Source organism: Citrobacter sp. Cpo040, assembly GCF_030332915.1.
Lineage (GTDB): Bacteria > Pseudomonadota > Gammaproteobacteria > Enterobacterales > Enterobacteriaceae > Citrobacter > Citrobacter portucalensis.
Window position 1 is genome coordinate 1 of the sequence record NZ_JAOWGX010000004.1, and the last position, 48,824, is coordinate 48,824.

Below are 48,824 nucleotides of genomic sequence, written 5' to 3' on the forward strand. Positions count from 1 at the left end.
TGGAGGCGCATTATAGGGAGTTTCCTGCGGCCCGCAACCCTTAAATGACAGAAAAATGACTGACTGCTGCATTCCACAGCAAAACCCCGCCTTATACCCATTTACACACAGAGTTATCCACAATCGTAAGGAAATTATCTGTAAGCGTCCCTAAAAAGGGAGAGAATCGGTATGAAAACCTCTATTATGAAAACCTCTATATAGAAAGAAATTCACTCTACGCTATATAAAGAAGAAGGACTGACAACTTAAGCGCCATAATCCCTACCACCTTTGAATTACGCACCCCATCAGGCAATAATACCCGCACAAACCGTGATTTCAGGACCGTGATGAGATACTCCCTGCAACGTACTGCTATACGTAAACGCCCGATGAAGCTTGGCACCACCGTGATCCTCATGGTTAGTGCAGTACTCTTCTCCGTGCTGCTTGTCGTTCATCTGATTTATTTCTCGCAGATCAGCAACATGACGCGCGATGCATTAGCGAGTAAAGCGCTTGCGGTCGCGCGAACGCTAGCCAACTCTCCGGAGATCCGCCAGGGACTAATGAAAAAGCCCGAGGAAAGCGGCATTCAGGCGATTGCCCAGGCGGTGAATAAGAGCAACGACTTTTTGTTCATCGTCGTCACTGATATGCAAAGCATCCGTTACTCCCATCCCGAAGCGCAGCGAATCGGTCAGCCATTTAAAGGTGATGACATATTGCTGGCCCTGCAGGGTAAAGAGAATGTCGCCATTAATCGCGGATTCCTGGCTAAAGCTCTACGTGTATTTACTCCTATCTATGACGAACATCACCGGCAGATTGGCGTCGTGTCGATCGGCCTTGAGCTAAGCCGGGTGACTGAGCAGATCAATAACAGCCGCGGCAGCATCATCTGGTCAATCTTATTTGGCGTACTGGTTGGACTGCTCGGTACATGGGTATTTGTCAAAGTCCTCAAGCGCATTCTGTTTGGCCTGGAGCCTTATGAAATCTCCAATCTGTTCGAACAACGCCAGGCGATGCTGCACTCTATAAAGGAAGGTGTTATTGCCGTTGACGAATGCGGTGAAGTGACCCTGATTAACCAGGCTGCGCAGGAGCTGCTGGATTATCACAAATCACAAGATGATGCCCAGCTCTCCACACTCAGCCATGCGTGGTCACAGGTGGTCGATTTTTCACAGGTACTACATGACGGAACGCCGCGCCGCGATGAAGAGATCATGGTGAAGGATCGGCTACTCTTAATTAACACGGTCCCGGTACTCAGCAACGGTAAAATCATCGGTGCCATTTCAACCTTCAGAGATAAGACTGAAGTCCGAAAACTAATGCAACGTCTGGATGGTATGGTCAACTATGCCGACGCACTTCGTGAACGATCCCACGAATTCATGAATAAATTGCACGTGATTCTGGGATTATTGCATCTGAAAAGTTATAAGCAGCTTGAAAATTACATCCTGAAGACCGCAAACAATTATCAGGAAGAAATTGGCTCACTGTTAGGAAAAATAAAATCACCGGTGATCGCAGGATTTTTACTCAGTAAGATTAATCGCACATCTGATTTAGGCCATAGTCTGGTCATTAGCAATGAAAGCCAGTTACCGGAAAATAGCAACGAAGATCAGGTGGCGGTGCTGATTACCGTTCTGGGGAATCTGATTGAAAACGCCCTGGAAGCGCTAGGTCAAGAACCTGGTGGTGAGATCAGCGTATCCTTGCATTATCGACACGGCTGGTTGCATTGCGAAGTGAATGACGATGGTCCGGGGATTGCCCCCGAAAACATTGAGCACATCTTTGAGAAGGGCGTTTCGTCAAAAGGAACCGAACGGGGCGTTGGTTTAGCGCTTGTTAAACAACAGGTTGAAAACGTTGGCGGTAATATTTCCGTCGAGTCTGAACCTGGGATCTTCACCCAATTTTTTGTACAGTTACCGTGGAATGGTGAGAGGGCCAGCAGATGATCAATGTCTTAATTGTCGATGACGATGCAATGGTAGCGGAATTAAACCGCCGTTATGTCGCGCAACTCTCCGGTTTTCACTGCTGCGGCACAGCCTCCACGCTGGAGAAAGCAAAAGAGATAATCTTTCATAGCGGTCATCATATCGATCTGATTTTGCTAGATATTTATATGCAAAAAGAAAACGGTCTGGACCTGCTACCGGTTCTGCACAGCGAAGGTTGCAAGTGTGATGTCATCGTCATCTCTTCCGCCGCTGATGCCACCACCATCAAAGATTCACTTCACTACGGTGTTGTTGACTACCTGATCAAACCTTTCCAGGCTTCCCGGTTTGAAGAGGCGCTCACCGGCTGGCTGCACAAGAAAAATGAGATGGACAAGCATCAGTATTATGAACAGTCTGAGCTTGACCAGCTGATTCACGGCAGCTCTTCCAATGAACAGGAAGCACGGCGCTTACCTAAAGGGTTAACGCCACAAACGTTACGCACGCTGTGTCAGTGGATTGATGAGCACCAGGATCAGGAGTTCTCCACGGATGAGCTGGCCAACGAGGTCAATATCTCGCGCGTCTCTTGCCGTAAATACCTTATCTGGCTCGTCAATTGTCACATCTTATTTACCAGCATCCATTATGGCGTGACCGGCAGACCTGTTTATCGTTATCGCGTGCAGGCTGAACACTACTCATTGCTTAAACAATATTGCCAATAAATACACTTGGGATTATTTGTTATTTGAAAGTAACAATTATTAAAATAATGAAAAATCCCAATTTCACCAGCTGGCACTGTAAAATTATAAATTTGCGTTAGATCAAATATATTTGTATCCGGCATGTTAAATGTATTATTTTAATATTGACAAACATCACACTGTTTTTAATTTCAAAATCGCTAACAAAAGTTAATTAAGTATTATCTAACTCGCAGAGTGTGTATTTTTACCCATAAAGGATTAGTCTGAAATTAACCAGACATACAAAATTTAGACTGGTAGCAATGGAGACCATGCTACGTACCATGGACACCGTACATTTTTGTGAGCAAATAAAAGTATCCCCACGCCAACTTCATCACATCATGAAATGGCGTGACCGTGATCACATAAATAACCCACTCACTCATTCTGCCGGTGGTTCATGTAATAGCGGAAAACGCAAAACAGATAAATTACAGCGTCAACCGCGGCTCTCCATGTTCAGCTCTGCTTCCCATCGCCTGAGGATTCTCACCTCTGATCAAAGCCACAGAAAAAAACTAAATATCGCCATAACTTTAAAAAAACATTCTAGCAAGACATTTGAACATTAATCGCAAATACGGACATATCGAATACTGACCATTTTTTGATGCTTATTCTGGCAAAAAAGAATGTGGCACAGATCCATTTTTCAAAAAATTGACTGGGTTTTTCGCGAGGGTAAATAAAATGTTATTTAGTATACAACTTCTCATAATATTAATATGTTTGTTTTATGGTGCCAGAAAGGGCGGTATCGCGCTGGGTTTATTAGGCGGTATCGGCCTGGTCATTCTGGTTTTCGTTTTCCATCTCCAGCCGGGTAAACCACCTGTAGATGTCATGCTGGTTATTATTGCCGTGGTGGCCGCATCGGCAACCTTGCAAGCCTCCGGCGGCCTTGACGTTATGCTGCAAATCGCTGAAAAGCTGCTGCGCCGTAACCCAAAATACGTTTCCATCGTCGCACCTTTCGTTACCTGCACCCTGACGATTCTCTGCGGTACAGGGCACGTGGTATACACCATCCTGCCAATCATTTATGACGTTGCCATTAAGAACAATATTCGCCCGGAACGTCCGATGGCGGCGAGTTCTATCGGCGCGCAGATGGGGATTATCGCCAGCCCGGTTTCTGTAGCCGTGGTGTCACTGGTGGCAATGCTGGGTAACGTAACGTTTGAAGGCAAGCATCTCGAATTCCTCGACCTGCTCAGCATCACCATCCCGTCTACCCTGTTGGGTATCCTGGCGATCGGTATCTTCAGCTGGTTCCGTGGTAAGGATCTGGATAAAGATGAAGAGTTCCAGAAGTTCATTTCCGTACCTGAAAACCACAACTATGTGTATGGCGATACCGCCACGCTGTTAGACAAAAAGCTGCCGAAAAGCAACTGGCTGGCCATGTGGATCTTCCTGGCTGCAATCGCCGTTGTTGCCGTGCTTGGCGCGTTCTCTGAGCTGCGTCCTACCTTTAGCGGCAAACCGCTGTCAATGGTGCTGGTTATCCAGATGTTCATGCTGCTGACCGGTGCGCTGATTATTATCTTGACGAAGACCAATCCCGCTTCAATATCTAAAAACGAAGTCTTCCGTTCCGGTATGATCGCGATTGTGGCGGTGTACGGTATTGCCTGGATGGCCGAAACAATGTTCGGCGCGCACATGACAGAAATCGAAGGTGTGCTGGGCAATATGGTGAAAGAGTATCCGTGGGCCTATGCAATTGTTCTGCTGCTGGTATCCAAATTTGTAAACTCCCAGGCAGCGGCGCTGGCAGCGATTGTTCCGGTCGCGCTGGCAATCGGGGTTGATCCCGCGTACATCGTGGCTTCTGCTCCGGCATGTTACGGTTACTACATTCTGCCGACCTACCCGAGCGATCTGGCTGCTATCCAGTTTGACCGTTCCGGCACCACCCACATCGGCCGCTTCGTTATCAACCACAGCTTCATTCTGCCTGGCTTGATCGGCGTAAGCGTATCCTGTGTCTTTGGTTGGATCTTCGCCGCAATGTACGGTTTCCTGTAATCACAGTTCGCGTGCCGTCCACGTTGGTACGGCACGCCACCATGAAGACACAGAGAATTTTAAAATTCCTGAGAAAAATGAAAAGGCTGGAAGCAAATGTCAAAAGTTGAATTCACTTACCAGGCGGCTTTCCCACTGGGGGAAGACAAAACTGAGTACTACCTGCTGACATCCGATCACGTCAGCGTCGGCGAGTTTGAAGGCGAAACAATCCTGAAAGTAGCCCCTGAAGCACTTACACTACTGGCCCAGCAAGCCTTCCACGATGCCTCCTTCATGCTCCGCCCAGAACACCAACAGCAAGTCGCCTCAATTCTCCATGATCCCGAAGCCAGCGAAAACGATAAGTACGTGGCGCTGCAGTTCCTGAGAAACTCCGAAATCGCCGCCAAAGGCGTGTTGCCAACCTGCCAGGACACCGGTACGGCAATCATCATGGGTAAAAAAGGTCAGCGTGTTTGGACCGGCGGCGGCGATGAAGCGGCACTCTCCAAAGGCGTATTTAATACCTATATCGAAGATAACCTGCGCTACTCACAAAACGCGGCGCTGGATATGTACAAAGAAGTGAATACCGGCACCAACCTGCCCGCACAGATCGATCTGTACAGCGTGGACGGCGACGAATACAAATTCCTGTGCGTGGCCAAAGGCGGCGGCTCAGCCAACAAAACCTATCTGTATCAGGAAACCAAAGCGCTGCTGACTCCCGGCAAACTGAAAAACTTCCTGGTTGAGAAAATGCGCACGCTGGGTACCGCAGCTTGCCCTCCGTATCACATCGCATTCGTTATTGGCGGTACGTCAGCGGAAAGCACCCTCAAAACGGTGAAGCTGGCCAGCACACACTACTATGACGCGCTGCCGACTGAAGGCAATGCTCACGGCCAGGCATTCCGCGATCTGCAACTGGAACAAGAACTGCTGGAAGAAGCGCAGAAACTCGGCCTTGGTGCTCAGTTCGGTGGGAAATACTTCGCACATGATATCCGCGTGATCCGCCTGCCTCGCCACGGCGCGTCCTGCCCGGTTGGTATGGGCGTTTCTTGCTCCGCAGACCGTAACATCAAGGCCAAGATCAACCGCGAAGGGATCTGGATTGAAAAACTGGAACATAACCCAGGTCAGTACATTCCGGAATCTCTGCGCCAGGCGGGCGAAGGCGAAGTGGTTAAAGTTGACCTTAACCGCCCAATGAAAGAGATCCTCGCCCAGCTCTCTCAGTACCCGGTTTCTACTCGTCTGTCACTGAGCGGTACTATCATTGTTGGTCGTGACATTGCCCACGCGAAGTTAAAAGAACGTATTGAGTCCGGCGAAGGTCTGCCGCAGTACGTGAAAGATCATCCGATCTACTACGCGGGTCCGGCCAAAACGCCTGCAGGCTACCCGTCCGGTTCTTTAGGTCCAACCACCGCGGGTCGTATGGACTCCTACGTTGACCTGTTGCAGTCTCACGGCGGCAGCATGATCATGCTGGCAAAAGGTAACCGTAGCCAGCAGGTGACTGACGCCTGCCACAAACACGGCGGCTTCTACTTGGGCAGCATCGGTGGACCAGCAGCGGTACTGGCGCAGCAGAGCATTAAGCATCTGGAATGCGTGGAATACCCGGAGCTGGGTATGGAAGCTATCTGGAAAATCGAAGTAGAAGATTTCCCGGCTTTCATTCTGGTCGATGACAAAGGCAACGATTTCTTCCAGCAAATCGTCAGCAAACAATGCGCTAACTGCGCGAAGTAACCCATTCGGCCCGGCACTGGACTGGCACTAAATTTTTGGCGTCAGTCCAGCGATCCCCCCGGGCCAACTTTATCCCCCCATTTACTGGTATTGAATTTTTGCCGTTCACAGGGAATAGTGACCTTTTCCATTACGTGTGAATTCGCAATGCTCCGCACTCTGAACCCCACAATCTTGCGCACCGGCGCATTGATCCTGGCGCTGATTCTTATCTACACCGGTATCTCTGCCTCGGAGAAAATCACCTGGCTGATGGAAGTCACGCCAGTCATTATTGTCGTCCCGCTGTTGCTGGCAACCATGAAGCAGTACCCATTGACGCCGCTGCTTTATACGTTGATTTTCTTGCACGCCATCATTCTGATGGTAGGCGGGATGTATACCTACGCCAAAGTCCCCGTCGGTTTTCAGGTTCAGGAATGGCTGGATCTCAGTCGAAACCCCTATGACAAGCTGGGCCACTTCTTCCAGGGGCTGGTACCAGCCCTGACGGCAAGAGAGATTTTAGTGCGCGGCAATATTGTCCGTGGTCGTAAGATGCTGGCATTTTTGGTCTGCTGCGTAGCACTGGCGATTAGCGCAATGTATGAACTGATCGAATGGTGGGCGGCGCTGGCAATGGGACAAGGTGCGGATGACTTCCTTGGCACGCAAGGTGACCCGTGGGATACCCAGTCGGACATGTTCTGCGCCCTGCTCGGTGCGTTAACAACGGTCCTCGCGTTAGCGGGCTGGCACAATCGGCAGTTGAAAACGGCCGGAGAGCGCTAACGCTTCTCCGGCAATCTACATTACCTACTGCGATACTTGATAACCAGAATCGGCAAGGCGAACAACAGTGTCAGAAAGTTCGCCATGCTGACGGCAGTATCTTCAATCAATAATCCGTAAATCAGCCACAAAACCAGCCCGCACACAAACATCACATACATCAAACCGGAGATGCCTTGCGTGTTGCGGGTGGTAATAACCTTAATGGCTTGCGGTAAGAAAGAGAGCGTCGTCAGGCTGGCCGCCAAATATCCAATCAACGAATGCCATTCCATCGCTACGCCTTCACATCGCCTGGAGCCACTACCGCAATAGCCGGGATATCCGGTTGCTCATGGTGCTGCGGCACCTTGCGATACTTATCCAGTAAATGGATCTGGATCCTGCGCAGGGTGTCGCCATTCAGTCGATAAAAGCGGAAATACAGGACTAAGGTCACCACAAAAAAGAGTGCGGGTAGCGCTATCATAATAAACTGCATGCCAACGATGGTTTCGGCAGACTGCGCGACATTTGGCGCGTAATTAATCACTCCGAGTATCAACGCGATAAAGAAAGCGGCAAATGCTGACCCACCTTTTACCACCATTGTCTGCACCGAATAAGCGATACTTTCACAACGAACATTAAGTTTGTATTCGCCGTAATCAACGGTATCCGCCACCATAATGACCTGCAACACCCAGAAAAGCGCAGAACCAATATTCAGTAAAACACCCGCTATAACAATCAGTAAGATATTATGGAAATCTGCCAGCGCCATCACCAGTAGTACGCTACAGCTAAGCACCGGCAACACCGATGCCCCAGCCCACAAGATCCGTCGTGACAACGCGTTTACCAGCCGAGGAAAGAAAATCAGCGTCAACAGGTTTGCCGCACCTGCGTAAGACATGTAGTACGGGAAGAGACTTGCATCGCCAATCACGTAGGTAAAATAGTAAATGGCAAAGCCAGCAATGATATTAGATGCAATATTGTAAGCCAGTGCCATACCTAACAGGCAGGATAGCTGGTCATTTTTATAGATGAGCCCAACGATCGCTTTCAACCCAAGACGACTGCTGTCTGCCGTGGCCTCACTGTCTGACGAATAAACCTCATGCACATTCCGTAGCGTCACAACGGTGGAAACGATAAAGAACGCGATGAGAATTAGTGTAAACATCTGAAAACCAAAACCACGATCTGCTCCGCCAACATAGCTCACAAAAGGCAGCGTCACGCCTGCGGTAACAAACCCAGAAAGGCTGGCGAAGAAACGGGGGTACGGCACCAGTTGTTCACGCTCGCGTTTATCCAGCGTAATGGTTGGCACCAGTGACCAGAATGGAATATCCATAATGGTGTAGGTCATTCCCCATAATATATACGTCACGCAAACAAATACGACCTGCGCAGTACCCTCAAAAAGATGTGCGCTAAAAAGCAAAAACAGCACCAATGAGTTCGCCAGCGTACCGAGCAAGATCCAGGGTTTAAATTTCCCCCAGCGCGATCGGGTGGCGTTCACAATCCAGCCCATGATGGGATCGTTTACCGCATCCCAGATCCTTGCCGCCAGGAACAACGTTCCGACCAGCCCCACCGATAATCCCACTACGTCGGTGTAGTAATACATCAGGTACATGTACACAATACCGATGGCGAAATCCTTACCAAACGCTCCAAATCCATAACTGAGTTTTGTTGTCAGAGATATGCTCATAGGGTATCGGGTCGCTGTTACCAGCGCCCGCCTTCTGTAAGAGGAAACGTCAGAGGTTAAACGCCGGATACAATGCCCGGCGTGATTGTGTATTAACGGTGCAGCCAGGCCGGCAGCCAGTCGCCGTGAGACGCGATCAGGTCGTCCACCAGCGCATAAATCTCTTCAATCCCCAGTACCGCGGCGGTATGCGGATCCATCATCGCCGCGTGATAAACGCGATCGCGATTCTCCGTCAGGATGGCTTCCGTTAGCAGGGTCTGAACATTGATATTGGTTTGCATCATGGCCGCCAAATGTGACGGGAGAGTCCCGACTTTCGTTGGCTGAATACCATTCGCATCAACCAGACAAGCGACCTCAACGCAGCAGCCTTGCGGCAAGTTATCGATCAGATTGTCATTGCGAACGTTGCCATACACGACGCTCGGTTCACCGGTCCAGATAGCGTTCATGATAGTGCTGGCATATTCGCGCGACGGTTTAATGTCGATCCGCTCAGCCGTTTTGTACTCTTCCAGCTCTTTTTTCCAGTTCGCCAACTGTTCCACACAACGTTTCGGATATTCATCCAATGGCACCTTATAGCGCTCAATCAAATCTTCACGCCCCGGTTTGATAAACCACGGCGTATATTCGGCGAAGTGCTCCGACGATTCGGTGACGAAATACCCCAATTTTTTGAACATTTCATAACGCACAATGTTCTGGCAACGGGTATTTCCGTGAATATTTGGTTTCGGCGCCTGACCGGATTCATAGGCCGCCAGCAGCTCCGGGTAGAGATTCACATAGGCACCGTCCGCCGTTTTGCGCTCCAGCTCCAGATAAAACGCCATATGGTTGATCCCGGCACTGCGATAGCGCAAAGAAGCAGGGTCGATGTTCAGATCGCGGGCCAACTCCTCCGCCGTCCCCTGCACCGAATGACACAACCCAACCTGCTTAATATGCGGATAGCGCGCATACATTGCCCAGGTGTTCATTGCCATCGGGTTAACGTAGTTAAGCATTGTGGCCTGCGGACAGACTTCGGTCATATCCTCACAAATCTGCCATAAATGCGGGATGGTGCGCAGCGCGCGCATAATGCCGCCCGGCCCCAGCGTGTCGGCAATCGTCTGCTCCAGACCATGGCGTTTACACACCGTAAAATCGGTGACGGTACAAGGTTCATAGCCGCCAATCTGGAAAGCGACCACCACAAAATCAGCATCCTGTAATGCTGCTTTTTGATCGGTATAGCAGGTGATTCGTCCAGACGCGCCCGCAGAATCCATCAACTTGCGCACAACAACGTGTGACTCTTCCAGACGCGTAGGATCGAGATCCATCAAGGCGATATGCGCAGATTTAAGCGCACCGCGGTGAAAGACGTCCCCAAGAATATTTTTGACGAAAATCGTGGAACCGGCGCCGATAAAGGTAATTTTGGGTGCAGACATCATGACTCTCCAGAACATTAGTGAACACAGTCATGGTGGCACAGCGCATAGATGAAAACCTCCGACTTCCCTGCTGAGCATTCCCATAAACTCAGATCATCACTCTGCGCCCTATTGGATCTGAGTTTATGGGACAAAATTACCCAAAAAGCAGAGTATGCGGCCGCAAAATGTCGCTATGCTCAATGGTAACGGTCCAATTTGTGTCCTGATTCTCAGCCTTAATACGTGTTAAATGACATGATTCTGATAATTCAGGAAATGGAGCAACCATGAGTATATTACCGACATCGCCTCTCCCTCCCGATCCGCACATGTGCAGTAGCGATGAAGAACAAACCCGCAGCCCGCTATCGCTGTACTCAGAATATCAACGGATGGATATCGAGTTGCGCTCACCGCATGCTATGCCTGCCAGCCACTGGCATGGGCAGGTGGAGATCAATGTTCCGTTTGATGGTGACGTCGAGTACCTTATCAACAACGAAGTCGTGCAGATAAAACAGGGACACATCACGCTATTCTGGGCCTGTACACCGCATCAGCTCACGCGTCCGGGCAGCTGCCAAAGTATGGCTATCTTCAATTTACCGATGCACCTTTTCCTCTCCTGGCCGCTGGATCGCGAGCTGATCAACCATGTTACCCATGGAATGGTCATCAAATCGCTGGCGTCGCAGCAGTTGAGCACCTTTGAGGTTCAGCGCTGGCAACAGGAACTGAGCAACCCGAACGAACAAATTCGCCAGCTCGCCATTGATGAAATTGGTCTGATGCTCAAACGGTTTAGCCTTTCCGGTTGGCAGCCTATCCTGGTCAATAAAACCTCGCGGACCCACAAAAACAGCGTGTCGCGGCACGCCCAGTTTTACGTCAGCCAAATGCTGAGCTTTATTGCCGACAACTACGATCAGGCGCTCACCATCAACGACGTCGCGGAACACGTGAAGCTCAACGCCAACTACGCGATGGGGATTTTCCAACGCGTAATGCAACTCACCCTGAAGCAGTACATCACGGCAATGCGGATTAATCACGTCCGCGCATTGCTTAGCGATACCGATAAAACCATTCTCGACGTTGCGTTGACCGCCGGATTCCGATCCAGCAGCCGTTTTTATGACACCTTCAGCAAGTTTGTCGGCATGTCGCCGCAGCAGTACCGCAAACTAAGCCAGCAGCATCGGCAAACAATCGCTGGTTGATATCATTCGGCAATATCAGTATCAGCCAAAAAAATATTCCCCCTGTCGATAAACGGCGGTGAAAAACCGCCAACAAGCAAACATAACCTACTGTTTAAAAACAAATTAAACACAAATCAGACTATTTTTTACCCGCTTTACAGCCCATTTTGACAGGATAATACTTGCCTGCGTCACATTCATACGGTGTGTCTGCAATTCATAGATTGCAACCTTTCCACAACCGGGTAAAAGATGATGAAAGTATTAATTGTTGAAAGTGAGTTTCTGCATCAGGACACCTGGGTCGGTAGCGCTGTCGAACGTCTGGCTGACGCATTAAGCCGCCAAAATGTTACCGTCATTAAGTCCACCTCATTCGACGATGGTTACGCAATCCTCGCCGCCAATGAAGCCATTGATTGCCTGATGTTCAGCTATCAAATGGAACAACAAGACGAGCACCTGAACGTCAGGCAATTGATCGGCAAGCTCCACGAGCGCCAGCAAAACGTTCCCGTTTTCCTGCTGGGCGATCGCGAAAAAGCCACCGCATCGCTGGATCGCGACCTGCTGGAGCTTGTCGATGAATTCGCCTGGATTCTGGAAGATACCGCAGACTTTATCGCCGGTCGCGCCGTTGCGGCGATGACCCGCTACCGCCAACAACTTCTGCCACCGCTGTTCAGCGCGCTGATGAAGTACGGCGACATCCATGAATACTCCTGGGCAGCTCCGGGTCACCAGGGCGGCGTCGGATTCACCAAAACGCCGGCCGGTCGTTTCTACCATGATTACTATGGTGAAAACTTATTCCGTAGCGACATGGGTATTGAACGCGCATCGCTCGGCTCGCTGCTGGATCATACCGGCGCGTTTGGCGAGAGCGAAAAATATGCCGCCCGCGTGTTTGGCGCTGACCGCTCCTGGTCCGTGGTGGTCGGGACTTCCGGCTCTAACCGCACCATCATGCAGGCTTGTATGACCGACAACGACGTCGTGGTGCTGGATCGTAACTGCCATAAATCCATCGAGCAGGGGCTTATCCTCACCGGGGCAAAACCGGTGTACATGGTGCCAAGCCGCAACCGGTACGGCATTATCGGGCCTATCTACCCGCAGGAAATGCAGCCTGAAACATTGCAGAAAAAGATCAGCGAAAGCCCGCTGACCAAAGGTAAAGCCGGGCAAAAACCGTCTTACAGCGTTGTGACCAACTGTACCTACGACGGTGTTTGCTACAACGCCAAAGAGGCCCAGGACCTGCTCGCGCAAACCAGCGATCGCATCCACTTCGATGAGGCCTGGTATGGCTATGCTCGCTTCAACCCAATTTACGCCGATCACTACGCCATGCGTGGCGCGCCGGGCGATCATAACGGTCCTACCGTTTTTGCCACCCACTCGACCCACAAACTGCTGAATGCGCTTTCTCAGGCATCTTACATTCACGTTCGTGAAGGTCGTGGGGCCGTGAACTTCTCCCGCTTTAACCAGGCGTACATGATGCACGCCACTACCTCTCCGCTGTATGCCATCTGCGCCTCAAACGACGTGGCGGTTTCCATGATGGACGGTAACAGCGGCCTGTCGCTCACCCAGGAAGTGATCGACGAAGCGGTCGATTTTCGCCAGGCCATGGCGCGTTTGTACAAAGAATTCACCGCCGAAGGCGACTGGTTCTTCAAACCGTGGAACAAAGAGATTGTGACCGATCCGCAGACCGGCAAAACCTATGACTTTGCCGATGCGCCAACCCAACTCCTGACCACCGACCAGAACTGCTGGGTAATGCGCCCGGGTGAATCCTGGCACGGATTTAAAGACCTGCCGGATAACTGGAGCATGCTGGACCCGATCAAAGTCAGCATTCTGGCTCCGGGGATGGGCGACGATGGTGAACTGGAAGAGAACGGCGTACCGGCTGCACTGGTCACCGCCTGGCTTGGCCGTCACGGCATCGTGCCGACACGCACCACCGATTTCCAGATTATGTTCCTGTTCTCCATGGGGATTACCCGCGGGAAATGGGGCACACTGATCAACACGTTGTGCTCTTTCAAACACCATTACGATGCCAATACCCCGCTGGCACAGGTGATGCCAGAACTGGTTGAGGAACATCCAGACACTTACGCCAACATGGGCATTCACGATCTGGGCGACACCATGTTCGCCTGGCTGAAAGAGAACAACCCAGGCGCACGTCTTAACGCGGCCTACTCCGGCCTGCCTGTTGCTGAAATCACCCCGCGTGAAGCCTATAACGCGATAGTCAGCGATAACGTTGAGATGGTGGCCATTGAAAATCTGCCGGGTCGTATAGCCGCGAATTCCGTTATTCCTTACCCACCAGGAATTCCGATGCTGCTGTCCGGGGAAAACTTTGGCGACGCCAATAGCCCGCAGATTAGTTATCTACGTTCGTTGCAGTCCTGGGACCACCACTTCCCTGGATTTGAACATGAAACCGAAGGAACGGAAATTATTGACGGTGTGTACCACGTTATGTGCGTGAAAGCATAATGTCGTTTTATAGATAGTCCGATGTTTAAGGTAGACATGTCATGCTTGAGTAATTCCTGAGTATTGCTGCAAAACAATAACATTGTCATACCTTTTTGCGCGGGACCACCCCGCGCTTTTTTTATACGCAAATAGCGCCTTTCCACTTGCGTACAAAAATGTGTACATAAGAAAAATCCCGCCAAACATTGTAATTAATTTCAGACACGTTATTTTATTGCAGTCCTGGTTTCATCATACAATTTCAATTTAGCCGATTTGGCTCATCTGATGTTGAGCTACGGTGTTTTATGTTCATATTCCTGGAGTTGGGTATGAGGCTTTGCAGCAAAGAAGCTTGTGTTGTTGTATTAACGGAGAAGGATGTTTGGTTAAGGATTAACGGTAAAGAAGCCATCAGTTTAAAAGCTAATCATATGGCACTGGTGGCATGCGATAATAATATTATCGATTTCTCATCACTTAATAACGCATTGGTCGTACATATCAGCCGCGATATCATTAAAGATTATCTGCGCTTTTTAAATAAAGACCTTTCACAGATCCCACTCTGGCAACGCAGTGCCAGCCCAGTGATGACCGCCGCGTGTCTGACGCCGGATGTCTTCAGGGTGGCTGCCCAACACAGCGTAATGGACACAGTGAACGAAGCTGAAAGAGAGCGTACGCGTTCGCTACTGTTCACGGTGTTATCACGCTTTCTCGACAGCAAAAAGTTTATTTCTTTGCTCATGTATATGCTACGCAACTGTATCAGCGATAGCGTTTATCACATTATTGAGAGCGATATACATAAAGACTGGAATTTAAGCATGGTTGCCAGTTGCTTATGTCTGAGTCCCAGTTTGTTAAAGAAAAAGCTCAAAAGTGAAAATACAAGTTACAGCCAAATAATTACCACATGTCGCATGCGATATGCTGTCAATCAATTACTGATGGACGGCAAAAACATTTCTCAGGTCTCTCAACTGTGTGGATATAACAGTACCTCATACTTTATCTCCGTATTCAAAGAGTTCTATGGGATGACGCCTCTGCATTATGTTAGCCAACATAGGGAGCCATCCGCCGCCTGATTTTTAATCAGTTAGCGATAAGCCATAATAATATCAGCATTAGCGATACCCCAGCTCCGTCATCATTAAACAGACTTTTGACGAGGTATGATAAGGCGTCATTTATCCTTATCAGGAGTTAAAAAATATGTCGACGGATGCTGATGCTCACAAAGTGGGCTTAATCCCCGTCACCCTTATGGTGTCGGGGAATATTATGGGTTCCGGTGTATTCCTGCTACCCGCAAACCTTGCGTCAACTGGCGGGATTGCAATCTACGGATGGTTGGTCACGATTATCGGTGCTCTGGCACTGTCGATGGTGTACGCCAAAATGTCGTCCTTAGACTCCAGTCCCGGTGGTTCTTATGCTTACGCCCGCCGCTGCTTCGGTCCTTTTTTGGGCTACCAGACCAACGTGCTGTACTGGCTGGCCTGCTGGATTGGTAACATCGCCATGGTGGTCATTGGCGTCGGTTACCTGAGCTACTTCTTCCCCATCTTAAAAGATCCGCTGGTCCTGACGCTGACCTGCGTCGTAGTGCTGTGGATCTTCGTATTACTGAACATTGTCGGACCGAAAATGATCACCCGCGTACAGGCCGTCGCAACGGTACTGGCACTGGTGCCAATTGTCGGGATTGCCGTCTTCGGCTGGTTCTGGTTCCGCGGTGAAACCTATATGGCGGCCTGGAACGTCAGCGGGATGAACACCTTCGGCGCGATTCAAAGCACTCTGAATGTTACCTTATGGTCATTTATCGGGGTAGAAAGCGCCTCCGTCGCGGCCGGTGTGGTTAAAAACCCCAAACGCAACGTGCCTATCGCCACCATGGGCGGCGTGCTGATTGCCGCTGTTTGCTACGTGCTCTCCACCACCGCAATCATGGGTATGATCCCTAACGCGGCGCTGCGTGTATCAGCCTCTCCGTTCGGTGATGCCGCACGTATGGCGCTGGGTGACACCGCTGGGGCGATAGTTTCCTTCTGTGCTGCTGCCGGGTGTCTTGGTTCTCTGGGCGGCTGGACGCTGCTTGCCGGGCAAACCGCCAAAGCCGCAGCCGATGACGGCCTGTTCCCACCGATTTTTGCCCGCGTGAACAAAGCCGGTACGCCAGTGGCCGGGTTAATTATCGTCGGCATCCTGATGACCATCTTCCAGTTCAGCAGCATGTCGCCAAACGCAGCGAAAGAGTTTGGTCTGGTCTCTTCGGTTTCCGTTATCTTCACCCTGGTGCCGTATCTGTACACCTGCGCCGCGCTGCTGCTGCTCGGCCATGGCCACTTTGGTAAAGCACGCCCGATGTACTTACTGGTGACCTTTATCGCCTTTGTCTACTGCATCTGGGCGGTTGTCGGTTCCGGTGCCAAAGAAGTGATGTGGTCGTTCGTCACGCTGATGATCATCACCGCGCTGTACGCATTGAACTACAACCGGATCCATAAAAACCCGTATCCACTGGATGCCCCGGTAAACAATAACTAACGCCAACAATCGTCGTGGCCCGATGGCGTAAGTTCATCGGGTCAACGTTCTCCTACCGCTCTTCGAAAAATCAACATTAAGAACTTAAGGTTGGCTTAATTTTACTTTGAGAGGATTTGCGCCACATAGTCGATGGAACCCCCTTAATGTTAAAGCTCTTGTTTAAAAGGCCCACTCTCGGGCTAATCAGCTGGCTTCTGCTGATCTCATTTTATCTTGCGACCTTCCTGAACATTGCGTTCTATAAACAAGTGCTGCAAGTCCTGCCTCTGGACTCTGTGCGTAACGTGCTGGTGTTTTTATCAATGCCGGTCGTCGCGTTCAGCGTCATGAACATCGTGCTGACGCTGGCCTCATTCCTGTGGCTTAATCGCCTGGTGGCGTGCATTTTCATTCTGGTTGGTGCATCGGCCCAATATTTCATCATGACCTACGGCATCATCATCGACCGCTCGATGATCGCCAATATGATGGACACTACGCCCGCCGAAACCTTTGCTTTGCTGACGCCGCAAATGCTCATCACACTCGGGGTGAGCGGCATTCTGGCCGCGCTCATTGCCTGCTGGGTAAAAATTAAACCGATCACGCCAGTTATGCGCAGCGTACTGTTTCGTGGCGCGAACATTCTGATCTCCGCCCTGCTGATCGTGCTGGTCGCTGCGTTCTTCTATAAAGATTACGCCTCACTGTTTCGCAACAACAAAGAACTGGTGAAATCCCTCAGTCCATCCAACAGCATTGTGGCGACGTCATCCTGGTATTCACACCAGCGACTGGCCCACCTGCCGCTGGTGCGCATTGGCGAGGATGCACATCGCAATCCGTTGATGGTGAAAGAAAAGCGTAAGAACCTGACGATTGTGGTTCTCGGCGAGACCTCGCGCGGCGATAACTTCTCGCTGTCAGGCTACTCGCGCCAGACCAACCCGCTGCTGGAAAAAGATGATGTGGTCTATTTCCCCCGCACCACATCCTGCGGAACGGCAACGGCAGTATCAGTACCCTGCATGTTCTCGGATATGCCACGCGCGCACTACGACGAAGAACTGGCACAGCATCAGGAAGGCGTACTCGACATCATTCAGCGGGCGGGAATTAACGTTCTGTGGAACGATAACGACGGCGGCTGCAAAGGGGCTTGCGACCGGGTTCCACACCAGAATATGACTAAGTTGAACCTGCCAGGGCAGTGTATTGACGGCGAATGCTACGATGAAGTCCTGTTCCACGGGCTGGAAGAGTACATTAATAATCTGCAAGGCGACGGCGTGATTGTGCTGCATACCATCGGCAGCCACGGTCCGACCTATTACAACCGCTATCCTGCGCAGTTTAAGAAATTTACGCCAACCTGCGATACCAACGAAATCCAGACCTGTTCGCAGCAACAGTTGGTCAATACTTACGACAACACCATTCTTTACGTTGACTATATTGTTGATAAAGCGATCAATATACTGAAAGAACATCAGGATAATTTCACCACCAGCCTGGTGTATCTTTCCGATCACGGCGAATCCTTAGGGGAAAATGGCGTCTATTTGCACGGCCTGCCGTATTCGATTGCACCAGATACGCAAAAACATGTGCCGATGCTGCTGTGGCTCTCCGAGGATTATCAGCAACGCTATCAGGTCTCTCAGACATGTTTGCAAAAACGGGCAAGCTCAGAAGACTTCTCGCAGGATAATCTCTTCTCAACTCTGCTGGGATTAACGGGCGTGCAAACACAGAAATATCAGGCGGCAGATGATATTCTGCAACCCTGCCGGGGAGGCTAAACGAATGAAAATCCTGATTGTTGAAGACGATACGTTGTTATTACAGGGACTGATACTCGCTGCGCAAACAGAAGGCTACGCCTGTGATGGCGTGTCAACCGCCCGTGCAGCCGAGCAGTGTCTGGAGACCGGACATTACAGTCTGGTTGTTCTGGACCTGGGCTTGCCGGATGAAGACGGCTTGCACTTCCTGACCCGCATCAGACAGAAGAAATACTCTCTCCCCGTGCTGATCCTCACCGCCCGTGACACGCTCAAAGACCGGGTCAGCGGGCTGGACGTGGGTGCCGATGACTATCTGATCAAACCGTTCGCACTGGAAGAACTGCACGCCCGCATCCGGGCACTTCTGCGTCGCCACAACAATCAGGGTGAAAGTGAATTAATTGTCAGCAATCTGACGCTGAATATCGGTCGTCGCCAGGTGTGGATGGACGGACAAGAGGTTATCTTAACGCCGAAAGAATACGCGCTCCTGTCGCGTCTGATGCTCAAGGCAGGCAGTCCTGTTCACCGGGAAATTCTGTATAACGACATCTACAGTTGGGATAACGAACCGTCGACCAATACGCTGGAAGTCCACATCCATAATCTGCGCGATAAAGTGGGGAAATCACGTATCCGCACGGTCAGGGGATTTGGCTATATGCTGGTCGCCACTGAGGAAAGCTAAGTGAAGCTGCTGCAATATCTAAAACGACCTCTCCCTCTTCGCCAACGGTTAATACTGACGATCGGTCTAATTCTGCTGGTCTTTCAGCTCATTAGCACCTTCTGGTTGTGGCACGAAAGTACCGAGCAAATACAGTTATTCGAACAGGCGCTGCGCGATAACCGTAACAACGATCGCCACATCATGCATGAGATCCGCGAGGCTATCGCCAGCCTGATCGTCCCCGGCATCTTTATGGTCAGCCTGACGCTGCTAATTTGCTACCAGGCGGTGCGACGTATTACCCGTCCCCTTGCCGATCTGCAAAAAGAGTTAGAGGCACGAGCAGCCGATAACCTGGCCCCGATTGAAATTCACAGCTCAACCGTTGAGATCCAGGCCGTTGTCTCAGCGCTCAATGACCTGGTAACGCGGCTGACCAGCACTATTGAAAACGAACGTTTATTTACCGCCGATGTCGCCCACGAACTGCGCACACCGCTATCAGGCGTTCGCCTGCATCTGGAATTATTATCCAAAACCCATAATGTCGACGTTACGCCGTTGATTGCCCGCCTTGATCAAATGATGGACAGCGTATCGCAGCTGCTGCAACTCGCCCGCGTCGGACAGTCGTTTTCGGCCGGGAGCTACCAGCATGTCAAACTGCTGGAGGACGTTATTCTGCCCTCTTACGATGAACTCAACACCATGCTGGACCAACGTAAACAGACGCTGCTCCTGCCACAAAGCGCGGCGGACGTTGTCGTGCGTGGCGATGCTACGCTGTTGCGGATGCTGCTACGAAATCTGGTGGAAAACGCGCATCGTTACAGCCCGGAAGGCACCCATATTACGATTAGCCTGAACACCGAGCATGATGCCGTCCTGGCCGTCGAGGATGAAGGGCCGGGCATTGATGAAAGTAAATGCGGGGAGTTAAGTAAAGCATTCGTCCGTATGGACAGCCGTTTTGGTGGGATTGGGCTGGGGCTGAGCATTGTCAGTCGCATCACCCAGTTACATCACGGGCATTTCTATCTGCAAAATCGCCAGGGAGCCAGCGGCACTCGCGCATGGGTGGAATTGGCGAAAAATCAGTAAGAGCTCACCCACACATACAAAAAGCTGCTGACGATCAGCACACTGCACACGGTGGTCAAACTTTCATAAATACGGGTTTTCATGACACTCTCCTCCGAAACTATGGAGGAGAGTTTGCCTGACACAGATTAAGCCAACCTTAAGTTGATATCATAAGACACCTTATCCGGCCTACGAAAGTACAACACTGCCCGTAGGCCTGATAAACGTAGTCTCATCAGGCAATAACACGAATGCCCAGGCCATGCGCCGGATGGCGGCTAGCGCCTTATCCGGCCTACGAAAGTACAACGCTGCCCGTAGGCCTGATAAACGTAGTGCCAAGGCATTAACACGAATGCCCTGGCCATGCGCCGGATGGCGGCTAGAGCCTTATCCGGCCTACTGAGTACAATGCTGCCGGTAGGCCTGATAAACGTAGTGCCATCAGGCAATAACACGAATGCCCGGGCCATGCGCCGGATGGCGGCTAGCGCCTTATCCGGCCTACGAAAGTACAACGCTGCCCGCAGGCCTGATAAACGTAGTGCCAAGGCAATAACACGAATGCCCAGGCCATGCGCCGGATGGCGGCTAGCGCCTTATCCGGCCTACTGAGTACAACGCTGCCCGTAGGCCTGATAAACGTAGTGCCATCAGGCAATAACACCGTTACTCTTCAATACGCGGATGCTGCTGCACCAGACGCGTGCGCTTAACCTGTAGCTCAGCAATTTCCTGATCGATATCTTCGATTTTCTGTTCAATGTTATCGTAGTGTTCGCCGAGGATCTCTTTCGCCTCCTGAATATCCGAAGCAGCAGGTGTCGCGCCTTTCAGCGGCTGATTAGCCGTCTCTTTCATGGTCACGCCGGTAATCAAACCTACTACCGCAATCACCATCAGATAATAAGCGGGCATCATCAGATTCTGCGAGCTTTCCACCAGCCATGCGGCCAATGTCGGAGTCAGACCGGCGATTAATACCGAGATATTAAACGCGGCGGCCAGCGCACTGTAGCGAATATGCGTCGGGAACATCGCCGGTAACGTTGACGCCATCACCCCGGTAAAGCAGTTGAGGATCACCGCCAACATCAGCAACCCGGCGAAAATCAGGCCAATAACGTTACTGTTAATCAGAATAAATGCCGGAATCGCCAGCACAAACAGCGCAATACTGCCCATGATCACAAACGGACGACGCCCAAAACGGTCGCTGAGCAAACCCATAATCGGCTGCACAAACAGCATACCAATCATGATGGCGATAATAATCAACACGCCGTGGTCTTCAGAGTAATGCAGGTTATGCGACAGATAGCTCGGCATATAGGTGAGCAGCATGTAGTAGGTGACGTTGGTGGCAATCACCAGACCAACACATGCCAACAGGCTGCGCCAGTGCTTAGTCGCAATCTCTTTAAACGAGACCTTAGGACCTTCCTGCAGACCCTGACGATCGCCCTGCTCCAGTTTATCCACGTGCTGCTGGAACGCCGGCGTCTCTTCCAGCGCATGGCGCAGGTACAGACCAATCAGCCCTAACGGTAGCGCCAGGAAGAACGGAATACGCCAGCCCCACTCAAGGAAGTTATCCTCGCCGACGATAGTTGAGATCAGGACCACCACGCCCGCGCCCAGCACAAACCCGGCAATCGAGCCGAAGTCCAGCCAACTGCCCATAAATCCGCGCTTACGGTCTGGCGAGTACTCTGCGACAAAAATTGATGCCCCGGTATACTCTCCGCCGACCGAGAACCCCTGCGCCATCTTACACAGCAACAGCAGAATCGGTGCCCAGATACCAATTGAGGCATAAGAGGGAATAAGACCGATACAGAATGTACTGATCGACATGATCACGATGGTGATAGCGAGTATCTTCTGACGACCGTATTTATCGCCGAGCATACCGAAGAACAATCCGCCAAGCGGTCGAATCAGAAAGGGAACAGAGAAGGTGGCGAGTGCAGCAACCATCTGCACGCTGGGGTCAGCCCCCGGGAAGAACACTTTACCTAATGCGTAAGCAACAAATCCATAAACACCAAAATCGAACCACTCCATCGCATTACCTAACGACGCTGCGGTAATGGCTTTTCGCAATTTACCGTCATCAATGATGGTAACGTCGCGCAGCGTTATCGGTTTTATTTTTTTCCTTTTTAGCATACTCGTCCTCATAGACTTAGCCCTGTCACGCTCCAGTTCGAGTCCCCTAACGCCCATGCGTCAGGGTCATCACCGAGCGGGGAATGCACAGGCGCATTCCCTGTAACAAGCGTAGCAGGTTTACTTACACTGACGAGAAACGCACAGTACAACCGAACCTGTTGACGCCTGATTGGGCGGTTAATGACCTCTTTACCCTAACAGCGTTTAAATTTGTGATCAACTTCACATATAGTTTTTCATTTCGTCAACATGCGTAAATTAGGTCATTCTTAGTCAGCTTTTTTACATGTAATGCTTGCGATTTACTGACAATTAAATACAAGAATAAATCGCTTTATTGCACCAACAATCACAGCGGTCACTATTATTCTGCTAGCAAAAAAACCACCTAATCCCTTCACAAAAAGATCACAGCTTTTTTAATAATCAGAGCGGCCGGGAACTTTTGCTCGGAATATGTGATGAAGATAACTAAAACATCGTTTTATTTTGATTGAATCAATGTTCCCATGAATGCAAACTAATTCCAGACGCAATATCCCTGGGAGCAGCAACACGCTCAACGTATGCCGCGTTAGATTTTATAAAACAAAGAGATAGCGATTTTCTTTGTTAAGAAATACCAGTAACCATTTGAATTTATTAATTTTTACCCTCTTGCGCGAGTTTTAGCAGCGACAAGACATGAGGACGTTTATGAAAATTAAAGCCACGATTGAACGCATCCCCGGCGGAATGATGTTGATTCCTCTGTTATTAGGCGCAGTGTTAAATACGTTAGCTCCGGATACCGGTGCGTATTTCGGTTCGTTTACCAAAGGAATGATCAGCGGAACGGTACCGATTCTGGCAGTGTGGTTTTTTTGTATCGGCGCATCTATCGATTTGCGGGCAACCGGTACGGTATTACGCAAGTCCGGTACGCTGGTAATAACCAAAATAGCCGTGGCGTGGGTAGTGGCAATGATTGCTGCTTCATTTATTCCTGATACCGGTATTCAAACCGGGTTCTTTGCAGGCCTCTCAGTTTTGGCAATTGTCTCCGCAATGGACATGACCAACGGTGGTTTGTACGCCAGCCTGATGAACCAGTACGGCACCAAAGAAGAGTCCGGCGCATTTGTGTTGATGTCTCTGGAATCCGGTCCGTTAATGACCATGGTGATCCTCGGCTCTGCGGGTCTGGCCTCCTTCGAGCCACACCATTTCATCGGCGCGGTATTACCGTTCCTGATTGGCTTTACGTTGGGCAACCTGGATCACGACCTGCGTTCTTTCTTCAGCAAAGCCACACCGGTGTTGATCCCGTTCTTCGGCTTCGCGTTGGGTAACACTATTAACCTGAGCGTGATCGTTGATACCGGTCTGCTGGGTATCATGCTGGGTGTCGCGGTTATCGTCATCACCGGTATCCCGCTGATTATTGCTGACCGTGTTATTGGTGGCGGGAACGGTACGGCAGGCGTCGCAGCCTCTTCAGCAGCAGGCGCTGCGGTAGCAAACCCGGTGATTATCGCCCAGATTAACCCAGCGTTCGAACCGGTTGCCGCATCCGCTACGGCGCTGGTTGCCGCCAGCGTAATTGTCACCGCCATTCTGGTGCCGATTATCACCGCGCTGTACGCCAAACGTTTTAATAAAAACCTGGTCGCCAACGAAGCGGTGGCCACCCCGGCAGACTCTCTGCACCACTAAACCTGCCTTTATCCTACTCACCAGCCCTGCTCAATTGACGAGCAGGGTCGGTGCAAAAATCTCCTCAACCATCGCATCGACCAGCCGCTTTGCCGAACACAATCGCGGCATCCCCAAGGCCACGTTTTGCCACCGCTGCGTCACCGACCAGCTTACCGGATGACGTTGCGCATCGCACCAGCTCCCCAGCCAGCTCAGCATATCGTTATACTCGCCCGATCCGCCGACAGCTGGCGTGCTGAGCCAATGATGATAGTAATGACGCGTAGCGGGCGCTGCATTCACGCTGTCCGCCAATGCCTGAGCCGCCATGGTTCGCAGGTTATCTTTTAGCATTAACACCACATCGGCATTCGCTAACCGGCAGGCATCACCAAAAGCCCCCCAACGTAGCTCCTCCAGCGCGACAAAACAGCGTCCTGGTAACGACCAGCCGTCATACGCGCCAGCCCGCCAGCGGGTAAAAATTTGTTCGCTATGCTCGCCCGCCTGAACCGTGAGGCCGCGCTGGGTCAGCGCCTTCTCTTTATACGCCGCGCGTTGGGTAAACCAGTCAGTCAGTGAATTTATTTGCTGTAAAAGACCGGGGGTTGAAAGCCCACGCGGGTGTTCTGTTTGTTGCAAAAACATCAGCCCTTCGGCGATCCGTACCAGCGCCAGATGACCCGGGTCAATCATGCCTGCCAGCTTCTCCACCAGCTTAAGGCGCATCACCAGATGCTCGCTGGACACTCCCGCCATCACCCACGCCCGCAGTTGCGTTTGGGATAACACTTCCTGCGTCAGACGCGCACGCAGCCGCTTCTGCTGTTGCAGAAAACCGCCGGAACGTTTGGTTTCATCTCCCTGAACCAGATCGACCATAAACTTCGGGTAGACACACTCCAGCGTCCTCCCGGGGCCTTCCAGTAAAACGTTAGTCATGTGTGCTCGGTTGCAAAAAGGGTATTGATATCGTCACGCAGCAATCGGGAATCTTCATAAAGCCATGTCGCAATCGTAATGCGCTGCTGCAATTGCTCATTCATTGCATTCACCGCCGATTCATTTTGTTGGCGTAGCGTCAGGCTCTCACTCAGACTCGCCTGCAATTGCGCCAGGCACAGAGAGAAATCAGCAAAAAATGTGGCCATGCCAGCCGTAACGGAGATATCGACCTGAGCAGCTAAAGCTTTACGAATTTGTTGGCAAAACTGGGAGACGTACTGCACAAGGTTTTTATGCAATGCGCCCATATCAATGAGATAACGCGTTTTTGTTTCGACGTAATCATTCCATCCCCAGTTGGGTTGATTTAGCCAACGAGAGAAAGTGTCACGCACCACACCGCCAGTAGACGGCGCATTTTCTGCCGGAATATCCTGCTCAATGGCCTCGTTAAACAATTGGCGGGTATTGAAATTAAACATCGCCGTATGGAACGCTGGAAAACGGATCCGCGCACGAAAACCGGCGTGGTTTAGCTCCTCTTTCACCCTTTGCTCAATTGGCCGCATCGCGTCATTTAGCGCCCGGGAGAGCGTCGACTCAAGCTGTTCAAAACGCAGGGCTAAGTCCCGGCTGATGCTTTCCTGCGCCGCCAGCAATACCCCCTCACAGGATGAGCGAATTTTATCTAACACAATTTTCGCCTGCCCTTCATCATGCAGCACCAACATCTCTCCGGCCATTTCTGCCGTATTCACAGCATTCCCCAGACCGTGTTGTGACATCATCAGGACGTTATCTTTGACAAAGAACGTATTGATACCGCAAAGAATCTCAGTCTGTTGCTCACTGAGATAGGCAGCGGCAGCCTCCAGCGCCAGTTCTACTTCATGGCTGACTTCATCGCTCACCCGCCCCTGGCTCACTTCTAACTGCTGCATATCCTCTTCAATATGCGTGATGTTCAGCCGCAGTTTGTCATAGGCGACCGTTAACCCGTGGGCGCGAAATTCCAGATATTCGTGCACGCTTTGTGCATAGTTCAATAACTTATGTGACGCAGAGCGAAGCGCATACAACGAAGCATTAGCATAAGCGGCGTGGATCACTTTCTGGATCGGCTGTTCAAACAGCGAGTCTTCCCACAACAGGTCGGCGGCATGGCGGATGTGTTCCGTATCGTCAAGATCGGTGGTGCGCCAGCGTCTGCCAAGCGCCGCTTCGGCAAAATCCTGCACCCAACGTTGCTCCTGATGATCCGGCAGTCGCCCGCGCGTCGTCAGCTCATGACGCGCCCTGTTCGCCAGATAGCCCCACATTGAGGAGACCGGATAAATTCTTTCAGGGGCGATTCCGCCTTGCATCAATGTGCCGGAAATCAACGCCCGCACCTGGTCTTCATCGTCACTGTTGCGGTCTTTCTGATCGAACTTGTTCACCAGCGCATACAGAGGAACTGACTTGCCGACCGCCATAATCGCCTGACGCACTTCCTCATCGGAAATCGATTTCAGTTGGGTGTAATCCAACACCGCCAGCACCGCAGAGGCCCGCACCAGCTGTTCATTGAGCATTTTTTGTAAGTGCGGTTGTCCCGCCTCGTTCGGCCCCGGCGTATCCAGCAGCGTTAATTGCCCTGGGTAGCTTGCCTGTCCAGCCAAATGGACAAATTCAACCTCAATAACCGGAATATGCTCAATCGCAGCATAGGCAGCAAAAGGAAAATCAACGTCCAATGCTTTTGACAGGCGCACCAGGTCGTTCAGGCTTTTAAGACAATGGAAAATAGGCTGTGCGCCAAGATAATACCGTTCAAATGCCACACCATTTTCAATATGTTGCAGCAGGACATTCATATCCTTGTCAATTTCCAGGGTCTGCGTAAGACGCAGGCGATCGCACTCGCGCACGCGTTGCTGCAAAACCTTCATTAAGGCATCGATCGGCGCGACATGTGAAAAATGCAGCACCGGCTCTTTCTGCCCCGGCGTATGGCGTATTAGCGTTGGTAACGCCGTCATGGGGCGATTACGATTAGGTAACACCTCTGTCCCCACAATCGCGTTAATCGTCGTCGATTTTCCCGCTTTCATGGTGCCAACAATCGCCAGCACCATTTCCAGACGCGTAATCTTGCGCAGCTCATTATTGAGCGTTGCTTGCTGGACATCCATGCCACGCGCGCTGAAATGCAGGGGCTGAACAACCTGACTGCTATGCTCTCCTTGTTTTAGCGCGACATCATCCAACGAGGTCACGGGCAATTTTTGCAATTGCCTGAGATGTTCAAGCGAGAGCATCAGCAAGCGTTCCGCTTCCTGACTTAATTCATAAATTGTCTGTGTGTGCATGGAAAATTTTTCCTTAACGCAAATGGCATTACTTTTATTTAGCCCAATCGTTTTATTTATAGATTTTTTGGCTTTTATAATTACGTATAGAAATAATTAAAATCAAAACAACCAATTGATATTATTAAAATAAATTTGGTGTATAACCGCTGGCCTGATGCCTCTCACTTATGAAAATAAGTAAGAAAGATAGACAGCGTAGTTCAGTTTTAAAAAATGCCAGCGGAATCCCCCTACTAAATTTAAGGGGTTCAATGATATTCAATCACAATGACTTAGGTATTTCTAAGCAATGTTACCTATGAATATCAGATATTTCGCCTCACCTTATCTTAAATATCTAAGCGTAGCAATTTCCCTTAAAAAATATTCCGCCATACTTTCATTGAGGTGAAAGCAGAGGGTCTTTACAGCAGATCATTTTGCGTAATCGCGCAGTAGTCCCGACAAATGCAGGGATTTTATGTATAATTGCGGCCTTTTTCGGCAATCTGCCATTTTTTGGGCGCATTTGCCCCTGCTGACTTTTGAGGAAATCCACATGTCATTACCACACTGCCCGCAATGCAACTCCGAATACACTTACGAAGATAACGGCATGTTCATCTGCCCGGAATGCGCTCACGAATGGAACGATGCTGAACCGGCGCAGGACAGCGACGAACTGATCGTTAAAGATGCCAACGGCAACCTGCTGGCTGACGGCGACAGCGTTACCGTCGTGAAAGACCTGAAGGTAAAAGGTAGCTCTTCCATGCTGAAGATTGGTACCAAAGTGAAAAACATTCGTCTGGTTGAAGGTGACCACAACATCGATTGCAAAATCGATGGCTTTGGCCCAATGAAGCTGAAATCTGAGTTTGTGAAAAAGAACTGATGCAAATTGCCTGATAGCGCGACGCTAATCAGGTCAACACCAGCTCATCTGCCAGGCGGGAAGCTCATACTTCCCGCCTGGTTTATTTTTGCAGACGCTAACTACACTTAATTGGCTTCTTTTACCTGAGGTAAAGATTATGCCGTTAAGTCCCTATATCTCCTTTGCAGGCAACTGCGCTGACGCTATCGCCTACTATCAAAAAACGTTAGGCGCTGAGCTACTCTACAAAATCAACTTCGGTGAAATGCCCAAATCGGCGCAGGAAAGCGAAGATGGTTGCCCTTCAGGCATGAAATTCCCCGACACCGCCATCGCCCACGCCAACCTGCGCGTTGCGGGCAGTGACATCATGATGAGCGATAGCGCCCCGGACGGAAATGCTCACTACTCTGGCTTCACGCTGGTGCTCGACACGCAAAACGTCGATGAAGGCAAACGCTGGTTTGATAACCTGGCAGCAAACGGAAAAATCGAAATGGACTGGCAGGAAACCTTCTGGGCCCACGGTTTCGGTAAAGTGAGCGACCAGTATGGCGTGCCGTGGATGATCAACGTCGTCAAACAACAGCAACCCCCTACAGAGTAATCCAACGGGAGGCCAGCCCTCCCGTACTGTCATCAAATAGCGCTCAACTCTTCATCGTCGAGTAACCATCCCTTAACGAAAACGTCACATTAATCCGCCACGATGGGGCCACTTTTTTAGGGAGGCCGCATCATGCAAACGATTATTCGCGTCGAGAAACTCTCCAAGTCCTTCAATCAACATCAGGCGCTCAATGCGGTTGATCTGAACATCTGTTCCGGTGAGATGGTGGCTCTGCTTGGGCCGTCTGGCTCCGGCAAATCCACCCTTTTACGTCATTTAAGCGGTTTGATCACCGGTGATAAATCCCCCGGTAGCCGCGTCGAGCTGCTGGGCCGCACCGTTCAACATGAAGGCCGCCTGGCGCGCGATATCCGCAAAAGCCGCGCCCACACCGGCTACATCTTCCAGCAGTTCAATCTGGTGAACCGCCTGACGGTGCTGGAGAACGTCCTGATTGGTGCGCTCGGCAGCACGCCGTTCTGGCGTACCTGTTTTAGCTGGTTTAGCCAGGAACAAAAACAGCGCGCGCTCCAGGCGCTGACCCGCGTGGGCATGGCGCACTTTGCATACCAGCGCGTTTCCACGCTTTCGGGCGGTCAGCAGCAGCGTGTCGCAATCGCCCGCGCGCTGATGCAGCAGGCCAAAGTGATCCTCGCCGATGAGCCGATTGCTTCGCTGGACCCGGAATCCGCACGGATCGTGATGGACACCCTACGCGACATAAACCAGACCGACGGCATCACCGTGGTCGTCACGCTGCATCAGGTGGATTACGCCCTGCGCTACTGCGAACGCATCGTCGCGCTGCGCCAGGGCAACGTCTTCTTTGATGGCAGCAGCCAGCATTTTGATAACGATCGTTTTGACCATCTCTACCGCAGCATGAACCGCGTCGAACAGAACGCGCAGGCTGCCTGACATCCCCACAATGAGGAATGGAAATGAGCTATAAGACCGTTGCCGCGCTGGCTTTCACCAGCATGTTTAGTCTCAGCACACTGCTCACCCCGGCCCATGCCGAAGAGCAGGAAAAAGCGCTGAACTTTGGCATTATTTCGACCGAATCACAGCAAAACCTGAAACCGCAGTGGGAACCGTTCCTGAAGGACATGGAAAAATCACTGGGCGTGAAAGTGAACGCCTTCTTCGCCCCGGACTACGCCGGGATCATCCAGGGAATGCGCTTTAACAAAGTTGATATCGCCTGGTACGGCAACCTCTCGGCAATGGAAGCGGTGGATCGCGCTAATGGGCAAGTGTTTGCCCAGACCGTCGCCGCCGACGGATCCCCAGGTTACTGGAGCGTGTTGATCGTTAACAAAGACAGTCCGATCAATAACCTGAACGATCTGATCGCCAAACGTAAGGATCTGACCTTCGGCAACGGCGATCCCAACTCAACGTCAGGCTTCCTCGTCCCCGGTTACTACGTCTTCGCCAAAAACAACATCTCCGCCAGCGACTTCAAACGCACCGTTAACGCCGGACACGAAACCAACGCGCTGGCCGTCGCCAACAAGCAGGTCGATGTCGCCACCAACAACACCGAAAACCTCGACAAGCTGAAAACTTCCGCGCCGGAAAAACTGAAAGAACTGAAGGTGATCTGGAAGTCGCCGCTGATCCCGGGCGATCCGATCGTCTGGCGTAAAAACCTCTCCGAAACCACCAAGGACAAGGTGTACGACTTCTTTATGAATTACGGCAAAACGCCGGAACAGAAAACCGTACTGGAACGCCTGGGATGGGCACCGTTCCGCGCCTCCAGCGATCTGCAACTGGTGCCGATTCGCCAGCTGGCACTGTTTAAAGAGATGCAGGGTGTGAAGGACAACAAAGGGCTGAACGAGGAAGAGAAAACCAGCAAAACCTCGGCATTGAAAGCGCAGCTCGATGACCTTGACCGTCTGACCGCCGCACTGGGCGCTATGACCAGCGTCACCAAAGCGGTGCAGTAAACCTGGTGACCAAATTGTAGGCCTGATAAGCGCAGCGCCATCAGGCAATGCAAGGGATTCCATGCCGGATGGCGGTGCCAGCACCTTATCCGGCCTACAACAGACCCGAAACATCGACACCCAGGAGCTAAACATGCAAACCATCACCGTCGCCCCGCCCAAACGTAGCTGGTTCTCGCTGCTGAGCTGGGCCATTCTTCTCGCCGTGCTGGTGGTCTCGTGGAAAGGTGCCGAAATGGCCCCGCTCACGCTGATCCAGGATTCCGGCAATATGGCGACCTTCGCCGCCGACTTCTTCCCGCCGGACTTCAGCCAGTGGCAGGACTATCTCGGTGAAATGGCCGTCACCCTGCAAATTGCCGTCTGGGGGACTGCCCTTGCCGTTGTGCTATCAATTCCCTTCGGCCTGATGTGCGCCGATAACCTCGTGCCGTGGTGGATTTACCAGCCGATGCGTCGCCTGATGGACGCCTGCCGCGCCATCAATGAAATGGTCTTCGCCATGCTGTTTGTGGTCGCCGTCGGGTTAGGCCCATTCGCCGGGGTGATGGCGCTGTTTATCCACACTACCGGGGTGCTCTCCAAGCTGCTTTCCGAAGCGGTAGAAGCTATTGAGCCAGGTCCGGTAGAAGGCATTCGCGCCACCGGTGCCAACAAAATTGAAGAGATTCTGTACGGCGTTCTGCCACAGGTCATGCCGCTGCTTATTTCCTACTCGCTGTATCGCTTTGAATCCAACGTTCGCTCGGCCACGGTGGTCGGCATGGTGGGTGCAGGCGGTATTGGCGTGACCTTATGGGAGGCAATTCGCGGCTTTCAGTTCCAGCAAACCTGCGCCCTGATGGTGTTAATCATCGTCACCGTCAGCCTGCTGGATTTTCTTTCCCAGCGTTTGCGTAAGCACTTTATCTGATTAGCGAGGCATTGATTGCTATGCACTTGTCTACACATCCGACCAGTTATCCAACGCGTTATCAGGAAATTGCCGCGAGACTTGAGCAGGAGCTACGTCAACATTATCGCTGCGGTGACTATCTGCCCGCCGAGCAGCAGCTTGCCGCGCGCTACGAGGTAAACCGCCACACCCTGCGCCGCGCCATTGACCAGTTGGTTGAGCGCGGTTGGGTGCAACGTCGCCAGGGCGTCGGCGTGCTGGTGCTGATGCGCCCGTTCGATTACCCGCTGAATGCCCAGGCGCGCTTTAGTCAGAACCTGCTGGACCAGGGCAGCCACCCCACCAGCGAAAAACTGCTGGCGGTGCTGCGTCCGGCCTCCAGCCACATTGCCGATGCGCTCAGCATAAACGAGGGCGATAACGTGATTCACCTGCGCACCCTGCGCCGGGTTAACGGCATCGCACTGTGCCAGATCGACCACTATTTTTCCGACCTCTCGCTGTGGCCGCTGCTGCAAGGCTTCAACAGCGGTTCACTGCATGACTACCTGCGCGAACAGTCCGGTCTGACGCTGCTACGCACGCAAACGCGCATCAGCGCCCGCCGCGCGCAGGCCAAAGAGAGCAAGGTACTGGAAATCCCCAATATGGCGCCGCTGCTGTGCGTGCGCACCCTGAACCACCGTGAAGGCGAAGAACACGCGGCGGAATACTCCGTCAGCCTGACCCGCGCCGACATGATCGAATTCACTATGGAGCACTGAATGCATTTCGATACCGCCACCCGCCAGCGCTGGATGCGCGCGCTGGCTTACAGCAATGCCGATGCCCTGAACGCCCGCATCACCGCGCTCAAACTAACGCCGGACTATGAACTTATCCGCGCTCCGGAAAGCGGACTGATGCAGATCCAGGCCCGTATGGGCGGTACCGGCAACCGCTTCTTTGCTGGCGACACCACGCTTACCCGCGCAGTGGTACGCCTGAAGAGCGGCACGCTGGGTTACAGCTACCTGCTGGGACGCAATAAACACCATGCCGAGCAGTGCGCGGTGATTGACGCACTGCTGCAGGAACAAACGCATTTCCAGAACCTAATGGAAACCTTAATTGCCCCGCTGGAAGCGGAACGCGATGCGCTGATTAACGCACGCCGTGCCGAAGTCAACGCCAGCCGGGTCGACTTCTTCACGCTGGTACGCGGAGATAACGCATGACACGATCTACAGCACTTCTGACCGCTTTTAATTTACCCGTTCAGGATGCTCAGCAGAGCTTTCGTCGCCTGCTGAAAGCCATGAGCGAACCGGGCGTGATCGTCGCCCTGCATCAACTGAAACACGGCTGGCAGCCGCTGGGTCTGGCGACCACCAGCGTGCTGCTGACCCTGGTCGATGGCGACACGCCGGTCTGGCTGGCGCCGTCGATGGATAACGATATTGCCCGCCAGAACCTGCGTTTTCATACCAACGCGCCGCTGGTGGATCAGCCGCAGCTGGCGGCCTTTGCCGTCGCCGACGAGCGCATCAGCAGCGAACAGCTTAACGCCCTCTCCGCCGGTTCAGCCGTTGCGCCAGAGACCAGCGCCACGCTGATTGTGCAGGTCTCTGGCTTAAGCGGCGGACGCATGCTACGTCTGACCGGCGCGGGCATCGCCGAAGAGCGCATGATCGCGCCCCAACTGCCGGAATACCTGATTCACGAACTCACCGAACGCCCGCATCCGTTCCCACTGGGGGTCGATCTGATCCTCACCTGTGGCGAACGCCTGCTGGCTATTCCGCGAACCACTCATGTGGAGGTGTGCTGATGTACGTCGCCGTCAAAGGGGGCGAAAAGGCGATAGCCAACGCCCACGCCCTACAGGAAAACCGACGCCGGGGCGATGAAACCATAGCTGAACTGAGCGTGGCGCAAATCGAACAGCAGATGAGCCTGGCCGTTGACCGGGTGATGACCGAAGGCGGCATTGCCGACCGCGAACTGGCGGCACTGGCGCTGAAGCAGGCCAGCGGCGATAACGTCGAAGCCATCTTCTTGCTCCGCGCCTACCGCACTACGCTGGCAAAAGTGGCGGTCAGTGAACCGGTTAACAGCGCAGAAATGCGCCTTGAGCGCCGAATCTCGGCGGTCTACAAAGATATTCCCGGCGGGCAACTGTTGGGTCCAACCTATGACTACACCCATCGCTTGCTGGATTTTACCCTGCTGGCCAATGGCGAAACGCCGCCTCTGCGCAGCGCAGACGGCGCGCAGGATGCCTCCCCGCACGTTTTTTCCCTGCTGGCCAACCAGGGGCTGGCAAAGCGTGAAGAGGATGATGGCGCGACACCCGACGACATCACCCGCACGCCGCCGGTTTACCCCTGCTCACGTGCTTCACGTCTGCAACAGCTGATGCGCGGTGATGAGGGCTATCTGCTGGCGCTGGCCTACTCCACCCAGCGCGGCTACGGGCGCAACCACCCGTTTGCCGCCGAAATCCGCAGCGGCTATGTGGCACTGGAAACCGTACCGGAAGAGCTGGGATTTGCGGTGAACGTCGGCGAACTGCTGATGACCGAATGCGAAATGGTGAACGGGTTTGTCGCACCAGAAAACGAATCTCCCCATTTTACCCGCGGCTACGGGCTGGTGTTCGGTATGAGCGAACGTAAAGCGATGGCGATGGCGCTGGTGGACCGCGCCCTACAGGCAGCCGAATACGATGAAACGGTCACAGGACCGGCGCAGGACGAAGAGTTCGTGCTGGCGCATGCGGATAACGTCGAGGCGGCGGGTTTTGTTTCGCACCTCAAACTTCCCCATTACGTCGATTTCCAGGCCGAACTGGAACTGCTCAAACGCCTGCAACAGGAGGCCACCCGTGACCACTAACCTCTCCGGCTACAACTTTGCCTATCTTGATGAGCAGACCAAACGCATGATCCGCCGCGCAATTCTGAAAGCGGTGGCAATCCCCGGTTACCAGGTCCCGTTTGGCGGACGTGAAATGCCGATGCCCTACGGCTGGGGAACCGGCGGTATTCAGCTTACCGCCAGCGTGATTGGCGAGCCGGACGTACTGAAGGTGATTGACCAGGGCGCAGACGACACCACTAACGCCGTGTCGATTCGTAATTTCTTCAAGCGTGTGACCGGGGTGAATACCACTGAGCGTACGGAAGATGCGACGCTGATCCAGACCCGCCACCGCATCCCGGAAACGCCGCTGGTGGAAGATCAGATAATCATCTTCCAGGTACCGATCCCTGAGCCGCTGCGCTTTATCGAACCGCGTGAAACGGAAACTCGCACCATGCACGCGCTGGAAGAGTACGGCATCATGCAGGTGAAACTGTATGAAGATATCGCCCGCTTCGGCCATATCGCCACCACTTACGCCTATCCGGTGAAGGTCAATGACCGCTACGTCATGGACCCGTCGCCCATCCCGAAATTCGACAATCCAAAGATGGACATGATGCCAGCCCTGCAACTGTTTGGCGCTGGCCGCGAAAAGCGTATCTATGCCGTTCCACCTTACACCCGCGTGGAGAGCCTCGATTTCGACGATCACCCGTTTACCGTGCAGAGCTGGGATGAGCCTTGCGCCATCTGCGGCTCAACCCACAGCTATCTCGATGAAGTGGTGCTCGATGACACCGGCAAACGCATGTTTGTCTGCTCCGACACCGACTACTGCCGCCAACAGAGCGAGGCCCTCAGCAAATGACGCAACCGCTGCTTTCAGTCAACAACCTGACCCATCTCTACGCGCCGGGCAAAGGCTTCAGCGATGTCTCTTTTGACCTGTGGCCAGGCGAAGTGCTGGGCATCGTCGGCGAGTCCGGTTCCGGCAAAACCACGCTGCTGAAATCGATCTCTTCACGGCTGACGCCGCAGAGCGGTGAGATTTTGTATCAGAACCGTTCGCTGTACGGCATGAATGAGGCCGACCGTCGCCGTCTGCTGCGCACCGAATGGGGCGTGGTGCATCAGCATCCGCTGGATGGCCTTCGCCGTCAGGTCTCCGCAGGCGGCAATATCGGCGAACGTCTGATGGCCACCGGCGCGCGCCACTATGGCGACATTCGCGCCACCGCGCAGCGTTGGCTGGAGGAGGTGGAGATCCCTGCCTCGCGTATCGACGATCTGCCCACCACCTTTTCTGGCGGCATGCAGCAGCGCCTGCAGATTGCCCGCAACCTCGTCACCCATCCCAAACTGGTGTTTATGGACGAACCTACCGGCGGGCTGGACGTTTCCGTACAGGCCAAACTGCTGGACCTGCTGCGCGGCCTGGTGGTGGAACTGGATCTGGCGGTAGTGATTGTCACCCACGATTTGGGCGTCGCGCGCCTGCTGGCGGACCGTTTGCTGGTGATGAAGCAAGGTCAGGTGGTGGAAAGTGGGTTAACCGACCGCGTGCTCGACGACCCGCATCATCCGTATACCCAGTTGCTGGTGTCGTCGGTGTTGCAGAACTGATTTTTTGTTGCGCCGGATGGCGGCTATGCCTTATCCGGCCTACGGAGCGGTATCGCTTGTGCCGGATGGTGGCTATGCCTTATCCGGCCTACGGAGTGGTATCGCTTGTGCCGGATGGCGGCTACGCCTTATCCGGCCTACGGAGTGGCATCGCTTGCGCCGGATGGCGGCTGCGTCTTATCCGGCCTACGGAGCGGCATCGCTTGTGCCGGATGGTGGCTATGCCTTATCCGGCCTACGGAGCGGCATCGCTTGTGCCGGATGGCGGCTACGTCTTATCCGGCCTACGGAGCGTCATTGGTTGTAGGCCTGATAAGCGAAGCGCCATCAGGCAATTGAACGCAAAAATGTCTAAAGAGGCTAAAAATGAACGCGATCCGCGTTGAAAATGTCAGTAAAACCTTTGTCCTGCATCAGCAAAACGGCGTGCGTCTGCCGGTGCTGCAAAACGCCACTCTGGACGTTAAAAGCGGCGAATGCGTGGTGCTGCACGGTCACTCGGGCAGCGGCAAATCTACATTGCTGCGTTCGCTGTACGCCAACTACCTGCCGGATGAAGGACACATCCACATCCGCCACAGCGATGAATGGGTCGATCTGGTGCAGGCCCCGGCGCGCAAAGTACTGGAGGTTCGCCGTTCAACCATCGGCTGGGTGAGCCAGTTCCTGCGCGTGATCCCGAGGATTTCCGCGCTGGACGTGGTGATGCAACCGCTGCTGGATCTGGGGGTCTCCCGTGAGGAGTGTACAGCCAAAGCAGCTAACCTGCTTACCCGCCTGAACGTACCGGAACGCCTGTGGCACCTTGCGCCATCAACCTTTTCCGGTGGCGAGCAGCAGCGCGTCAACATCGCCCGCGGGTTTATCGTCGATTACCCGATTCTGCTACTCGATGAGCCTACCGCCTCATTGGACGCCAAAAATAGCGCCGCCGTCGTTGCATTGATTGAAGAAGCGAAAGCCCGCGGCGCGGCCATTGTCGGCATTTTTCACGATCAAACCGTGCGCGACCGCGTAGCGGATCGTCTGCACCTGATGGGAACCACAGCATGATTATTAACAACGTAAAGCTGGTGCTGGAAGATGAAGTGGTGCAAGGATCGCTGGAAATTGAGGGCGGCGTTATTCGCGCCTTTGCCGAAACCCAGAGCCGTCTACCTGAGGCGCTGGACGGCGAAGGCGGCTGGCTGCTACCAGGGCTTATCGAGCTGCATACCGATAATCTCGACAAATTTTTCACCCCGCGCCCGAAGGTAGACTGGCCTGCCCACTCGGCGATGAGCAGTCACGACGCGCTAATGGTCGCCAGCGGCATTACCACCGTGCTGGACGCGGTGGCAATTGGCGATGTACGCGACGGCGGCGACCGTCTGGAAAATCTGGAGAAGATGATCAATGCAGTCGAAGAGACGCAAAAGCGCGGGGTCAATCGCGCCGAGCATCGCCTACACCTGCGCTGTGAGCTGCCGCATCACACTACCCTGCCGCTGTTTGAAAAACTGGTCAGCCGCGAGCCGGTAACGCTGGTGTCGCTGATGGATCACTCGCCAGGCCAGCGTCAGTTCGCCAATCGCGAGAAGTACCGCGAGTATTATCAAGGCAAGTATTCGCTCACCGACGAGCAGATGGCCCGCTATGAAGAAGAACAGTTAGCGCTGGCGGCGCGTTGGTCACAGCCCAATCGCGCGGCGATTGCCCAGATGTGTCGTGAGCGCCAGATTGCGCTGGCGAGCCATGATGATGCCACCCATGATCATGTGCTGGAATCGCACCAGCTTGGCAGCGTGATCGCCGAATTTCCCACCACCTTCGAAGCGGCTGAAGCCTCGCGCCAGCATGGTATGAACGTGCTGATGGGCGCGCCGAACATCGTGCGCGGAGGATCTCATTCCGGCAATGTGGCGGCGCATAAGCTGGCTGAGCTGGGGCTACTGGATATTCTTTCTTCCGATTACTACCCCGCCAGCCTGCTCGACGCGGCATTTCGCGTGGCGGATGACGACGCCAACCGCTTTACCCTGCCGCAGGCCATTCACATGGTGACCCGCAATCCGGCGCGGGCATTAAATCTCGACGATCGTGGCGTTGTAGCCGAAGGCAAACGCGCGGATCTGGTGCTGGCACACCGCAAAGGCGGCAACATCCATATCGACCACGTCTGGCGTCAGGGCAAAAGGGTATTCTGACTATGGGTAAACTGATCTGGCTGATGGGGCCATCCGGCTCCGGTAAGGACAGTCTGCTGGCCGAACTCCGCCAGCAGGAACCGGCGCAACTGCTGGTGGCGCACCGTTACATCACCCGCGCCGCCAACGCCGGGAATGAAAATCATATTGCGCTGAGCGAACAAGAATTTTTTACCCGCGCCGGGCAGAACCTGCTGGCACTGAGCTGGCACGCCAATGGCTTCTACTACGGCGTTGGCGTGGAGATTGACCTCTGGCTACACGCCGGTTTTGATGTGGTGGTCAACGGCTCGCGAGCACATCTGCCCCAGGCGCAGGCCCGTTACGGCACATCTTTACTCTCCATTTGCTTACAGGTTTCTCCGGCGATTTTACGCCAGCGCTTGCAAGCTCGTGGACGGGAGAGCGAAACGGAAATCGCCGCCCGTCTTGAGCGCGCAGCCCGCTACGCCCCGTATGACTGCCACGTCCTGAACAACGATGGAAGTTTGCTACAGTCTGTCGATACACTACTCACACTGATGGGACGCAAGGAGAAGAAACATGTCTGTCTGTGAATTACGCCGCGCAACGCTATACGATACCGATGCGGTTTATGCGCTCATCTGTGAGTTGAAACAGGGTCAATTCGACCTGCAGGCCTTTAGTGCCGGGTACGCCGCAAATCTGCAAGATCCCAATATGCACTACCAACTGGCGCTGCTCGACGGACAGGTCGTCGGCTTGATCGGTCTGCACCTGCAGTTTCATCTGCACCACGCTAACTGGATTGGCGAAATACAGGAACTGGTGGTGATGCCGCAGGCGCGAGGATTAACGGTAGGCAGTCAGTTACTGGCCTGGGCCGAAGCCACCGCGCGCGAAGCGGGTGCAGAGATGACCGAGCTTTCCACCAGCACTCAACGCCTTAACGCTCACCGTTTTTATCAGCGCGAAGGCTATACCCAGAGCCATTTTCGCTTCACTAAACCGTTGTAGGGGGAGCCATGAGTCTGACCATTACGCTGACGGGAACGGGCGGCGCGCAGCTGGTGCCGACATATGGCTGCGACTGTGCGGCCTGCCAACGAGCACGCTTACAGGCGCAATACCGTCGACGCCCTTGTAGCGGGGTGGTCAAGTTCAATAATACGGTGACGCTGCTGGACGCAGGGCTCCCACATCTGATGGACGACTGGCCGGCGGGCAGCTTCCAGCAGTTTCTACTGACCCACTATCATATGGATCATGTGCAAGGGCTGTTTCCGTTGCGCTGGGGTGTGGGGGCGACTATCCCGGTGTACGGTCCGTCGGATGAACAGGGTTGCGACGATCTGTTTAAGCATCCCGGCATCCTCGATTTTAGCCATACCGTGGCACCGTTCGTGGTGTTCGACCTGCAAGGATTGCAGGTAACACCGCTACCGCTCAACCATTCAAAGCTGACGTTTGGTTATCTGCTGGAGACCGCACATAGCCGCGTGGCGTGGCTCTCCGATACCGCCGTACTTCCCGACAAGACGTTGAAGTTTCTCCACAATAACCAGCCTCAGGTGATTATCATCGACTGCAGCCATGCCCCGCGCGCCGAGCCACCGCGCAATCATTGTGATTTAAACACCGTTATCGCCTTAAACGAAGTTATCCGCTGCCCACGGGTGATCCTGACGCATATCAGCCATCAGTTTGACCTGTGGATGATGGAACATCCGCTACCAGTAGGGATTGAGGCAGGATATGACGGAATGGAGATTGTGCTGGAGTAATTTCCCGGACAATAAGACTTGTTAACAGGTCTCTTAAATCCTATATTAAGACCAGTTAAATGGTCTTTAGGAGAGGTTATGCCGCATATCATTTTAAGCGATACCACCGCGAGTGTGAGTGAGCTAAAAAAGAACCCGATGGCGACTGTTAGCGCAGGAGATGGGTTTCCGGTCGCAATTCTGAACCGTAACCAGCCCGCTTTTTATTGCGTGCCAGCAGAGCTTTACGAAAAAATGCTCGATGCGCTGGACGATCAACAGCTGGTTAAATTAGTCCATGAACGTAGCCAACAACCCCTGGTGGATGTGGATCTGGACAGCTACTTATGAGTTATACGGTAAAGTTCAGGGAAGATGCGCTGAAAGAATGGCAAAAACTTGATAAAGCCATTCAGCAGCAATTTGCCAAAAAACTAAAGAAATGCTGTGAAAATCCGCATATTCCTTCAGCAAAGCTCAGGGGAATAAAAGATTGCTACAAAATCAAACTACGAACATCAGGGTTTCGTCTTGTTTATCAAGTCATTGACGACACCCTGGTCATCGTGGTCGTTGCCGTCGGTAAACGCGAGCGTAGTGAAGTCTATAATCTTGCCAGCGAAAGATTTCGCTAACGATCGTAATCTTCTTCCATTCTGCGCTCTTCGTCTTCTAACTGACGCCGTTCTTGATCGAGCTGGCGCTGGCGGTCATCCAGTTGGCGACGTCGATCTTCAAACTGGCGGCGGCGATTGTCATATTGCCTGCGCCGGTCGTCACTCATCTGGCGCTGCCAGCTTTCATCACGGGAGTCATCATAATCCCGCCCGTTGTCCGGTTTGTATGCGTCGTTAATCGCCTGCTGAATATTACCAATGGCGTCATCGATAATATCCGCCTGTGCCGATACGGTGGTCAGCATTAGCAAACTAAAAAGAAGGAATGTCGCGGAGCGTTGCATAAAACCAGCCTCATCAAGAAACTCGCCCCACGGTAATCAAAGCGTATTTGCGCGGGTAGCGGAGGAATCTCAATTACGCGAATGCCGCAGCGCCTGCGCCAGCTCTCCCCGAGTAAAAGGCTTACGCAATAGCGCCACATCCGGCAACGCTGGGTTATGCGCCGGACGTAAATCCTGACCGCTAATCAGCAGGATGGACAACTGCGGATAATGTGCCAGCGCATGATTCACCACATCCACGCCGCTCAACCCTCCTGGTAGCATTAAGTCGCTGATTAAAATATCAATCTCGGATGAAGCCGCCAGCATATGCATCGCCTGTTCGCCGTTGGCGGCCTCTAACGTCAGGTAGCCCAGCAGGTGTAACTGCTCGCACAACGTCTGGCGTACATCGGCTTCATCTTCAAGCACCAACACCAGTTTTTCACCGCTGTTCGCCGCATGTACCGCCACCGGTTCTGCCTGAGCCTGCACCGGCACAACGGCGCGAGGCAGTTGTAGCCTGACCGTCGTTCCCTGCCCGGGAGCGCTTTCAATCTCCACCCGACCTCCGGACTGGCGCACAAAACCGTAAACCATCGACAGCCCCAGTCCGCTGCCGCTACCGGTCTGTTTGGTGGTGAAAAACGGCTCGAAGACCTGGGCTTTCACCTCCTGTGACATCCCGCTCCCCTGGTCGGCAACCTCCAGCATCACCATATCCTGCTTGCGCCCATCGCTGCGCGTGACCCGCTGATTCCAGGTACGGATTTTAATCGTGCCCGCCTGCCCGTCCATGGCGTCACGGGCGTTCATCACCAGATTGATAATAGCGTTTTCCAGTTGGCTGACGTCAATCCACGCGGGCCAGGCGGGAGACTGAGCTTCAATCTCCAGCGTCAACATGGCCGGAAGAGAGTGGCGCATCAGTTCGCCCAGATTTTCCAGCAGCGTTTTCAGCTCCACCGCATGAGGGTGCAACGACTGTTTGCGCGAAAAGGCCAGCAGTCGCTGGGTAAGCAACGCCCCACGCTCGGCGGCTTTTAGCGCCCGATTGACCCGTGGCGCATCGGGCGACTCCGGATTCACCAGATCCAGACTGCCAATAATAACCGCCAGCAGGTTATTGAAATCATGTGCTAATCCACCCGTCAGTTGCCCCACCGCCTTCAGCTTTTGGCTGTGCAACAGCGCTTCTTCCAGCCCCTGACGTTCGGTGCGATCGATTTCCATCTGGCTGGTTTTTTCTTTTAGCAGTCGGGTTGTGTGCTCCAGCGACGCGGTGTTACGGGCAAAGACGCTAAAAGCGCGGGCCAGCTCGCCCAGCTCATCGCGACGCTGCAGGGCCGGGACGCAGACGTCTGATTCACCGTGCGCCAGCCGGGTCATCGCCCGTGAAATGGCCGTCAGGTTGGAACCGAGATTACGGTAGATATACCACCCGGCAAAACCGGTGATCACCACCGCCAGCAGCGCAAACACTAAAATAAACAACGCGCCGGATTGCAGTTCCTGATGGCTTTGCGCCACCCGCTGCTCTGAGATCAGCGCCACCTGCGAGGCATACTGATTGATATCGCTGTTGAGGATCGCCACCAGCGCTTTGATATGAAACATATACCAGTTGATGGCCAAATCGCTCTGCTCCAGCGCGGAAGAGAGCGGCTCCAGCTTATGCAGCTCCTGGTTGAAGTCGTTGAGGATACCGCTAATCAGCGGACTAGCATGCCGCAAGGGAAGCGCAGGCATCACCGCATCCAGTTGTTTCACCACCGAACGCGGCGTGGGCGTGTCGATGGCGGCAACAATTAAGCGGTCCATCTGCCCCAGCAGCGCATCATCCTGCGCGCCGGTCAACTTTTGCAGATGACGTAAATAGCTTTGATTTTGATACAGCGAACTGAGCAACGCGTTACGCTCCAGGTGTCGCCGCTGCCCGCGCTGCAACATCCCTTCTACGCTTCTTTGTAGTTCATTACTGCGCTGGATAATACGCTCGACCAGCACCGGCTCTTGCTGTGCCAGCGGCGCGGTAGCCAGTTGTTCCAGCGACTGCTTCAGCGCCCTTTGCGTCTCCTGCAGCCGCTCCGCTTCCCCTTTGTATTCCAGCGCCCCGACCACCTGCGACAACCGCACCGCCGCTGTCGCCACATTCGCCGTATCCCGCGCCAGGTTCATGCTGCCGGTCATGTCGTCAACGGTTTGCTGCTGCACCTGCTCCTGAATCTGACTGGCATGCTGAAAACCCAGCACCGCCACGCCGCTCACCATCAGCGTGACAGCCACCACCAGCAGATTGAAGAACAGCAATCGTCCGCGCGCACTGGCGAAAAAGTGACGTCCCGGTTGCGGCATATCACGCTCCGTGAAGAAAAATCGCAATATGACAAATATGAACGGCTTCTGACATTTTGCATTTACATTCCTGTGATGGACTGCTGATATCGGCCACCCCACAGGAGATCCGCCATGAGCAGGACACCGGTTCTGGAGATGCGCAACATTGCTAAAGCGTTTGGCAAATTTTACGCACTGAAAGGGGTCGATTTAACGGTCTGGCCGGGCGAGATTCATGCCCTGATGGGCGAGAATGGCGCGGGGAAGAGCACCCTGATGAAGATCCTCGCGGGCGCCTATACCGCCACCAGCGGTGAGATCCTGATTGACGGTCAGCCATTCCATATTCGCGGTCCTAAAGATGCGCTTAGCGCAGGCATCACGCTGATTTATCAGGAGATGCAGCTCGCGCCGAACCTGACGGTAGCGGAAAATATCTTTCTTGGCAGCGAGCTGTCGCGCGGCGGGCTGGTCCAGCGTAAAGAGATGGTCATGCAGTCGCAGAAAGTCATCGACCGACTCGGCGCCCAGTTTAAGGCTAGCGACCGTGTGATGACGTTGACCATCGCCGAACAGCAGCAGGTGGAAATTGCCCGCGCCCTGCACCGTAACAGCCGCATTCTGGTAATGGATGAACCCACCGCCGCCCTCTCCTCACGTGAAACCCACCGCCTGTTTGAACTGATCATGCGCCTGCGCGATGAGGGGATGGCGATTATCTACATCAGCCATCGCATGGCGGAAGTGTACGAACTTTCGGACCGCGTCAGCGTCCTGCGTGACGGGCAATATGTTGGCAGCCTGACCCGCGACAAGCTCAACGCCTCGGAGCTGGTACGCATGATGGTGGGCCGTCCGTTGAGCGATCTGTTCAACAAAGAGCGCGACATTCCCTTAGGTAAAGCACGCCTCAATGTTCATCACCTGACCGACGGCCATAAAGTCCAGCCGTGCAGCTTGCTGGTGCGCTCCGGGGAGATCGTCGGCCTGGCCGGGTTAGTCGGTGCCGGGCGTTCTGAACTGGCTCAGCTTATTTTTGGCGTGCGTAAAGCCATCGGCGGCATGATTGAAGTAGACGGTGAACCGGTAGTGATCCACTCCCCCCGCGAGGCGATTGACCACGGCATTGGCTTTCTGACGGAAAACCGCAAAGAACAGGGATTATTTTTAGAGCTGGCAGCGGCAGAAAACATCACCATGGCAACGCTGGAGCGTGACGCCAACTGGGGCATGCTTGATCGCAAAAAGGCGCAGGCTATTTCCGATGACGCCATCAAGCTGCTCAACATCCGCGTTCCGCACGCACAGGTACGCGCGGGTGGGCTGTCCGGCGGAAATCAGCAAAAACTGCTGATTTCACGCTGGGTCGCGATCGGCCCACGTATTTTGATCCTCGATGAACCCACGCGCGGCGTGGACGTCGGTGCCAAAAGCGAGATCTACCGGATCATGAACGATATGGCGCGCAAAGGCGTAGCGATCCTGATGATCTCCAGCGAACTGCCGGAAGTCGTCGGTATGAGCGATCGCGTGTACGTCATGCGGGAAGGCAGCATTGCCGGCGAGCTGAACGGACAAAGTATTACCCAGGAAAATATTATGACGCTGGCAACCGGCGTGAACGACTCCCACCATCAGGCGGTGCCCCATGAATAATCCAACCACTCCCCAGCAGGTGGCGAAGTCCGCCTCCGCAAAAAAAATGCTGATGAGCGATCTGATGCAAACGGTCGGTATCTTACCGATTCTCATCCTGATTGTGGCGGTATTTGGCTTTATCGCGCCTAACTTTTTTACCGAAAGCAACCTGCTGAATATTACCCGTCAGGCCTCAATCAACATCGTGCTGGCGGCGGGCATGACCTTCATCATTTTGACCGGCGGGATTGATCTCTCGGTTGGCTCGATTCTCGGCACCACCGCCGTTGCGGCGATGGTCGTTTCTCTTATTCCTGAGTTTGCCATGCTGTCGATTCCGGCGGCGCTGATGCTCGGCCTGATGCTGGGGCTGTTTAACGGTGCGCTGGTGGCTTTTGCCGGGCTGCCGCCGTTTATCGTCACGCTTGGAACCTATACCGCTCTGCGCGGCGCAGCCTATCTGTTGGCCGATGGCACCACGGTGATTAACTCCAACATCAGCTTTGAGTGGATCGGTAACAACTATCTCGGCCCGGTTCCGTGGCTGGTGGTCATTGCGCTGGCGGTGGTGGTGGTGTGCTGGTTCATTCTGCGCCGCACCACGCTCGGCGTTCATATCTACGCGGTCGGCGGCAATATGCAGGCCGCACGTTTAACCGGGATCAAAGTGTGGCTGGTGCTGCTGTTCGTCTACGGCATGAGCGGTTTGCTCTCAGGTCTTGGCGGGGTGATGAGCGCCTCGCGGCTGTATAGCGCCAACGGCAACTTAGGTATGGGTTACGAGCTGGACGCCATCGCGGCGGTGATCCTCGGCGGCACCAGCTTTGTTGGCGGGATCGGCACTATCACCGGCACGCTGGTGGGGGCGTTGATAATCGCCACGCTCAATAACGGCATGACGCTGATGGGCGTCTCCTATTTCTGGCAACTGGTGATCAAAGGGGCGGTGATCATCATAGCGGTGCTGATCGACAAATACCGTACCCGACACCATCAAAGTGCATAGACAAGCTTACTGGCCTAATCATTCGTAGGCCTGATAAGCGCAGCGCCATCAGGCGTATAACAACAATACCCTACGTGAGGAAACGAGTATGCGTTTGAAGCCATTAGTAACCGCGCTCTGTGCTGGCGCCCTGCTTGCTGCAGCTCCGTTTGTGCAGGCAAAAGAACTGAAATCGATCGGCGTTACGGTGGGCGATCTGGCCAACCCGTTCTTCGTGCAGATCACCAAAGGCGCGGAGCTGGAAGCACGCAAGCTGGCAGGTGATAGCGTTAAAGTAACGCTGGTTTCCAGCGGTTACGATTTGGGGCAACAGGTGTCGCAGATCGACAACTTTATTGCCGCAAAAGTCGACATGATTATCCTTAACGCCGCCGACTCCAAAGGCATCGGCCCGGCGGTAAAACGCGCGAAAGACGCCGGGATCGTGGTGGTTGCCGTTGACGTGGCGGCGGAAGGCGCAGACGCGACCATTACCTCCGATAACACCCAGGCAGGTGAAATGGCCTGTAAATACATTACCGACCGCCTGAAAGGCAAAGGCAACGTCGTCATCATCAACGGGCCGCCGGTTTCCGCCGTCCAGAACCGCGTGGAAGGCTGCCAGACTGAGTTCAAACGCCACCCGGACATCAAGGTGCTGTCGCATAACCAAAACGCCAAAGGCAGTCGCGAAGGCGGGCTGGAGATCATGACCGCGTTGCTGGCGGCGAATCCGAAGATCGACGGCGTATTCGCCATTAACGATCCGACGGCGATCGGTGCCGATCTGGCGGCAAAACAGGCGCAGCGTAGCGAATTCTTTATTGTCGGCGTAGATGGATCCCCGGACGGTGAAGAAGCGCTTAAGCGCGAAAACTCACTATTTGTGGCGACTCCGGCACAAGATCCGCAGGTGATGGCTGCCAAAGCGGTCGAAATCGGCTATGACATATTGCAGGGGAAACCCGCTCCGAAAGAACCCGTGCTGATCCCGGTGACGATGATCGATAAAAACAACGTCGGCAGTTATAAGGGTTGGACGGTTAAATAAATCCTGAACCGACTAATGCTCTCCTGTCACAAAGAGAGTCAAAGAAGCAAGAGCGCCCGTCAGGGCGCTTACCTCATAAAAACTGAGAGTAATAAATATCCATTTCCTCCTCTATATTATGACTCAGCATAAAAGAAAAAATCATAACCGCCGTATAAATAACCGGAATACCAATAACTAAAGGTGTAAACGTATACCAGGGGTGACTTTGGAACAGTTCCAGTGGTACGAGACTTACAAATCCCATACACCATAAAATAATTGCGCACAATTTTATGACTCTCCAATAATCATGGAAATCCAGCTTATCAAGTGCCGGACAAGATCCTGGATATTTAGCAGCTATTATGCCGGATTGAATAGTATCTGCGGATGTACTGGCGAATAACTGATGGCCTTGACCATATTTTGCAGCATCCGCAGCCAACGCTAATACAACCCAGCGCTGAACCTCTGTGCTTCGCCCAGTGACGGCCTCCAGTTCATATCGACTATCGGCCAAAATGCTCGTTTTTGCGTTTTCTATCCCACTAAACAATACGAATTTTGACTGCTTATCCAGTGAGTTGAACCATAGTTTTTTAATTTTACTAACATCAACTTGCTGTGCAGAAAGATATGTACTTACGATTTCATCAAGATAGTAAGGGGTACTGTCCATCATGCGTAATAAATATAAAGGTGTGTCTTTATCTTTAAGCAGTTGTGTATTGGTAAAAATAAAGGCGTTAGCACTTTCAAAAAAATCAGCATTATTTTCATCATGCAATTCAACGGTAATAATCAGGTTATTTTCAGAGATATTTAAATCAACCCAGTCATTTATTAAAAAATAATCAGGACATTTGTGAAGAATATTAATTTTTCCGACCTTATCGTTGGGGATGCTCAGACTTGCCAGCACCGCCTTGAAACTATTGCCGATAGTGTCATCCGCTCCCTTAACGTACAGCCAGGTAGTAAAAGGCCGATAATCCCTGACAAGAGAACATTTGAGGGGCTCTATCAACTGCCTTAGTACTTTATCCACTCTGGTGTCATCCATTGAGTCAACTTCAATATCAATGCGTAACGGCGTTGCAGAACCTGCTGGCGCTTCACCCTCTAGTTTCTGAATTTTTAATGCCAGTTCAGGCACCGGGAGAATGGATGAATAGTCTAAAAGAGGCAATGCCCGTATTGCCCAGTTTTTCCACTGGTTCATACCATACTTCTCAAGATAACCCGCATAGTAACATGGAAAAGATATAACACCGTAAGTGATTACCACCACACACCAGATTGCTAACACTATTAGCGACGGGATACCTATTGCATTCCATATCAGAGCATCAGGAACTTTCTTGTCCTGCAACCAGCTGAATATATTGTACGTTATAAAAAACAGAAAGATAGCACAGCTAATGATCAGCATAATATTAAGCGGGAATTTTTCTGGTTCTTCATAGGGATTCTTGCTTGGTATCTTCCATTTCCTCATTTGCTTGTCCCCGCCGTTGGCAGTGTGGTTTTAATTGCACAACCACATGCGGCCCTACAGCCATCCACAACGACGCCTTTGCCGTCCATTGTCCAGGTTGGCTCAAAATCAAGTATTGGGAAGGTACCTTTGTGCAGAATACAAACCACAGTATCCCCCTGTAAAGCGACAGGAACTCCCATAAACTTGCTACCAGAAGCTTTATTGACATATCCGCCATTTTCCAGCGGATCGTTTAGCCTGATTACACCTTTCATATTATTTCCCTGCATCCATATCGCAGTGCATCCGGGTCCAGCCCTTATAGCCCACCACCTCCGGTTCTTTGTCCGGCAGGTTTTGATAGTTAGCCTTATAACCTTCCG

General features: G+C 52.9%; 45 protein-coding genes and 1 pseudogene. 34 read left to right on the plus strand and 12 right to left on the minus strand.

The window, feature by feature from the left end; translation table 11 throughout:
- Nucleotides 1–332 precede the first annotated feature (332 nt).
- The 5 genes from OGX86_RS00020 to OGX86_RS00040 all read left to right on the plus strand — a co-directional run bounded on the left by OGX86_RS00020 (nucleotide 333) and on the right by OGX86_RS00040 (nucleotide 7,252).
- Nucleotides 333–1,964, plus strand: coding sequence for a sensor histidine kinase (locus tag OGX86_RS00020; RefSeq protein WP_003826772.1), 1,632 nt, complete (start codon nucleotides 333–335; stop codon nucleotides 1,962–1,964).
- Nucleotides 1,961–2,680, plus strand: coding sequence for a two-component system response regulator DcuR (dcuR, locus tag OGX86_RS00025; protein ID WP_008786975.1), 720 nt, complete (start codon nucleotides 1,961–1,963; stop codon nucleotides 2,678–2,680). The genes OGX86_RS00020 and dcuR overlap by 4 nt, the downstream gene beginning before the upstream one ends.
- A 717-nt stretch (nucleotides 2,681–3,397) precedes the next feature.
- Complete coding sequence (dcuB, locus tag OGX86_RS00030; RefSeq protein ID WP_003031873.1) at nucleotides 3,398–4,738, plus strand: anaerobic C4-dicarboxylate transporter DcuB; 1,341 nt, start codon at nucleotides 3,398–3,400, stop codon at nucleotides 4,736–4,738.
- Between the two features lie 96 nt (nucleotides 4,739–4,834).
- On the plus strand, nucleotides 4,835–6,481 hold the full coding sequence (gene fumA / locus OGX86_RS00035) for a class I fumarate hydratase FumA (protein WP_008786974.1): 1,647 nt from the start codon (nucleotides 4,835–4,837) through the stop codon (nucleotides 6,479–6,481).
- Nucleotides 6,482–6,628: 147 nt separating this feature from the next.
- Nucleotides 6,629–7,252: a DUF2238 domain-containing protein gene (locus OGX86_RS00040; RefSeq protein WP_032941584.1), complete on the plus strand. Its 624-nt coding sequence runs from the start codon at nucleotides 6,629–6,631 to the stop codon at nucleotides 7,250–7,252.
- A 20-nt stretch (nucleotides 7,253–7,272) separates the two neighbouring features.
- On the opposite strand, the gene OGX86_RS00045 is transcribed toward OGX86_RS00040, so the two are convergent.
- From OGX86_RS00045 to melA, 3 genes are all read right to left on the minus strand, one after another.
- The gene (locus OGX86_RS00045; protein WP_032942140.1) at nucleotides 7,273–7,527 is read right to left on the minus strand and encodes a SemiSWEET transporter; all 255 of its coding nucleotides are present in this window, start codon (nucleotides 7,525–7,527) and stop codon (nucleotides 7,273–7,275) included.
- Nucleotides 7,528–7,529: 2 nt separating this feature from the next.
- Nucleotides 7,530–8,960: a melibiose:sodium transporter MelB gene (gene melB / locus OGX86_RS00050; RefSeq protein WP_032942138.1), complete on the minus strand. Its 1,431-nt coding sequence runs from the start codon at nucleotides 8,958–8,960 to the stop codon at nucleotides 7,530–7,532.
- A gap of 92 nt (nucleotides 8,961–9,052) precedes the next feature.
- A complete protein-coding gene (gene melA, locus OGX86_RS00055; protein WP_286638966.1) occupies nucleotides 9,053–10,408 on the minus strand; it encodes an alpha-galactosidase in 1,356 nt (451 codons plus the stop codon).
- Between the two features lie 269 nt (nucleotides 10,409–10,677).
- Here melA and melR point away from each other — a divergent pair, with 269 nt between their 5' ends.
- The 7 genes from melR to pmrB all read left to right on the plus strand — a co-directional run bounded on the left by melR (nucleotide 10,678) and on the right by pmrB (nucleotide 20,196).
- On the plus strand, nucleotides 10,678–11,610 hold the full coding sequence (gene melR, locus OGX86_RS00060) for a transcriptional regulator MelR (protein WP_136392396.1): 933 nt from the start codon (nucleotides 10,678–10,680) through the stop codon (nucleotides 11,608–11,610).
- A gap of 237 nt (nucleotides 11,611–11,847) precedes the next feature.
- Nucleotides 11,848–14,115: an arginine decarboxylase gene (adiA, locus tag OGX86_RS00065; RefSeq protein WP_003826754.1), complete on the plus strand. Its 2,268-nt coding sequence runs from the start codon at nucleotides 11,848–11,850 to the stop codon at nucleotides 14,113–14,115.
- Between the two features lie 314 nt (nucleotides 14,116–14,429).
- Nucleotides 14,430–15,191, plus strand: coding sequence for an AraC family transcriptional regulator (locus OGX86_RS00070; protein ID WP_008786968.1), 762 nt, complete (start codon nucleotides 14,430–14,432; stop codon nucleotides 15,189–15,191).
- Nucleotides 15,192–15,318: 127 nt separating this feature from the next.
- The gene (adiC, locus tag OGX86_RS00075; RefSeq protein WP_003031853.1) at nucleotides 15,319–16,656 is read left to right on the plus strand and encodes an arginine/agmatine antiporter; all 1,338 of its coding nucleotides are present in this window, start codon (nucleotides 15,319–15,321) and stop codon (nucleotides 16,654–16,656) included.
- A gap of 146 nt (nucleotides 16,657–16,802) precedes the next feature.
- Nucleotides 16,803–18,440 carry a phosphoethanolamine transferase EptA gene (gene eptA / locus OGX86_RS00080; protein ID WP_286638968.1) on the plus strand — a complete coding sequence of 546 codons (1,638 nt, stop codon included), beginning with the start codon at nucleotides 16,803–16,805 and terminating at the stop codon, nucleotides 18,438–18,440.
- 4 nt (nucleotides 18,441–18,444) lie between these two features.
- The gene (pmrA, locus tag OGX86_RS00085; protein ID WP_286638970.1) at nucleotides 18,445–19,113 is read left to right on the plus strand and encodes a two-component system response regulator PmrA; all 669 of its coding nucleotides are present in this window, start codon (nucleotides 18,445–18,447) and stop codon (nucleotides 19,111–19,113) included.
- Nucleotides 19,114–20,196 carry a two-component system sensor histidine kinase PmrB gene (gene pmrB, locus OGX86_RS00090; protein ID WP_286638972.1) on the plus strand — a complete coding sequence of 361 codons (1,083 nt, stop codon included), beginning with the start codon at nucleotides 19,114–19,116 and terminating at the stop codon, nucleotides 20,194–20,196.
- Here pmrB and pmrR read toward each other — a convergent pair.
- Nucleotides 20,190–20,279, minus strand: coding sequence for an LpxT activity modulator PmrR (gene pmrR / locus OGX86_RS00095; protein WP_003826741.1), 90 nt, complete (start codon nucleotides 20,277–20,279; stop codon nucleotides 20,190–20,192). The genes pmrB and pmrR overlap by 7 nt on opposite strands.
- Before the next feature lie 568 nt (nucleotides 20,280–20,847).
- Entirely contained in the window at nucleotides 20,848–22,350 is a 1,503-nt protein-coding gene (gene proP, locus OGX86_RS00100) for a glycine betaine/L-proline transporter ProP (RefSeq protein ID WP_003826737.1), read from the minus strand.
- Nucleotides 22,351–23,049: 699 nt separating this feature from the next.
- Here proP and kdgT point away from each other — a divergent pair.
- Entirely contained in the window at nucleotides 23,050–24,048 is a 999-nt protein-coding gene (gene kdgT, locus OGX86_RS00105) for a 2-keto-3-deoxygluconate transporter (protein WP_128317538.1), read from the plus strand.
- 30 nt (nucleotides 24,049–24,078) lie between these two features.
- Here kdgT and OGX86_RS00110 read toward each other — a convergent pair whose 3' ends face one another.
- Nucleotides 24,079–24,972 (minus strand): diguanylate cyclase regulator RdcB family protein, encoded by an 894-nt coding sequence (locus tag OGX86_RS00110; RefSeq protein ID WP_048227455.1) that lies wholly within the window; start codon nucleotides 24,970–24,972, stop codon nucleotides 24,079–24,081.
- The gene (gene crfC / locus OGX86_RS00115) at nucleotides 24,969–27,326 is read right to left on the minus strand and encodes a clamp-binding protein CrfC (protein ID WP_286638974.1); all 2,358 of its coding nucleotides are present in this window, start codon (nucleotides 27,324–27,326) and stop codon (nucleotides 24,969–24,971) included. Before crfC ends, OGX86_RS00110 begins: the two co-directional genes overlap by 4 nt.
- Nucleotides 27,327–27,867: 541 nt before the next feature.
- On the opposite strand from crfC, the gene OGX86_RS00120 reads away from it, so the two are divergent.
- The 18 genes from OGX86_RS00120 (at nucleotide 27,868) to OGX86_RS00205 (ending at nucleotide 40,663) form a co-directional block, all read left to right on the plus strand.
- Nucleotides 27,868–28,203 carry a zinc ribbon domain-containing protein YjdM gene (locus OGX86_RS00120; RefSeq protein ID WP_003031835.1) on the plus strand — a complete coding sequence of 112 codons (336 nt, stop codon included), beginning with the start codon at nucleotides 27,868–27,870 and terminating at the stop codon, nucleotides 28,201–28,203.
- A gap of 139 nt (nucleotides 28,204–28,342) precedes the next feature.
- Nucleotides 28,343–28,792 (plus strand): VOC family metalloprotein YjdN, encoded by a 450-nt coding sequence (gene yjdN / locus OGX86_RS00125; RefSeq protein ID WP_048215105.1) that lies wholly within the window; start codon nucleotides 28,343–28,345, stop codon nucleotides 28,790–28,792.
- Between the two features lie 132 nt (nucleotides 28,793–28,924).
- The gene (gene phnC / locus OGX86_RS00130) at nucleotides 28,925–29,713 is read left to right on the plus strand and encodes a phosphonate ABC transporter ATP-binding protein (RefSeq protein ID WP_003826726.1); all 789 of its coding nucleotides are present in this window, start codon (nucleotides 28,925–28,927) and stop codon (nucleotides 29,711–29,713) included.
- Nucleotides 29,714–29,736: 23 nt separating this feature from the next.
- Nucleotides 29,737–30,753, plus strand: coding sequence for a phosphonate ABC transporter substrate-binding protein (gene phnD, locus OGX86_RS00135; protein ID WP_008786961.1), 1,017 nt, complete (start codon nucleotides 29,737–29,739; stop codon nucleotides 30,751–30,753).
- Between the two features lie 133 nt (nucleotides 30,754–30,886).
- Entirely contained in the window at nucleotides 30,887–31,666 is a 780-nt protein-coding gene (gene phnE, locus OGX86_RS00140) for a phosphonate ABC transporter, permease protein PhnE (RefSeq protein ID WP_016155398.1), read from the plus strand.
- 20 nt (nucleotides 31,667–31,686) lie between these two features.
- Entirely contained in the window at nucleotides 31,687–32,412 is a 726-nt protein-coding gene (phnF, locus tag OGX86_RS00145; RefSeq protein WP_168978973.1) for a phosphonate metabolism transcriptional regulator PhnF, read from the plus strand.
- Nucleotides 32,413–32,865: a phosphonate C-P lyase system protein PhnG gene (gene phnG, locus OGX86_RS00150; protein ID WP_168978974.1), complete on the plus strand. Its 453-nt coding sequence runs from the start codon at nucleotides 32,413–32,415 to the stop codon at nucleotides 32,863–32,865.
- A complete protein-coding gene (gene phnH / locus OGX86_RS00155) occupies nucleotides 32,862–33,458 on the plus strand; it encodes a phosphonate C-P lyase system protein PhnH (RefSeq protein ID WP_286638978.1) in 597 nt (198 codons plus the stop codon). Before phnG ends, phnH begins: the two co-directional genes overlap by 4 nt.
- Nucleotides 33,458–34,525, plus strand: a complete 1,068-nt coding sequence (locus tag OGX86_RS00160; RefSeq protein ID WP_286638980.1) for a carbon-phosphorus lyase complex subunit — start codon at nucleotides 33,458–33,460, stop codon at nucleotides 34,523–34,525. The genes phnH and OGX86_RS00160 overlap by 1 nt, the downstream gene beginning before the upstream one ends.
- A 46-nt stretch (nucleotides 34,526–34,571) precedes the next feature.
- On the plus strand, nucleotides 34,572–35,363 hold the full coding sequence (gene phnJ / locus OGX86_RS00165; protein WP_049259807.1) for an alpha-D-ribose 1-methylphosphonate 5-phosphate C-P-lyase PhnJ: 792 nt from the start codon (nucleotides 34,572–34,574) through the stop codon (nucleotides 35,361–35,363).
- Nucleotides 35,360–36,118 carry a phosphonate C-P lyase system protein PhnK gene (gene phnK, locus OGX86_RS00170; protein WP_003844769.1) on the plus strand — a complete coding sequence of 253 codons (759 nt, stop codon included), beginning with the start codon at nucleotides 35,360–35,362 and terminating at the stop codon, nucleotides 36,116–36,118. The genes phnJ and phnK overlap by 4 nt, the downstream gene beginning before the upstream one ends.
- A gap of 366 nt (nucleotides 36,119–36,484) precedes the next feature.
- Nucleotides 36,485–37,171 (plus strand): phosphonate C-P lyase system protein PhnL, encoded by a 687-nt coding sequence (gene phnL, locus OGX86_RS00175; RefSeq protein WP_048227464.1) that lies wholly within the window; start codon nucleotides 36,485–36,487, stop codon nucleotides 37,169–37,171.
- Complete coding sequence (gene phnM, locus OGX86_RS00180) at nucleotides 37,168–38,304, plus strand: alpha-D-ribose 1-methylphosphonate 5-triphosphate diphosphatase (protein ID WP_286638983.1); 1,137 nt, start codon at nucleotides 37,168–37,170, stop codon at nucleotides 38,302–38,304. Before phnL ends, phnM begins: the two co-directional genes overlap by 4 nt.
- Nucleotides 38,305–38,306: 2 nt before the next feature.
- Nucleotides 38,307–38,861, plus strand: a complete 555-nt coding sequence (gene phnN / locus OGX86_RS00185) for a ribose 1,5-bisphosphokinase (RefSeq protein WP_048215112.1) — start codon at nucleotides 38,307–38,309, stop codon at nucleotides 38,859–38,861.
- Nucleotides 38,848–39,282: an aminoalkylphosphonate N-acetyltransferase gene (gene phnO, locus OGX86_RS00190; protein WP_048215113.1), complete on the plus strand. Its 435-nt coding sequence runs from the start codon at nucleotides 38,848–38,850 to the stop codon at nucleotides 39,280–39,282. The genes phnN and phnO overlap by 14 nt, the downstream gene beginning before the upstream one ends.
- Nucleotides 39,283–39,290: 8 nt before the next feature.
- Entirely contained in the window at nucleotides 39,291–40,049 is a 759-nt protein-coding gene (gene phnP, locus OGX86_RS00195) for a phosphonate metabolism protein PhnP (RefSeq protein WP_048227466.1), read from the plus strand.
- A 78-nt stretch (nucleotides 40,050–40,127) separates the two neighbouring features.
- Nucleotides 40,128–40,379, plus strand: coding sequence for a type II toxin-antitoxin system Phd/YefM family antitoxin (locus OGX86_RS00200; protein ID WP_006688247.1), 252 nt, complete (start codon nucleotides 40,128–40,130; stop codon nucleotides 40,377–40,379).
- Nucleotides 40,376–40,663, plus strand: coding sequence for a type II toxin-antitoxin system RelE family toxin (locus OGX86_RS00205; RefSeq protein ID WP_048227467.1), 288 nt, complete (start codon nucleotides 40,376–40,378; stop codon nucleotides 40,661–40,663). Before OGX86_RS00200 ends, OGX86_RS00205 begins: the two co-directional genes overlap by 4 nt.
- On the opposite strand, the gene yjdP is transcribed toward OGX86_RS00205, so the two are convergent.
- Together yjdP and OGX86_RS00215 are read right to left on the minus strand one after the other, a co-directional pair.
- Entirely contained in the window at nucleotides 40,660–40,989 is a 330-nt protein-coding gene (gene yjdP / locus OGX86_RS00210; RefSeq protein ID WP_003031807.1) for a DDRRRQL repeat protein YjdP, read from the minus strand. The genes OGX86_RS00205 and yjdP overlap by 4 nt on opposite strands.
- 69 nt (nucleotides 40,990–41,058) lie before the next feature.
- A complete protein-coding gene (locus tag OGX86_RS00215) occupies nucleotides 41,059–43,323 on the minus strand; it encodes a hybrid sensor histidine kinase/response regulator (protein ID WP_286638987.1) in 2,265 nt (754 codons plus the stop codon).
- A gap of 114 nt (nucleotides 43,324–43,437) precedes the next feature.
- Here OGX86_RS00215 and OGX86_RS00220 point away from each other — a divergent pair, with 114 nt between their 5' ends.
- The 3 genes from OGX86_RS00220 to OGX86_RS00230 all read left to right on the plus strand — a co-directional run bounded on the left by OGX86_RS00220 (nucleotide 43,438) and on the right by OGX86_RS00230 (nucleotide 46,979).
- Nucleotides 43,438–44,961 carry a sugar ABC transporter ATP-binding protein gene (locus tag OGX86_RS00220; RefSeq protein WP_003844755.1) on the plus strand — a complete coding sequence of 508 codons (1,524 nt, stop codon included), beginning with the start codon at nucleotides 43,438–43,440 and terminating at the stop codon, nucleotides 44,959–44,961.
- The gene (locus OGX86_RS00225) at nucleotides 44,954–45,949 is read left to right on the plus strand and encodes an ABC transporter permease subunit (protein ID WP_136392402.1); all 996 of its coding nucleotides are present in this window, start codon (nucleotides 44,954–44,956) and stop codon (nucleotides 45,947–45,949) included. Before OGX86_RS00220 ends, OGX86_RS00225 begins: the two co-directional genes overlap by 8 nt.
- A gap of 88 nt (nucleotides 45,950–46,037) precedes the next feature.
- The gene (locus tag OGX86_RS00230) at nucleotides 46,038–46,979 is read left to right on the plus strand and encodes an ABC transporter substrate-binding protein (RefSeq protein WP_003826688.1); all 942 of its coding nucleotides are present in this window, start codon (nucleotides 46,038–46,040) and stop codon (nucleotides 46,977–46,979) included.
- A gap of 73 nt (nucleotides 46,980–47,052) precedes the next feature.
- Here OGX86_RS00230 and OGX86_RS00235 read toward each other — a convergent pair whose 3' ends face one another.
- From OGX86_RS00235 to OGX86_RS22760, 3 genes and pseudogenes are all read right to left on the minus strand, one after another.
- Complete coding sequence (locus OGX86_RS00235) at nucleotides 47,053–48,459, minus strand: KPHS_23130 family T6SS system protein (RefSeq protein WP_286638991.1); 1,407 nt, start codon at nucleotides 48,457–48,459, stop codon at nucleotides 47,053–47,055.
- Nucleotides 48,456–48,716 carry a PAAR domain-containing protein gene (locus OGX86_RS00240; RefSeq protein ID WP_286638993.1) on the minus strand — a complete coding sequence of 87 codons (261 nt, stop codon included), beginning with the start codon at nucleotides 48,714–48,716 and terminating at the stop codon, nucleotides 48,456–48,458. Before OGX86_RS00240 ends, OGX86_RS00235 begins: the two co-directional genes overlap by 4 nt.
- Before the next feature lies 1 nt (nucleotide 48,717).
- Nucleotides 48,718–48,824 (minus strand): annotated as a pseudogene (locus tag OGX86_RS22760) (T6SS immunity protein Tli3 family protein); the annotation flags it as partial.

Bases quoted from the DNA above. Each gene is read 5' to 3' on its own strand.
- phnC (WP_003826726.1), top strand. From the start codon at position 28,925: ATGCAAACGATTATTCGCGTCGAGAAACTCTCCAAGTCCTTCAATCAA.
- phnM (WP_286638983.1), top strand. From the start codon at position 37,168: ATGATTATTAACAACGTAAAGCTGGTGCTGGAAGATGAAGTGGTGCAA.
- OGX86_RS00215 (WP_286638987.1), bottom strand. From the start codon at position 43,323: ATGCCGCAACCGGGACGTCACTTTTTCGCCAGTGCGCGCGGACGATTG.
- crfC (WP_286638974.1), bottom strand. From the start codon at position 27,326: ATGCACACACAGACAATTTATGAATTAAGTCAGGAAGCGGAACGCTTG.
- yjdP (WP_003031807.1), bottom strand. From the start codon at position 40,989: ATGCAACGCTCCGCGACATTCCTTCTTTTTAGTTTGCTAATGCTGACC.
- OGX86_RS00040 (WP_032941584.1), top strand. From the start codon at position 6,629: ATGCTCCGCACTCTGAACCCCACAATCTTGCGCACCGGCGCATTGATC.
- phnF (WP_168978973.1), top strand. From the start codon at position 31,687: ATGCACTTGTCTACACATCCGACCAGTTATCCAACGCGTTATCAGGAA.
- adiC (WP_003031853.1), top strand. From the start codon at position 15,319: ATGTCGACGGATGCTGATGCTCACAAAGTGGGCTTAATCCCCGTCACC.
- phnN (WP_048215112.1), top strand. From the start codon at position 38,307: ATGGGTAAACTGATCTGGCTGATGGGGCCATCCGGCTCCGGTAAGGAC.
- adiA (WP_003826754.1), top strand. From the start codon at position 11,848: ATGAAAGTATTAATTGTTGAAAGTGAGTTTCTGCATCAGGACACCTGG.
- OGX86_RS00225 (WP_136392402.1), top strand. From the start codon at position 44,954: ATGAATAATCCAACCACTCCCCAGCAGGTGGCGAAGTCCGCCTCCGCA.
- OGX86_RS00200 (WP_006688247.1), top strand. From the start codon at position 40,128: ATGCCGCATATCATTTTAAGCGATACCACCGCGAGTGTGAGTGAGCTA.
- OGX86_RS00020 (WP_003826772.1), top strand. From the start codon at position 333: ATGAGATACTCCCTGCAACGTACTGCTATACGTAAACGCCCGATGAAG.
- pmrR (WP_003826741.1), bottom strand. From the start codon at position 20,279: ATGAAAACCCGTATTTATGAAAGTTTGACCACCGTGTGCAGTGTGCTG.
- OGX86_RS00110 (WP_048227455.1), bottom strand. From the start codon at position 24,972: ATGACTAACGTTTTACTGGAAGGCCCCGGGAGGACGCTGGAGTGTGTC.
- dcuB (WP_003031873.1), top strand. From the start codon at position 3,398: ATGTTATTTAGTATACAACTTCTCATAATATTAATATGTTTGTTTTAT.
- OGX86_RS00235 (WP_286638991.1), bottom strand. From the start codon at position 48,459: ATGAGGAAATGGAAGATACCAAGCAAGAATCCCTATGAAGAACCAGAA.
- OGX86_RS00205 (WP_048227467.1), top strand. From the start codon at position 40,376: ATGAGTTATACGGTAAAGTTCAGGGAAGATGCGCTGAAAGAATGGCAA.
- phnL (WP_048227464.1), top strand. From the start codon at position 36,485: ATGAACGCGATCCGCGTTGAAAATGTCAGTAAAACCTTTGTCCTGCAT.
- melR (WP_136392396.1), top strand. From the start codon at position 10,678: ATGAGTATATTACCGACATCGCCTCTCCCTCCCGATCCGCACATGTGC.
- OGX86_RS00160 (WP_286638980.1), top strand. From the start codon at position 33,458: ATGTACGTCGCCGTCAAAGGGGGCGAAAAGGCGATAGCCAACGCCCAC.
- kdgT (WP_128317538.1), top strand. From the start codon at position 23,050: ATGAAAATTAAAGCCACGATTGAACGCATCCCCGGCGGAATGATGTTG.
- OGX86_RS00230 (WP_003826688.1), top strand. From the start codon at position 46,038: ATGCGTTTGAAGCCATTAGTAACCGCGCTCTGTGCTGGCGCCCTGCTT.
- phnH (WP_286638978.1), top strand. From the start codon at position 32,862: ATGACACGATCTACAGCACTTCTGACCGCTTTTAATTTACCCGTTCAG.
- pmrA (WP_286638970.1), top strand. From the start codon at position 18,445: ATGAAAATCCTGATTGTTGAAGACGATACGTTGTTATTACAGGGACTG.
- OGX86_RS00070 (WP_008786968.1), top strand. From the start codon at position 14,430: ATGAGGCTTTGCAGCAAAGAAGCTTGTGTTGTTGTATTAACGGAGAAG.
- OGX86_RS00045 (WP_032942140.1), bottom strand. From the start codon at position 7,527: ATGGAATGGCATTCGTTGATTGGATATTTGGCGGCCAGCCTGACGACG.
- phnG (WP_168978974.1), top strand. From the start codon at position 32,413: ATGCATTTCGATACCGCCACCCGCCAGCGCTGGATGCGCGCGCTGGCT.
- melA (WP_286638966.1), bottom strand. From the start codon at position 10,408: ATGATGTCTGCACCCAAAATTACCTTTATCGGCGCCGGTTCCACGATT.
- dcuR (WP_008786975.1), top strand. From the start codon at position 1,961: ATGATCAATGTCTTAATTGTCGATGACGATGCAATGGTAGCGGAATTA.
- yjdN (WP_048215105.1), top strand. From the start codon at position 28,343: ATGCCGTTAAGTCCCTATATCTCCTTTGCAGGCAACTGCGCTGACGCT.
- phnP (WP_048227466.1), top strand. From the start codon at position 39,291: ATGAGTCTGACCATTACGCTGACGGGAACGGGCGGCGCGCAGCTGGTG.
- melB (WP_032942138.1), bottom strand. From the start codon at position 8,960: ATGAGCATATCTCTGACAACAAAACTCAGTTATGGATTTGGAGCGTTT.
- OGX86_RS00240 (WP_286638993.1), bottom strand. From the start codon at position 48,716: ATGAAAGGTGTAATCAGGCTAAACGATCCGCTGGAAAATGGCGGATAT.
- OGX86_RS00120 (WP_003031835.1), top strand. From the start codon at position 27,868: ATGTCATTACCACACTGCCCGCAATGCAACTCCGAATACACTTACGAA.
- phnJ (WP_049259807.1), top strand. From the start codon at position 34,572: ATGATCCGCCGCGCAATTCTGAAAGCGGTGGCAATCCCCGGTTACCAG.
- fumA (WP_008786974.1), top strand. From the start codon at position 4,835: ATGTCAAAAGTTGAATTCACTTACCAGGCGGCTTTCCCACTGGGGGAA.
- phnE (WP_016155398.1), top strand. From the start codon at position 30,887: ATGCAAACCATCACCGTCGCCCCGCCCAAACGTAGCTGGTTCTCGCTG.
- proP (WP_003826737.1), bottom strand. From the start codon at position 22,350: ATGCTAAAAAGGAAAAAAATAAAACCGATAACGCTGCGCGACGTTACC.
- phnD (WP_008786961.1), top strand. From the start codon at position 29,737: ATGAGCTATAAGACCGTTGCCGCGCTGGCTTTCACCAGCATGTTTAGT.
- OGX86_RS00220 (WP_003844755.1), top strand. From the start codon at position 43,438: ATGAGCAGGACACCGGTTCTGGAGATGCGCAACATTGCTAAAGCGTTT.
- eptA (WP_286638968.1), top strand. From the start codon at position 16,803: ATGTTAAAGCTCTTGTTTAAAAGGCCCACTCTCGGGCTAATCAGCTGG.
- phnO (WP_048215113.1), top strand. From the start codon at position 38,848: ATGTCTGTCTGTGAATTACGCCGCGCAACGCTATACGATACCGATGCG.
- phnK (WP_003844769.1), top strand. From the start codon at position 35,360: ATGACGCAACCGCTGCTTTCAGTCAACAACCTGACCCATCTCTACGCG.